Annotated in this window: 48 protein-coding genes and 3 pseudogenes (1 of these 51 running past the window's edge); 19 read left to right on the plus strand and 32 right to left on the minus strand. The window is 59.7% G+C overall.

Going from position 1 to position 57,671, the window contains the following annotated elements; genetic code table 11:
* Positions 1-237: 237 nt before the first annotated feature.
* Positions 238-402 (plus strand): annotated as a pseudogene (locus DCC24_RS09355) (S-adenosylmethionine synthetase N-terminal domain-containing protein); the annotation flags it as partial.
* A gap of 917 nt (positions 403-1,319) precedes the next feature.
* On the opposite strand, the gene DCC24_RS09370 reads toward DCC24_RS09355, so the two are convergent.
* The 3 genes from DCC24_RS09370 to DCC24_RS09380 form a co-directional block, all read right to left on the minus strand.
* A complete protein-coding gene (locus DCC24_RS09370) occupies positions 1,320-2,264 on the minus strand; it encodes an NAD-dependent epimerase/dehydratase family protein (protein WP_110099668.1) in 945 nt (314 codons plus the stop codon).
* Positions 2,265-2,361: 97 nt separating this feature from the next.
* The gene (locus DCC24_RS09375; protein WP_110099669.1) at positions 2,362-3,363 is read right to left on the minus strand and encodes an IS481 family transposase; all 1,002 of its coding nucleotides are present in this window, start codon (positions 3,361-3,363) and stop codon (positions 2,362-2,364) included.
* 95 nt (positions 3,364-3,458) lie between these two features.
* Positions 3,459-3,830 carry a recombinase family protein gene (locus tag DCC24_RS09380; protein WP_233492051.1) on the minus strand — a complete coding sequence of 124 codons (372 nt, stop codon included), beginning with the start codon at positions 3,828-3,830 and terminating at the stop codon, positions 3,459-3,461.
* A gap of 1,028 nt (positions 3,831-4,858) precedes the next feature.
* Here DCC24_RS09380 and DCC24_RS09390 point away from each other — a divergent pair.
* Both DCC24_RS09390 and DCC24_RS09395 read left to right on the plus strand, forming a co-directional pair.
* Positions 4,859-5,251 (plus strand): transposase, encoded by a 393-nt coding sequence (locus DCC24_RS09390; RefSeq protein WP_110099672.1) that lies wholly within the window; start codon positions 4,859-4,861, stop codon positions 5,249-5,251.
* A gap of 195 nt (positions 5,252-5,446) precedes the next feature.
* A complete protein-coding gene (locus tag DCC24_RS09395) occupies positions 5,447-6,049 on the plus strand; it encodes a hypothetical protein (RefSeq protein WP_233492052.1) in 603 nt (200 codons plus the stop codon).
* Between the two features lie 284 nt (positions 6,050-6,333).
* On the opposite strand, the gene DCC24_RS09400 is transcribed toward DCC24_RS09395, so the two are convergent.
* From DCC24_RS09400 to DCC24_RS09415, 4 genes are read right to left on the minus strand one after another with little or no spacing between them, the layout of a single operon-like run.
* Positions 6,334-7,041, minus strand: a complete 708-nt coding sequence (locus DCC24_RS09400) for a hypothetical protein (protein ID WP_110099673.1) — start codon at positions 7,039-7,041, stop codon at positions 6,334-6,336.
* Positions 7,038-7,772, minus strand: coding sequence for an ABC transporter ATP-binding protein (locus DCC24_RS09405; RefSeq protein ID WP_110099674.1), 735 nt, complete (start codon positions 7,770-7,772; stop codon positions 7,038-7,040). The genes DCC24_RS09400 and DCC24_RS09405 overlap by 4 nt, the downstream gene beginning before the upstream one ends.
* Before the next feature lie 2 nt (positions 7,773-7,774).
* Complete coding sequence (locus DCC24_RS09410) at positions 7,775-8,554, minus strand: ABC transporter permease (protein WP_110099675.1); 780 nt, start codon at positions 8,552-8,554, stop codon at positions 7,775-7,777.
* Entirely contained in the window at positions 8,544-9,482 is a 939-nt protein-coding gene (locus DCC24_RS09415; protein WP_110099676.1) for an ABC transporter ATP-binding protein, read from the minus strand. Before DCC24_RS09415 ends, DCC24_RS09410 begins: the two co-directional genes overlap by 11 nt.
* 90 nt (positions 9,483-9,572) lie before the next feature.
* Here DCC24_RS09415 and DCC24_RS09420 point away from each other — a divergent pair, with 90 nt between their 5' ends.
* Positions 9,573-10,244, plus strand: a complete 672-nt coding sequence (locus tag DCC24_RS09420; protein ID WP_158524650.1) for a TetR/AcrR family transcriptional regulator — start codon at positions 9,573-9,575, stop codon at positions 10,242-10,244.
* Here DCC24_RS09420 and DCC24_RS09425 read toward each other — a convergent pair.
* The gene (locus tag DCC24_RS09425; RefSeq protein WP_110099678.1) at positions 10,191-11,108 is read right to left on the minus strand and encodes a hypothetical protein; all 918 of its coding nucleotides are present in this window, start codon (positions 11,106-11,108) and stop codon (positions 10,191-10,193) included. The genes DCC24_RS09420 and DCC24_RS09425 overlap by 54 nt on opposite strands.
* Before the next feature lie 2 nt (positions 11,109-11,110).
* Positions 11,111-12,253, minus strand: coding sequence for a ThiF family adenylyltransferase (locus tag DCC24_RS09430; protein WP_199446259.1), 1,143 nt, complete (start codon positions 12,251-12,253; stop codon positions 11,111-11,113).
* A 519-nt stretch (positions 12,254-12,772) separates the two neighbouring features.
* On the opposite strand from DCC24_RS09430, the gene DCC24_RS09435 reads away from it, so the two are divergent.
* From DCC24_RS09435 to DCC24_RS09450, 5 genes and pseudogenes are all read left to right on the plus strand, one after another.
* Positions 12,773-13,462 carry a CPBP family intramembrane glutamic endopeptidase gene (locus DCC24_RS09435; protein ID WP_158524651.1) on the plus strand — a complete coding sequence of 230 codons (690 nt, stop codon included), beginning with the start codon at positions 12,773-12,775 and terminating at the stop codon, positions 13,460-13,462.
* Positions 13,463-13,903: 441 nt separating this feature from the next.
* Positions 13,904-14,032, plus strand: a pseudogene (locus tag DCC24_RS12360) (BRO family protein); the annotation flags it as partial.
* On the plus strand, positions 13,971-14,573 hold the full coding sequence (locus tag DCC24_RS09440; protein ID WP_233492053.1) for a phage antirepressor KilAC domain-containing protein: 603 nt from the start codon (positions 13,971-13,973) through the stop codon (positions 14,571-14,573). The pseudogene DCC24_RS12360 and the gene DCC24_RS09440, both read left to right, overlap by 62 nt.
* A 92-nt stretch (positions 14,574-14,665) precedes the next feature.
* Positions 14,666-14,887: a hypothetical protein gene (locus DCC24_RS12365; RefSeq protein ID WP_233492054.1), complete on the plus strand. Its 222-nt coding sequence runs from the start codon at positions 14,666-14,668 to the stop codon at positions 14,885-14,887.
* A gap of 144 nt (positions 14,888-15,031) precedes the next feature.
* On the plus strand, positions 15,032-15,349 hold the full coding sequence (locus tag DCC24_RS09450) for a transposase (RefSeq protein ID WP_110099680.1): 318 nt from the start codon (positions 15,032-15,034) through the stop codon (positions 15,347-15,349).
* Between the two features lie 152 nt (positions 15,350-15,501).
* Here DCC24_RS09450 and DCC24_RS09460 read toward each other — a convergent pair whose 3' ends face one another.
* The gene (locus DCC24_RS09460; protein ID WP_110099712.1) at positions 15,502-16,470 is read right to left on the minus strand and encodes an IS481 family transposase; all 969 of its coding nucleotides are present in this window, start codon (positions 16,468-16,470) and stop codon (positions 15,502-15,504) included.
* Positions 16,471-16,708: 238 nt separating this feature from the next.
* Here DCC24_RS09460 and DCC24_RS09465 point away from each other — a divergent pair.
* Positions 16,709-17,897: pseudogene (locus DCC24_RS09465) on the plus strand (IS110 family transposase).
* 56 nt (positions 17,898-17,953) lie between these two features.
* Here DCC24_RS09465 and aspS read toward each other — a convergent pair.
* Both aspS and hisS read right to left on the minus strand, forming a co-directional pair.
* Positions 17,954-19,759 (minus strand): aspartate--tRNA ligase, encoded by a 1,806-nt coding sequence (aspS, locus tag DCC24_RS09470; RefSeq protein ID WP_110099681.1) that lies wholly within the window; start codon positions 19,757-19,759, stop codon positions 17,954-17,956.
* A 122-nt stretch (positions 19,760-19,881) separates the two neighbouring features.
* Positions 19,882-21,231 carry a histidine--tRNA ligase gene (gene hisS, locus DCC24_RS09475; protein WP_110099682.1) on the minus strand — a complete coding sequence of 450 codons (1,350 nt, stop codon included), beginning with the start codon at positions 21,229-21,231 and terminating at the stop codon, positions 19,882-19,884.
* 180 nt (positions 21,232-21,411) lie between these two features.
* On the opposite strand from hisS, the gene DCC24_RS09480 reads away from it, so the two are divergent.
* On the plus strand, positions 21,412-22,959 hold the full coding sequence (locus DCC24_RS09480) for a DUF349 domain-containing protein (protein ID WP_233492055.1): 1,548 nt from the start codon (positions 21,412-21,414) through the stop codon (positions 22,957-22,959).
* Positions 22,960-23,111: 152 nt separating this feature from the next.
* The gene (locus DCC24_RS09485) at positions 23,112-23,756 is read left to right on the plus strand and encodes a hypothetical protein (protein ID WP_110099683.1); all 645 of its coding nucleotides are present in this window, start codon (positions 23,112-23,114) and stop codon (positions 23,754-23,756) included.
* A 3-nt stretch (positions 23,757-23,759) separates the two neighbouring features.
* On the opposite strand, the gene DCC24_RS09490 is transcribed toward DCC24_RS09485, so the two are convergent.
* From DCC24_RS09490 to DCC24_RS09530, 9 genes are all read right to left on the minus strand, one after another.
* Entirely contained in the window at positions 23,760-25,979 is a 2,220-nt protein-coding gene (locus DCC24_RS09490) for a bifunctional (p)ppGpp synthetase/guanosine-3',5'-bis(diphosphate) 3'-pyrophosphohydrolase (protein ID WP_233492060.1), read from the minus strand.
* A gap of 267 nt (positions 25,980-26,246) precedes the next feature.
* Positions 26,247-27,272, minus strand: coding sequence for a protein translocase subunit SecF (gene secF / locus DCC24_RS09495; RefSeq protein ID WP_110099685.1), 1,026 nt, complete (start codon positions 27,270-27,272; stop codon positions 26,247-26,249).
* Positions 27,269-29,002, minus strand: coding sequence for a protein translocase subunit SecD (gene secD / locus DCC24_RS09500; protein WP_110099686.1), 1,734 nt, complete (start codon positions 29,000-29,002; stop codon positions 27,269-27,271). The genes secF and secD overlap by 4 nt, the downstream gene beginning before the upstream one ends.
* 87 nt (positions 29,003-29,089) lie before the next feature.
* A complete protein-coding gene (gene yajC, locus DCC24_RS09505) occupies positions 29,090-29,608 on the minus strand; it encodes a preprotein translocase subunit YajC (protein WP_110099687.1) in 519 nt (172 codons plus the stop codon).
* 176 nt (positions 29,609-29,784) lie between these two features.
* Entirely contained in the window at positions 29,785-30,921 is a 1,137-nt protein-coding gene (gene ruvB, locus DCC24_RS09510; RefSeq protein ID WP_110099688.1) for a Holliday junction branch migration DNA helicase RuvB, read from the minus strand.
* A gap of 33 nt (positions 30,922-30,954) precedes the next feature.
* Complete coding sequence (ruvA, locus tag DCC24_RS09515; RefSeq protein WP_110099689.1) at positions 30,955-31,593, minus strand: Holliday junction branch migration protein RuvA; 639 nt, start codon at positions 31,591-31,593, stop codon at positions 30,955-30,957.
* Between the two features lie 110 nt (positions 31,594-31,703).
* A complete protein-coding gene (locus DCC24_RS09520) occupies positions 31,704-32,273 on the minus strand; it encodes a crossover junction endodeoxyribonuclease RuvC (RefSeq protein ID WP_110099714.1) in 570 nt (189 codons plus the stop codon).
* Between the two features lie 66 nt (positions 32,274-32,339).
* Positions 32,340-33,101, minus strand: coding sequence for a YebC/PmpR family DNA-binding transcriptional regulator (locus tag DCC24_RS09525; RefSeq protein ID WP_110099690.1), 762 nt, complete (start codon positions 33,099-33,101; stop codon positions 32,340-32,342).
* Between the two features lie 72 nt (positions 33,102-33,173).
* Positions 33,174-34,487, minus strand: coding sequence for a S9 family peptidase (locus DCC24_RS09530; RefSeq protein ID WP_110099691.1), 1,314 nt, complete (start codon positions 34,485-34,487; stop codon positions 33,174-33,176).
* An 82-nt stretch (positions 34,488-34,569) separates the two neighbouring features.
* Between DCC24_RS09530 and msrB the strand changes: the two genes are divergently transcribed.
* From msrB to DCC24_RS09550, 4 genes are all read left to right on the plus strand, one after another.
* Positions 34,570-35,031 carry a peptide-methionine (R)-S-oxide reductase MsrB gene (msrB, locus tag DCC24_RS09535; protein ID WP_110099692.1) on the plus strand — a complete coding sequence of 154 codons (462 nt, stop codon included), beginning with the start codon at positions 34,570-34,572 and terminating at the stop codon, positions 35,029-35,031.
* A gap of 138 nt (positions 35,032-35,169) precedes the next feature.
* On the plus strand, positions 35,170-35,754 hold the full coding sequence (locus DCC24_RS09540; RefSeq protein ID WP_110099715.1) for a DUF3000 domain-containing protein: 585 nt from the start codon (positions 35,170-35,172) through the stop codon (positions 35,752-35,754).
* Positions 35,693-37,018 carry an HRDC domain-containing protein gene (locus tag DCC24_RS09545; RefSeq protein WP_233492056.1) on the plus strand — a complete coding sequence of 442 codons (1,326 nt, stop codon included), beginning with the start codon at positions 35,693-35,695 and terminating at the stop codon, positions 37,016-37,018. Before DCC24_RS09540 ends, DCC24_RS09545 begins: the two co-directional genes overlap by 62 nt.
* Before the next feature lies 1 nt (position 37,019).
* On the plus strand, positions 37,020-37,502 hold the full coding sequence (locus DCC24_RS09550; RefSeq protein WP_158524652.1) for a Rieske (2Fe-2S) protein: 483 nt from the start codon (positions 37,020-37,022) through the stop codon (positions 37,500-37,502).
* A gap of 19 nt (positions 37,503-37,521) precedes the next feature.
* Here DCC24_RS09550 and DCC24_RS09555 read toward each other — a convergent pair whose 3' ends face one another.
* From DCC24_RS09555 to dut, 6 genes are all read right to left on the minus strand, one after another.
* Positions 37,522-37,818, minus strand: a complete 297-nt coding sequence (locus tag DCC24_RS09555; RefSeq protein WP_110099694.1) for a PLD nuclease N-terminal domain-containing protein — start codon at positions 37,816-37,818, stop codon at positions 37,522-37,524.
* Positions 37,819-38,322 carry a hypothetical protein gene (locus DCC24_RS09560; RefSeq protein WP_110099695.1) on the minus strand — a complete coding sequence of 168 codons (504 nt, stop codon included), beginning with the start codon at positions 38,320-38,322 and terminating at the stop codon, positions 37,819-37,821.
* 156 nt (positions 38,323-38,478) lie between these two features.
* Positions 38,479-41,190, minus strand: a complete 2,712-nt coding sequence (gene acnA, locus DCC24_RS09565; protein ID WP_110099696.1) for an aconitate hydratase AcnA — start codon at positions 41,188-41,190, stop codon at positions 38,479-38,481.
* Between the two features lie 231 nt (positions 41,191-41,421).
* Positions 41,422-42,873: a class I SAM-dependent RNA methyltransferase gene (locus DCC24_RS09570; RefSeq protein WP_233492057.1), complete on the minus strand. Its 1,452-nt coding sequence runs from the start codon at positions 42,871-42,873 to the stop codon at positions 41,422-41,424.
* Between the two features lie 119 nt (positions 42,874-42,992).
* Positions 42,993-43,691 (minus strand): DUF3710 domain-containing protein, encoded by a 699-nt coding sequence (locus DCC24_RS09575; protein ID WP_233492058.1) that lies wholly within the window; start codon positions 43,689-43,691, stop codon positions 42,993-42,995.
* A gap of 221 nt (positions 43,692-43,912) precedes the next feature.
* Positions 43,913-44,371, minus strand: a complete 459-nt coding sequence (dut, locus tag DCC24_RS09580; RefSeq protein WP_110099698.1) for a dUTP diphosphatase — start codon at positions 44,369-44,371, stop codon at positions 43,913-43,915.
* Between the two features lie 233 nt (positions 44,372-44,604).
* Here dut and DCC24_RS09585 point away from each other — a divergent pair, with 233 nt between their 5' ends.
* The gene (locus DCC24_RS09585) at positions 44,605-45,216 is read left to right on the plus strand and encodes a DUF3093 domain-containing protein (RefSeq protein ID WP_110099699.1); all 612 of its coding nucleotides are present in this window, start codon (positions 44,605-44,607) and stop codon (positions 45,214-45,216) included.
* A 148-nt stretch (positions 45,217-45,364) separates the two neighbouring features.
* Here DCC24_RS09585 and DCC24_RS09590 read toward each other — a convergent pair whose 3' ends face one another.
* On the minus strand, positions 45,365-45,664 hold the full coding sequence (locus DCC24_RS09590; protein WP_110099700.1) for a DUF4193 domain-containing protein: 300 nt from the start codon (positions 45,662-45,664) through the stop codon (positions 45,365-45,367).
* 382 nt (positions 45,665-46,046) lie between these two features.
* On the opposite strand from DCC24_RS09590, the gene sepH reads away from it, so the two are divergent.
* Positions 46,047-47,360, plus strand: coding sequence for a septation protein SepH (gene sepH / locus DCC24_RS09595; protein ID WP_158278477.1), 1,314 nt, complete (start codon positions 46,047-46,049; stop codon positions 47,358-47,360).
* Positions 47,361-47,402: 42 nt separating this feature from the next.
* On the opposite strand, the gene DCC24_RS09600 is transcribed toward sepH, so the two are convergent.
* The 3 genes from DCC24_RS09600 to DCC24_RS09610 are packed head-to-tail and all read right to left on the minus strand — an operon-like array spanning position 47,403 to position 51,989.
* Positions 47,403-48,587 carry an alkaline phosphatase family protein gene (locus DCC24_RS09600; protein WP_110099702.1) on the minus strand — a complete coding sequence of 395 codons (1,185 nt, stop codon included), beginning with the start codon at positions 48,585-48,587 and terminating at the stop codon, positions 47,403-47,405.
* On the minus strand, positions 48,587-49,192 hold the full coding sequence (locus DCC24_RS09605) for a DUF5998 family protein (RefSeq protein WP_110099703.1): 606 nt from the start codon (positions 49,190-49,192) through the stop codon (positions 48,587-48,589). The genes DCC24_RS09600 and DCC24_RS09605 overlap by 1 nt, the downstream gene beginning before the upstream one ends.
* Before the next feature lie 46 nt (positions 49,193-49,238).
* Positions 49,239-51,989 carry a bifunctional GNAT family N-acetyltransferase/acetate--CoA ligase family protein gene (locus DCC24_RS09610; protein ID WP_110099704.1) on the minus strand — a complete coding sequence of 917 codons (2,751 nt, stop codon included), beginning with the start codon at positions 51,987-51,989 and terminating at the stop codon, positions 49,239-49,241.
* Between the two features lie 55 nt (positions 51,990-52,044).
* On the opposite strand from DCC24_RS09610, the gene DCC24_RS09615 reads away from it, so the two are divergent.
* Positions 52,045-54,612 carry a DNA topoisomerase (ATP-hydrolyzing) subunit A gene (locus DCC24_RS09615; RefSeq protein ID WP_110099705.1) on the plus strand — a complete coding sequence of 856 codons (2,568 nt, stop codon included), beginning with the start codon at positions 52,045-52,047 and terminating at the stop codon, positions 54,610-54,612.
* Positions 54,613-54,630: 18 nt separating this feature from the next.
* On the opposite strand, the gene cydC is transcribed toward DCC24_RS09615, so the two are convergent.
* Positions 54,631-57,671, minus strand: the 3' portion of a protein-coding gene (gene cydC, locus DCC24_RS09620; protein ID WP_369860210.1) for a thiol reductant ABC exporter subunit CydC. Its footprint extends 760 nt past the window's final position; the window shows 3,041 of its 3,801 coding nt (coding positions 761-3,801); its start codon lies off the right edge, out of view; its stop codon occupies positions 54,631-54,633.

A 57,671-nucleotide genomic window follows, 5' to 3' on the forward strand; every position in this document is an offset into this window, starting at 1 on the left:
CCTGGCAGGCGCACGTTCTCGAGAGCGTCATTAACTGGTTGCTTTGAATGTCCCGCTTGCCATACGGACCATCCGGTTTTGCAGAAGATGCGCCTGCGACGACGAGTCCGCACTTTACCAACAAATTACTGGCGGTGGGGAGAACCAAAAATGATGCTCCCCATCGCCACCCCGACCGCGATACCACCTAGGAATGAGGAACAGACCATGACGCTACGGCTTTTCACCTCGTAATCAGTGACCGAAGGCCACCCGGACAAGATCTGCGACCAGATCAGCGACAGCATCCTTGACGCACTGATCACCCAAGACACCCACTCACACACTGCCGTGGAAACGCTGGTCACCACCGGTCTGGTCCACGTCGCCGGGGAGATTCGCACCAGCGGACACGCCGACATCGCCGCTCTCACGTCGGGCTCCGGCCTCCTGGATCCCGCCTCGGTCAGATAGCACTGGTACATGCGGATCACGCGGGCGTGTATCTCGTCATCGCACTCCCGTGGTGCTGAGGTGAGAAACATTCTCTTCCGTGTCGGCTCACGCCCTCCGACAGCCTCAGGCCTCCAGGTATGATGTTCTCAGGCCACCGTGGCCTTGTCGCTGGCAACGGCGACAGGTATGGCATGTGAGAGAGGGCTGTTGACGCCCATGGCGAAGGCTTCTACGAAGCGTCCAAAGCGCTTGGCCCCGGAACCCGGCACAGGACGCGACGCGACCAAGGAGCGGCTTATACAGACCGCCTATCGTGCGTTCCTGCGTAACGGTTACTTGAACACAACGATAAAAGGTATTTGCGCAAGTGCCGGCTATACAAGGGGGCACTTTACTCAAATTTCCAATCGAAGGAAGAGCTCTTTGAAACGATCTACTTCCAAGCAAACCGGCGGCAGACCGAACAAATTCGGCGAGCGGTTCACACCGCTATAGACGCTTCTCAAAAGAAAAGGTCTGCTGAATCGGCTGATCTGGCCTCCATCATCTGCACCGCCCTTCGAACCCTCAACTTCGGCACTGGTGATGAAGTGCAGTGGTTTGGAATGGTCACGGAACTACGGGGAGTCAGCGTGCACGATCAAGCCTCCCGTAAGGTCTTGATTAAGGCGCAAGACGATCTGTACGGCCAGCTGGAAAGTCTCCTCACTTACGTACAGAACCAGACCGGTTCGACACTCGCCCTACCTGTCCGTGATGTGGTTGTACTGGCGGTAGGTCTGTATCGGCGGCAACTCAGCAGCAATCCGCCGATGCCCGGCGAGACCCACACGGTAAACGCCGTAGACTCGCTCGAACGTCTCCTGAGGGCGATTACGATAGACTCAGGCCGTAGCAGGAAGCATTGACACTACATCCTTGATGTTTGTCCTCGGAAAATCAGGTACTCGACTCCGAAATGTAGAGTCGTCGAGCGTGTAGTCACTCTCGAACTGGTACATCATTTCGCGCTGTTCGGGTGCGGCGGTGCTGAGAACGCCGGCCATGGCGAGAACGTTTCTTCCTAGAACTGCTGGTTTAACGGATCGTCCCATAATAGACGACAGTTCGTGCGATAAGTCGTTGGCTGAGAACGCGGTGATCGCTGGCATATGAAGGGTTAGCGTAGATCGGAGATCTGAATCAAGGCACACTTCAGCCAGCCCGCGAGCAACATCGCGAGGCAGTGCGAAAGAGTGCAAGTTGTCGGGTCTTCCGAACCACCTGAAAGTTCTTTTTCTTTTCATGACGACCTCCTCAAGAGAACTCCACGGCATCACCGTGGTTTCACTTCCAGGGCCGAGGAAATCTGCCGATCGACAAATGACAACATCATGACCTTTCGCACGTGCCTGAGAAAGGATCTCCGTGCCCTTGAGCCTGGCAGATCCTTTCTCGCTGCAGGGAGCCATCGGTTGTGACTCAGATATCGGCGATTCAGCCCGGCCATAGACATAGAGGTTGTCGAGAAAGGTGAGCGGAGTCTGACGGCTTTCGGTCGACGACACGATGGAGCGAACCAGCCCTGGCCACTCCTGGTTCCATATGCGCGCCCGATAAGGCAAGCCTACTGTTGCGATAACGTCCGTACAATCGGCAAGTGCTGGCTCTAGCTGGGTGGGTTCATACGAGGAGATCTCCCGGCAGGAGACCGCTCCAGCGGAAGGAGCATCACTTCGCCGGCGCGAGATGGCGGCGACTCGAACACCACGTTGGGTCAGCGTACTCACGACGAGGCGTCCGATTTGTCCACTCGCACCTATCACCGCTACACGGCGTTCGTCGGTCACTGTCTATTCTCCTTTGATTCTGTAGCTACTCCGACACAGTAGATCCTTGAATCGCCGGTGGCGGACGAGTGGCTAAAATGACTTGTGTTCATGAAAACTAGATGTACTTCCCCGTGAGGTTGTGAACACGGACTGAGGGGGTTAGGCCTCCGATGGCGGTGTGGGTTCGATGATGATTGTACTCATGTAGGAAGGCCTGGTAGGAGGCCTCACGTTCTGATTCGCTAGCGTAGGCGCGCGCGTAGGCCCCTTCGGTCATCAGGGTTCGGTTGAACCGCTCGACTTTGCCGTTGGTTTGTGGCCTGTAGGGCTTGGTGCGCTTGTGTTTGACTCTCTCGCCGAGGGCTTTGCGGAATTCCTTAGAGCGGTAGCATGAACCGTTATCGGTCATCACCGCGGTGACCTCGACGCCGATGCCGGCGAAGAAGGCCCTGGCGCGTTTCCAGAACCCAGCGGCGGTGTGCTTGCGCTCATCGTTGAGGATCTCGGAGTAGACCACCCGGGAGTGATCATCCACCGCGTGGTGCAAGTACCGGTAGCCCCTGCCCGCAGAGGCTCCCTCAGCAGCGGCCTTCTGCGTCTTAGCCAGGGCCTTCAGCGCCTGGGGTGATCCTCTGCCATGGACTCGCCAGCCCCCACCGTCAGGGATCCGGCCCAGCTTCTTGATGTCCATGTGCACCAGCTCACCGGGCGTGGATGCTTCATACCGGTTCGGGGCCGCACGGCGCACCGGCAGCCCAGTGGCCTGGTCAATGCATTCCAACCTGGGCATCCGGTACCGCTGAAGCACCCGGCCCACGGTGGAGCGAGGGATACCCAGGTGAGCGTTAATCCGGTGAGGCCCCCACTGGTGGATGAATCGCAACGCGATGATCCTGCGCTCGGTGCGCTGTGGCAACCTTCGGGGACTATGGTGAGGGCGACTGGAGCGGTCCTGGAATCCGTGGCCGGCCCGGTGGCGGGTCACCCATTTCGAGACCGTGGCCGCAGAGACCTGGAATCGCTCTGCGACTCGGCGCTGGGGCCATCTCTGATCGATAACCAGGGCTACGATGCGTCGCCTTCCCTCCGGGGTCAGCGGTGATCTACGGTGAACCATAGGAGACCTCCGTATCTGATGGTGAGTTGTGGTAACCCACATCGATATCGGAGGTCTCCGCTTAAGTCACGGACTGTTCACAACGTGTCGAGGAACTACACGTAGACCTCCAGGTCACGCGCGGCTCTGGAGGGCTCCCAGGTGACGAAGCCGCCGTGCTTGCCTTCCTCGAGTAGCGCCATCACCTCGTCGAAGCCCTCGCGGATCTGCTTCCGCCACTGGGAGGCAGACCGGTCGGAGTCACGCACGATCGCGTCGGGGTACCAGCGCAATGGCTCGCACCAGGACACGCAGCCGAGCAGCTGGTCGTTGATCGAGCGCATGCGCTTCTTACGGTCCTGGGAAGCGCGTCCGTAAACGATCGCCGGCGTCCAGTCGTGCGCGATCTCGCCTAGCCGTGCGGTCGAGGCTTCCACCGAGGTTGAGAGTTGAGGGGCTTCGAGCATGGAGTCAGTAGTGGTGGTCATGGACATGAGGTACGTCTGCCTTTCCTACCCCCCTGCCTCCTGGCTCGCTGAACCGACCTCAAGCTTGGACGTAAGAACCTACGCGATGGTAATGGACGCGCTTTACCAACTGCCGGAAGACATCACTGTCGTCATGGTTTCCCACGACGCGCGTCAAAGGGAGTGGGCCGACTATACAATCGAACTCGAGCTCGGAGGCGGCGTCAACGTCTCAAGTACAGCGGACCACCGCACCGCCGGTTAAACTCCCAAACAGCGGAGCACATAGCGCAAGCTCATGTTCATGCATAGGTACGAGATCATCGTCGACTTGATATATATGGATTACGCTGTGCTCGATCATGGGTTCTATGGGGATCCATCCGCTCGATTGGATGGATGACGAAAGCTCCTCCTCGACGCACTTTCCGACTGGTCGATTTGGGCTACCGCCGAATTCGACGATGGCGACGCTATCGCACTACCTCTTCGCTGCTCTCGGTCGCATTCCCAGTTCTTCCGCCTTGCGAGCTAGCGAAACGCCACTCTTTACCCGTCGATACTCAGCAACGCGACGGCATACGGTAGGGCCTCACGTATCCAGACCCTGGGAATCGGGAATCCACCACGTGGAGGATGCGTGCCTTCCCGCGTCATGGCACCTCGAAAGTGTGTTCTTGTATGGCATGAACAGGCCTGACCGAGCGCCAAGGGGGCCCAAACTGCCCCGGAGTATCGAAAAAGCTGTGCTAAGCACGTCCGCCCTGTCGATGTCCCTGCGGGCCCTCCAACCGAGATCTGAAAGCCGTGGCGCAATGATCCAAGTGCGGATGAGTTCTCTCCTGCCCTCGTTACTTTTTAGGTGTCGCTGTTTTCCGGCAGGATGTGCGGTGTAGGTTGCCGGGTGGTTCCGGCATGATGTTTGCCCCCAGTCATTGATGATCCGGGGGTTGTCACCGGAACCGGTCTGGTTCGTCCGGATCGCTACGACAAGCACGCTGTGATCATGGTGGCACTGTGTAACGTGGATGTGAACGCAGGAACTATCGGTGACCTGGTCGTGTACTGGACTGAACCACAGAAACTGGCCGATAAAACTCCACCTGTTTCGTGGCATCGACATCGGCCAGGCCGACCATCATGCCACCGCTGTCACACCCGATGGCACGGTGGTGCATGACAAATCACTGCCACCATCTGAACCGAGGATTCAGGAACTGCTGAAAGATCTTGTGGCCCAACACGCTAAGCTGTGGGTGGTAGTGGATCAGCCCAAGACTATCGGCACATTGGTGATTGCCATTGCCCAACAGCTTGGGATTCAGATGCCGTATGAACCGTCCTGGGTTTTGTTCCGTCCTGAAATGAGAGGATGGAATAAAACCCAGGACGGTTCACAACTCGCCGCCACCTACCCCGACCGAATCAACCCCTACCTCTAAACCCAACCCCGTACACAACAAACCTGACAAGCCCATCGAAGCCCGCGTCATCGCCTGGCTCGCCGGAGAATCCACCACACTCGAAGCGTTCCTGAGGGCAAGGAGCTCTACTGAGAAACCGCCTCCCGCATATTCGGTGTCCCCGTCGACAAACACGGAGCCAACAGTGAGCTGCGCCAAAAAGGAAAGATCGCAGTGCTCGCCTGTGGTTATCAAGGCGGTGTTGGTGCGCTGAAAGCTATGGGAGCCTTGCGCATGGGCCTGGCCGAGTCCGAGCTGCAACCGTTGGTGGATGCGTGGCGGGCCGCCAACCCCAACATCGTCCAACTCTGGACTGATGTCAACGCCGCCGCCATCGAGGCAATCAGCACTAGCCAGCCTGTCAAGATTGGTCCGCTGACGTTCGCCGTCGAACACTGGCTGTTCATCCACCTACCCTCAGGGAGGCAGTTGGCCTATGCGCGGCCACGGTTGAGTGAGAACCGGTTCGGCGGCACCGCCATCATCTATGACGGCATCACCAAGGGCCGCAAGTGGGGCAAGCTCAAGACCTGTGGCGGGAAACTCGTCGAGAACATCGTCCAAGCCATCGCCCCCGACCCGCTCACCCACGCCATGCACCATGTCGAGGCTACAGGGCACGAGATCGTGATGCACATCCACGACGAAATCGTCGTCGAAACCGCAGATACGACCGTTGGAGACATCTGCCACCTCTGCCCACCATCCCCAGCTTGGTCCAAGGGATTACCGCTGGCCGCAGTTGGCTACGAGTGCGCCTTCTATAGGAAAGACTAAGTGACCAACTTCTCATAATCGCCTCAACCTCGGTCACCTCCACACCAATCACGCTGTAACAAAATCTCTGATTACGAGGCACTACTCAGAGGGCGTGACGCTCCTCTATGACCAGGCACCTACACGCACTCACGTCAACCCGTTCCCCTGTCCGGTATGACGGTCTCGGTGGGGGTCATGTCGGAGGGCAGAGGCTATCGCTACCCCTTGCGCGCGGTCGTCGCCGGTGATGGTGGCCGTGTAATTGAGCGTATTCCACGGCATCCGATTTGACTATCCCTGCGTCAGAGCACCTCATCTTGTTGGATTGCGAGATTCTGAACTGCAAGCAAGCTTAGCGCAAGAGCCATACTTCCTGCCGTTGCCGTCCATGGAACCCACGGTGGAGCGTTCAATGACATGGCAACGGCGTTTCCAAATAGAACGATGAGAACCACAGCGGTGACGATGCTCGACACAGTTGACCTACGGCGCACGCCGATGAACCCGGCGATCGTGATAGCACTCAGTGTGAGCAGAGTGATGCAGGCAACCATAGTGAGCGTCGCGGGCCAAGTTCGCGCAGTCACATGCGCATCGGACACGGGCATGAACGACTCAAAAGTCAAGAAAACTGCTGTACCGAGCACGAGGCCGACCGCCGCGCTGCCTCCGATGGCGAGAGCATAAGCGGTGTTCTTAGCGAGGAAAAGAGGGCTACGCCCGCCGGGGTATGAGTACAGCTGGATCCGTCGGTTGCCAATGTAATCCGAGACAATGAAACGCTGGTAGACAACCGTCCCGTAAATGACGACGACACAGAAAGCGAGGGTGAGGGCAAGCGTAATTACAGCGGCAGGTTCTCGTAGCATCGCGCTGTCGGAGCTGTCGTCGAACCGACCGACGAAAGTAAAGAAGTACAGTCCCATTAGTGTTGAGCAGGCTACTGTTGCTCCGAAGCGCGGAATGACCCGCAGGTATCGGGATAGCTCGAGTCGAAGGAAGTGGTTCATCGTCCTGCCTCCGCAATGCTTGATCTGTAGAACTCTTCGAGACTGCCATCGTTCCTGTCCAGGATGCTGGTCAAATCCTGCTTTGCTCCAAGGCGCCCATCTGTGAGTACAGCAACGGTGTGTGCCGTTTGTTCAATCTCGGTGAGTACGTGGCTAGACATAAGCACCGTCACGCCTTCTGCGGCCAGTCTGGTGATCAGGTAACGCAGGTCAGAAATGCCAGTCGGGTCAAGGCCGTTCGCGGGCTCGTCGAGGATTAGCAGGGTGGGCCGATGACTGATCGCTCGAGCTATAGCGAGACGCTGTTTCATGCCGAGTGAGAACGAGGCGACAGGCGATCTGGCGGCCGCAGTGAGGCCGACCAGTGCGAGTAGCTCGTCGATTGGCCGGTGATCGATTAGGCCGAGAAGATCGAAGTGTAGCTGGAGAACTTGCTCGGCGGTGGCACCGTTTCGGAACTCTGGTGCTTCGATGCTCGTACCGATTCGCGCCAGGAGTGCATCGCGCGAGTCGCAATCAAGCATCCGTCCGGTCACGACAATGGCGCCCGAGGAAGGGAAGGCCAGGCCTGCGATCAGTTTGAAGAGAGTGGTTTTCCCAGCCCCGTTCGGTCCGATGATGGCGCAGATCTCACCGGGATGAAGCGTGATGCTGCACCCGGTGAGGATGTCCCGGCCATCGATCGATTTCATGACACCGGTGAGTTCGAGCGTCGGAGTGGTGTTTGTCATGGTCAGCTCCTTTTCCGGAGGGCCAAATAGGCCACGGTGTAGGCGGCAACAGCCCAACTAACCGCAGCGACGAGGTTCAGCAGTTGGGGGTCACCGGCACGGAAAGTGGCCTCTCGGATGAGATTACCGATTGGCGCGAACGGAAGGAACTGATGCATTGTGACCGCCCATTCCGGAAGGCGCTCGGCTGGGAATGTGATCGGAGTGAACAACAGACCGCCGATCATGATGATCTGCGTTACTAGGGACGTGGCGTTGAGGGGCAGCCAGAACGCGATGGCATACCCGATGCTCACCATCGTGAACTGCGCGCCGAGCACGGCGGCGACGGTGAGCGCATCGACCTGGATGTCAACCCCGAATCGGAAGGCCGCTGCGAGCATGCCGACCGCGATTCCGGGAAGGGCTGCAAGGCTCCAAACCGCAGCATCGGCGAGGAGAATCGCCGAGCGGGGAACCGGGAGTGTCCGTTGGTAGTCGAGGAGGCCTTCCTGCTTCGAAGAGCCTGTGATTTGCGGAGCGAGGACGCATCCGACCGCGATGATGCCGAGGGTCCAGGCACCGGAGGACAGATAGCGGGCAGCTTCGCTATCGATGTCGGGGATGAGTAAGGCCAGGCCGTATATGACCGCGACGGCAAACAGTGCCTGGACCGCAGTGAAAACAGGGAGTAGATATTTATGGCGGAGCAAGCTCCAACGCACGAGACCGGTCCAGCTACGGAACCACCCGAGTTTGCGAGGCAACCTAACGGTCTGAGTAGACACGTTATTAACGGACATTAGTGATCCCTTCATACAGCGATTCCAGGGATGCCGGTGCGAGCACGTAACTGTCTACGTTTCCGGCCTCAACCTGTTCGAGGACCCAAGCCACGGCGCCGGGAATATGCTGGGGTTCGAGATCGAGTCGAAGTTGCCCGTCGTCGATTGGATGAACCCGCGAGGCTGATGGGGTCTTTGTGAGGGCGGTGCGGGATCGGACGGAAACGCTGAGGCTGGTTGTTTGCGCCTGCTGCGATAGCTGCCTCGGGGTGCTGTCAATCAGCACCTGGCCGTTCTGAAGCAGTACGTAGCGGTCGGCGGTCCGTTGCACTTCGAGCAGATTATGAGTGACGACGATGATAATGTGTCCCGCGTTAGCGAGTTGGCGCAGGTTCCGCCAGATCAGGGGACGTCGCGTCGGGTCGACATCGTTGGTTGGCTCGTCGATGAGCAGGACAGGTGGAGGCGCGATCACGGCCATCGCGTATGAGGTCAGGCGGCGCAGTCCGCCAGACAATTTTTCACCTCCGACATTCTGCCACGGGGTGATGTCGAGCTCGTTTATGAGAGCGCTGGCCTCGCAGCGTGCATCTCTCCCCGAAAGGCCCCGCAGTCTGCCGATGGATGTGATCGCCTGGCGAGGTGTGACTCCAGTTAGAGGAGCGTGCATCTGCGGCATCATCGAGGCGATGCGCCGAGCCAGATCCGGGTTTTTCGCGAGCGATTCTGTGCCGTAGCGGATATCGCCGGAGGTAGGCTTGGCCGTGCCGACGATTTGGTTGAGAAGGGTAGTCTTGCCTGCCCCGTTGTGTCCGATGAGCGCGATCAGCTGTCCGGGGTGGAGCGTGAGACTGATGGCGTCATTCGCCGCGACAGCTCCTCGCTGGAACGTCTTGGTGATCGCCTCCAGCAGGAGTGGTTGGCTGGGAGGGGTCGAGCTTAACATATTTCACATACTATCGGTATCTGCAATGTGAATCAATGGTGACGCGACCTCCGGGGTGTGCCGGGGGTGCTGTCTAATAGAATGGAGTTTATGGTTCGGATGACACGCGTTCAGCAACGGCAACGCAACAGAGTGCTATTGCTTGAGGCGGCTGAGCGCATCTTCGCTGCGCGTGGCGTGGAGGGTGCTTCTCTTGATGATGTGGCCTTAGAAGCCGGTCTAACTAAGGGGGCGGTCTATTCAAACTTCCGTAACAAGGGTGATTTGATCCTGGAGGTAATCCGGTATCGTCAGACACTCTCGCAGGAAGCTCAGGACTTCCACGCGATCCTTGATCGCGCTACTGACGACCGCGAGCGCCTAGAGGCTTGGTGCGATGCTTGGATACTGACAGCCAGGAGCGGTGATCGCTCCAGCTATGTCCGCCTACTGTTTGACTTCATTCCCTACGCCCTGCGGGACGAGCAGTTGACCGCACGGTTTCTGGAGTTCATCTCGCCCGCCGACGATATCTCAATTGCGGAGTCGCCGATCCCATCCGATAGCACCTTCGCTCGCATCCCGGTTGGAGATCAGTTCCGCATCCTGACGGCGCTCGATCTAGGATTATCCGCTCTGGGGCTGTTCGATCCGGACAACGTCAAGCCCGAGCTGTATAAGACGGCTGTGCTCTCGCTCGCCCACACGCTCTACGACGCAAGTACGGAGTCAGAGTACTCCCAACAGCCGCAGAATGGCGGGCACGAGCCAGATCGCCAGTAGGGCGAGCTCAGCCAATGCGCCAACTGCCACCAACGCAAGCCATAGCCAAGGCGTTATGGGTGCAGATGTCCAGAGCTGGGCCGTGAGTAACTTCCTAGTGTCGGTGTCGATCGTGGGGGCATCGAGCAACATCTTTGCCATGTGACGACCATCGCAATTTCGATGGAATCTGAACTGCCACACGAGGCGCACGACCATCACTGCAACGGCGACGGTCGCGATCCACGAGCCTGTCAGGGCACGCCAGGCAAGCGCCGTCGTTAGGAATGCGAAGTCGACTACCACGCCTGCAGCAACCGCTGATAGACGTGGTGACAATGGCCACGCCCAGACGTGCGTGAGATTGGTGGTGGCGGCCGCCTGAAGTACGCGCATTCGCACGGTACCTCCTGGGCGCACGAACCTGCGCCCGAAGCCGATGTGCGCAAGCTCATGCGGCACGGCCGTGGTGATCGCTACGGCGAGCGCCACGGCAATCACGAGCAGCGGATGCGAGCCTGCGGAGATGACGTCCGCGCCGGTGGGAATGCCGCCTTGGAGCAGGAGCACGATTGCGGAGGGGCAGAGCGCTACTCCGGCCACCCACAGCGTCGCACGCGCGACCTTCCACCTCCCACTAACGGGCGCGGCAGGAGGTTGCCGGACCTCCTCAGAGAAGTCGCACATGAATCCCGCATCTGACAACGTGGCGGCTAGCGGGGCGATGATGGAGGCATGATCGTCCTGTGCTCGGAGTGCGTGTGCGACGGGCTCGCTGACTACAAGCGGTTCCGAGCCGTCGGCGACGACCACCCACATGCCGTCGCGGAGCTTCCGCCCCCGGACTGGCTTCAGACGTATGGCCTGCTCTGTCGGTTCGGCCATTGTCAGATCTGCTGGAGATAGTGGCCGAAGACTTCCCAGGTGGCGGGATCGCCAGTGCCACACGTTGGGCAGTCGTCTGGAAGGCGTGGCCACGATGGATGTGCGAAAGCCGAGCCATCCTCAAAGTTCACTTCGAACTGCGTTCCGAGGGATCGCGGCTGCGTGTATCCAGTCAGGACGCGCATGGCTTCGTCGACGATTGTGGCCGTGAGAAGGAAGATGGACGGTCCGTACGCGATCGATGGCGGGTCGAAATTCAGTTCGCTGAACGCAGCGAACTGGGAGACGAATTGGGGGTCTCGCTGCGTGTAGTGGACGTTTAAACAGTCGAAGCATCCTGTCTTGCCCGGAATCACGGTGTAGACGCGTCCGCGACTGACTTGCGATGCGGCAAACACGCACGGAACGCCCGCCTGCACGATGGCTTTGTTCACGATCCGCTGGGCCACGAACGGTGGCTCGTCGATAGCGGAGATAACGAGGTCTTTGCCAGCTAGCAAGGCCGCCACGTCTTCGACCGAGGTGATGCGCTCTGGGTGGGCATTGATGCCAATTTCTGAGTTCATCTGCCCAAGCGCGTCTGCCGCAGCCAGGGCCTTCGGGCGACCGACATCAGATTCCCGGTATAGCAGCTGGCGCCCAAGATTCCCCTCTTCCACGACGTCGTGGTCGACAACTGTGATGGAAGCCGGGCCGAGGCCAGCCAGCAGCGTCAGGATGTTGGAGCCACCCCCGCCGAGGCCAAGGAGAAGGATATTCGATTCGTTGATCCGCCGTTGTGGAGCGAAGCGATCTCCGTCCAGGCCGATGAAGCGGCTGAAGTAGTTGACGTTGGCTCGATACCTGGCGCTGATGGTCGACTCGTCATCGGGTGTGCTCTCCTCGAGGAAACCTTCCTGATCGAGAAGGGCGATTCCGTCAAGAATGTCGTTTTCAGTGAGTTCAGGGAAGTGTCTCTGCACTGCTCGAACGGCATCGTGTACGGGGCGGCCGTCGAGTACTGTGACGAGCAACCAGAGTTGGTGGTCGGGGTCGTCGAACTCTGCCGTGATGCCCAACTGTGCGCCAATCCGGAAGACCCGCTCATCGACTCGGTATGCGGGGTAGATCGGCTTGAGCCGAGGATTTGAGGGCACTTTGGCCACGGAATGCTCCTAGCGTCTCTCGGAGGAAGAAGAATAGCGGGCCGCCAAGAGCCAGAGGGCTCGAGCGGCCCGACGGAAGGCACTTGTGTGTTCCGCTTGTCGGGGGCATTAGACGATGATCCACCACACAGTCGCCTCCACCTTCTCGGCGCGGCGCACGGTTACATTCTTCATGAGTCACCTCCTTCTGGGGTACGCGATGCGGTTTCGGGATACCCACAGTTTATTAACTGTGAGTATCTCGATACTGCCAGTATTCTGTTCGGAAAGCAAGTGTTTTGTTGAGATTCGATTGAAGATGCCATGGATTCAGTGGAAGCAAGTGAGAAGCGTCTGCTTGTGGGTGGCCCTGAGCTACTCGGAGCGCGGCCTTGGGTCCAACTCATCCTTGGCGTCCCGCTCGGGCTCGTTGCAGCTTCGGTTGCGGGCATCACACAAGTTAGCATCGCTTATGGGATGCAGGGGGCGACAACTTGGGGTGAAGCACTGGTCACAACCTGGCCAGGTCAGCCGGTAGGCATGGCGTTACAGATTGTGGCCGCCATCGCCGTGATGGCGTTCGTAGCCAGATACCTCGCACGGCGGCCGGTATACGAGTTGGAGCGCAAGGGTGCTTTCCGTGAGTTCGGCTACGGCGCTCTAGTCGGTGCCGGGGTCATTGCCACGGCCGTAGCAGTGCTATTCGTGCTCGGCAACTACCGCACCACTGACCTCGTCGTGGGCCGTGGTCTCCTGTCTGGCTTGCTTCTCGGACTCGGGAGTGCCTTCGGGGAGGAAGTAGTGATGCGCGGTATTCTGCTACGCGTCCTTATTGGGAAGATCGGCACAGTGCCCGCACTCACCCTCACCTCAGTAGCGTTCGGACTGCTCCATCTAGGCAACCCCAGCGCATCTCTCCTCAGCGCGGTCAGCATTGCATTGCAAGCTGGTATCCTATTCGGCGCAGCATACCTGCTCACCCAAAGACTGTGGTTCGTCATCGGCATACACGCGGCCTGGAACTTCACGCAAACAGCAATCTTCGGACTGAACGTGTCAGGCGTCCCGACAGAGCCAGGGCTATTCATCGCTGATATCTACGGGCCTGATTGGCTCACAGGGGGTCGAATCGGAATCGAGGGCTCTGTCATCATGATCGCACTAGGTTTCATCGTGAGCGCACTGTTGATGCGAGCATCAAGAAGAACTCAGATCAGACTATTGTCGTGAATCCTTGCAGAAGTCGGCGTGGATGCAGGCGCTACTGGCTTCTGACCTTCCCGAACCTGCGAAGGCTCGTGCATCACGGTTATTCCAGGTCACCTGCATCCTGGATGCCAAGCGGGGCTGGCCGGCAGTCCGCATCGAAGCGGCGGCATTAGGAGTCCTCGGCAGAACCTCGCGGGCACATCTGAGATCACGGATAGAGCTTTTTCTGCTGGCGTGGTTATAAACCGCCCCCTGCCAAAGCCCTTCTTCCAGAAAGCCATAATTTCTGCGCTCACCCCTGAGTTGCCCTTGATGTCGACGGCCTCCTAGAAAGGAGCAGGTCATGGCAGCTGGCCTTCGAGTATTCACCAATGATGCTTTTGGAACCGTGCGTACTGTCGAGACCGACAGCAAGGTCTTTTTTTCTGCAACCGTGATGTCTCCACCGCTTTCGGGTATGCCAACACGAAAGACGCCCTGTCGCGCCACTGCAAGAAGGTCGTGAAACACTACCCCCTCGACACCGCTGGTGGCACCCAGCAAGCCCGGTTCATCACCGAAGGTGACCTCTACCGCCTCGTCTTCTCGTGAAAGCTTGCCTCTGCCCAAGCTTTCGAGTCCTGGGGGTGTCGACGAAGTCCTTCCGTCGATCCGTCGCCATGGCGTGTATGCGATCGAGGAGATCCGCAGTAACCCGAGGGCGCTGCTGGCCGCGTTGGAGGCGCTCATCGCTGAGCAGGAACGCAACGATGCCCTCGTCGCCGAGAACCTGGTGCAAGCGCAGCTGATTCTGAAGTCGCGCCCGAAGATCTCTTATTACGACCTGGTGCTCCAGTCCGATTCGCTGATCACAACAACGGAGATCGCTAAGGACTATGGCCTGTCTGTGAAGCGGCTTAACCAGATCCTCCACGAGGAGGGGGTGCAGTTCCATCGCTCGGGCCGTTGGTTCCTCTACGCACCCTTCACGCAGGAAGGCTACGCGCAATCCGAGACCCATGAGTACGACGCGGGCAAAACCCGTACCCACATGTACTGGACGAAGAAAGGCCGTCTGTTTATGTACGACCTGCTGAAAAACCAGTGCGGCCTGTTGCCGGTCATCGAACAAAACGACTGCGGTGCAGCATGAGCGCCGCGACACTCGACCTGGGCTTCGAGCACCTGAACGCGCATGGCTGTGCGGACCCGACAGCTTATAAGGCGCTGACGACTCTGCATTGAGTGGAGTACGGCTACCGGACCCTGGTCTACATCTGCTCACAGTACGCCGGGGACGTGGCAACCAACGTGGAGCTTGCACGTGAGTTTTGTGCCCACGCGGTGTCGCGTCGGAAGATTCCGCTAGCCCCGCATCTGTTGTTCCCACAGTTCATGGACGTCACCGACCCCCGATCAGCGCGAGTTGGTGACGTTTTTCAACCGGATCCTGCTGACCAAATGTGAGGCCAGGTGGATCTACACCGCACGGGTCAGCGCCGGCATTCGGGCAGAGATCGCGTGGGCATCCCACCTCGAGTTGTCAATCTCATACTTCGATTGAAGTGTCCCAGGTTTTGTTCCGTCTGAGTAGATGGGAAAATCTGGAACTTGCCAAGAAAATTTGACCAGGATGTGAAGGACCGCGTGGTTCGCTTGGTGGAGGATCGCATCCTGGCAGAGAACATGTCGATGCAGGCTGCGTGCCAGGCAGTTGCGCCGAAGCTGGGCGTCTCATGGCATACTGCTCGGCAGTGGACACAAGCGGCTCGCCGTGACGGTCGTATTGCCGAGCTGTTGTCCGAAGACCTCGTGGCAGAGGTAGCCAAGCTTCGGCGTGAGAATCAAGAACTTCGCGACACCAACGAGCTGTTAAAGGCCGCGTCGGTTTTTTTCGCATCGAAACTCGACCCAAAACGTCGGAAATGATCCAGTTCATCGATAAACACCGGAATCATTTCACCGTCGAGTTCATCTGCACGACGTTAAACACACACCGTGTTGGCGGCTTCCTTACTTCTCGTGGGTACCGCCAATCTAAGGCTCGGGGATTAAGTGTCCGTAGCCTTCGCGACGCCGCCCTAGTTGTAATTCCCCGTGAGGTTGTGAACGCGTTGGGCGGGCGTTGAGCCTCCGATGCCGGTGTGGGGTCGGTGGTGATTATAGTAGTGCAACCAGTCAGCATAGGTCTCGGCTCGGGCTTCGTCGCTGTAGTAGGTTTCAGCGTAGGCCCATTCTTGGGCTAGGGTGCGGTTGAAGCGTTCAACTTTGCCATTGGTTTGCGGCCGATAGGGTCTGGTGTACCGGTGTTTGATCTCTGGGCCGAGCGTGTCGTTGAACAGGCGTGAGCGGTAGCAGGAGCCATTATCGGTCATCACCGCGGTGACGGTGATGCCAGCATCGGTGAAGAACGCTTGGGCGCGTTGCCAGAAGGCGGCGGCGGTGTCTTGGCGTTCATTGGGCAGGATCTCGGAATAGGCCAGCCGGGAGTGGTCATCCACCGCGTGATGCAGGTAGGCGTAGCCGCGGCCTGTGTTGCCATACCCGTTGTTCTTGCGTCCAGCTGCCCCGAGTTTCCGGTGGCCGCCACCATCAGGGATCCGGCCGAGTTTTTTGATGTCGACATGCACCAGCTCCCCGGCGGTGGCCTTCTCGTAACGCACTGGCGAAAGTTTGCGCATCGGTAGTCCGGTGGCCTGATCCAACCAGGCCAGTGGTGGCATGTTGTACCGTGCTAACACCCGCCCCACCGTCGATCGAGCGATCCCCAGGTGGTAACTGATCCGATGTGGGCCCCACCGCCGGGTAAACCGAAGCGCAATAATGCGGCGTTCTCGCCGGGGTGACAGTCGGTTGGGACAGCGCCGGGGTCGAGACGAGCGGTCGGTCAACGGGTCTCCGGCCCGATACCGTGTCGCCCATTTCGACGCGGTAGCGGGTGACACTTGGAATCGCTCGGCAGCTCGACGAATCCTCCACCCCTCCTCGACGATGAGCACGGCCAGGCGTCGGCGACCTTCGGGCGTCAGGGGTGCATTAGGGTGGGACATGAAGACCTCCGGATTGATGAGTGTTGTGGTAAACCCCATCTGTACCGGAGGTCTTCATCCTACCGCGAGTGTTCACAACCTCCCGAGGAACTACACCTAGGAACAAAACCCGGGGCACTTCAGTCTGGTTCGTTCGGATCGCTACGACAAGCACGCTCTGATCATGGTGGCATTATGGTGGCACTGTGTCACGTGAATGTGAACGCACGAACCCTCGGTGAGCTTGTCGTGTACTGGAATGAACCACAGAAACTGGCCGATAAAACTCCACCTGTTTCGTGGCATCAACATCGTCCAGACCAACCATCATGCCACCACTGTCACACCCGATAGCACGCTGGTACATGACAAATCACCGCCACCATCTGAACCGAGGATTCAGGAACTGCTGAAAGAACTTGTGGCCCCACACGCTAAGCTGTGGGTGGTAGTGGATCAGCCCAAGACTCTCGGCACATTGGTAATTGCCGTTGCCCAACACCTTGGGATTCAGATGCCGTATTTGCCTGGATTAACCATGCGCCGGGTAGCCGATCTGCATCCGGGCCAGGCCAGAACGGACGCTCGAGACGCCGACATTATCGCTGAAACAGCAGGCACCATGCCCCATACGCTGGGCGGTATGACTGTAGCTGAAGAGCACATTGCCGAACTGCCGCACAACTGACCCAGGTGCGCAATCGCTTGCCAGGCCTGCTGACCCAGATCCATCCCTCGCTCGAGACAGTACTAGAACCTCGACTCGCTCATCCAGCGGTGGTGGATCTACTGGGCCGGTATCCCACCCCAGCAACCCTCCAACGGGCCGGGCGAGGACACTTCAGAACCGGTTCACGAAACTCGCGCCCCGTATCCCGATGCGACTCACCGACGAGATCTTGGCAACACTCACCGAACAAACCACCGTCGTGACCGGAACCAGAGCCGCTGAACATATTATCGGGCGCTTGGCTACCCAACTTCAGCAGCTCACCCAACAGCGACTCGACATCGAAACTGAGATCCTGTCAGTAGTTGATGCCCACCCCTTTACCGACTTCCTGACGTCCATGCCCGGCGTAGGGATCAGGGCAGTCGCACGAATCCTCACCGAAGTGGTGGGCAAAGACTTTAAATCCGCAACAGACCTGGCCGCGTCTGCTGGCATCGCACCCGTCACCGGCCAATCGGGGACTTCGACCCGCGGCCAAGCGCCCTGCAGACGTGGCAACAAAGTCCTCAAACGAGCGCTGTTTTTGTTTGCCTTTGCCTCGATCAAAGACAGCCCCGCTTCGCGCGCCTACTATGATAAAAAACGCGCCGAAGGGGAACGTCACAACCAAGCCCTCATCGCCCTAGCCCGTCGAAGAACTGACGTCCTATTCGCTATACTCAGAAACGGTACCTTCTACGAATCTCAACCAGCCCCACTAACACCAGCGGCTTGACGAAAACGATAGAAGCCCCCCGGACCCCGTTCCAGCACTCTGCACAGGTGGTCAGATTATTCTGACTTCTCGGATGTCGTGGGCTCCGGTTTCGCATCCACGCCAGCTTCCTTGCGCTGCTGAGCGGTGATCGGCGCCGGAGCCTGGGTGAGTGGGTCGAAACCGTTACCGGTCTTCGGGAAGGCGATCACCTCACGGATTGAGTCGGTTCCGGCCAGCAGGGCCACGATCCGGTCCCACCCGAAGGCAATTCCGCCGTGCGGGGGTGCCCCGTATTGGAAAGCATCCAGCAAGAACCCGAACTTCTCCCGGGCTTCCTCATCGGTAATGCCCATGACGTTAAAGGCACGTTGCTGAACCTCGGGATTGTGGATACGAATCGAGCCACCACCAATTTCATTGCCATTGCAGACAATGTCGTAGGCATAGGCCAATGCCGAGCCCGGGTCGGTGTCGAAAGTGTCCAAAAACTCCGGTTTGGGCGAGGTGAAGGCATGGTGGACCGCTGTCCAGGCGCCGGACCCAACGGCCACATCTCCGGCGGCCACCGCTTCGTCAGCGGGTTCGAACATCGGAGCATCCACAACCCAGACGAATGCCCAGTCTTGGTCGGTTGCGGCGATTTCGGAGGGGTGCTTAATCAAACCGGTGCGGTGACCGATTTCCACCCGAGCTGCCCCCAGTAGCGCACGGGACTCGGTGGGCTTGCCGGCTGCGAAGAAGATGCAGTCCCCGGGCTGGGCGCCGGTGGCATCAGCCAGCCCGGCCTTTTCGTCTTCGGAAATATTCTTCGCGACCGGGCCGGTTAGCTCACCGTCATCCTGAATCAGCACGTAGGCCAACCCCTTGGCCCCGCGTTGCTTGGCCCATTCTTGCCAGGCGTCCAGGGTGCGACGCGGCTGGGAAGCGCCACCGGGCATCACCACAGCGCCGACGTAGTCGTTCTGGAACACCCGGAAAGGGGTGTTAGCGAAGTACTCGGTCAGCTCGGTCAGTTCCAAGCCAAAGCGCAAATCCGGCTTGTCCGTCCCGTATGAGGCCATGGCCTCCGCGTAGGTCATCCGCGGAAATGGGGCCGACAGTTCCACCCCGATCAGCGACCATAGCTGGGCAATGATTTTTTCGGCTAACTCGATCACGTCGTCTTCTTCTACGAACGATGCCTCAATATCCAGCTGGGTGAACTCTGGCTGACGGTCGGCGCGGAAGTCCTCGTCGCGGTAGCAACGGGCGATCTGGTAGTAGCGTTCAATACCGCCCACTTGCAAAAGCTGCTTGAACAGTTGCGGGGACTGCGGTAGCGCATACCACGAGCCCGGTGCTAGCCGGGCCGGAACCAAGAAGTCGCGAGCGCCTTCTGGAGTGGAGCGGGTCAGGGTTGGGGTTTCGACCTCATGGAATCCTTCCTCGGCCAGCAACGTGCGTGCCACCCGGTTGACCTCCGAGCGTAGGCGGATAATCCGGGCCGGCTCCGGGCGACGCAGATCCAGGTACCGGTAGCGCAGGCGGGCTTCTTCCCCGACTTCGACGTGCTCATCGATCTGGAAGGGCAACGGGGCGGCGGCATTGAGTACAGTGACCTCCGAGGCAAACAGCTCGACGTCCCCGGAAGTGATGTTCGGATTCTCGTTGCCTTCGGGGCGACGTCGGACCTCGGCGGTAACCTGCAGGACGTATTCGTTGCGCAGGTGATCGAAATCTGCCTCATCGTGGATGACGATCTGGCCCAGCCCCGAGACATCACGCAGATCGACGAAGGCTACCCCTCCGTGATCGCGCCGGCGGGCCACCCAGCCTGCCACGGTGACGGTTTCTCCGATGTTCTCGGCGGTGAGCTCGCCAAGCTGATGAGTGCGCAACACAGTGCAACGACCCCTTAAACGTGTTGTGGTTTGTCTATCTGATGCTCGTGGACACGATCAGCTTTGTATTCTACCGGCTCTGTCTCGTGCCTGGAGCCTGTGGCCTGGAGGCGCGCTGGCCCCTAACGTGTGGCTCGTACCTGAGGGTCCAGGTCGTCGGCCGGTGGCATCCAGGTGGTGGGATCAGCTGGGACTTGTTCCCCGGAGCGAAGATCTTTCACCTCGTGGGAGACGCTGCCATCCTCAGCGACCGAGGAGAACCACACGAAGGGGATGCCCCGCTTATCGGCGTATTTGATCTGCTTACCGAATTTCTCGGCCGAGACCGCGACCTCGGTGCTAATGCCACGCTCACGCAACTGTTGAGCGGTATCCAGTGCGGTGTCCCAGTCCTGATCGTGGGTCAGCGCCACCAGCACACAGCTGGGTACCGAGCGCGAGGCTTCGGCCATGGTCTGCGACAGGATACGCATCACCAGGCGAGTCACGCCGATGGATAGCCCCACACCGGGGAAACTGCGCTTGCCTTTGGTGGCCAGCGAGTCGTAGCGACCACCAGAGCAAATTGACCCGAGTTGTTCGTGACCGACCAGCACGGTTTCATACACCGTACCGGTGTAGTAGTCCAAACCACGGGCAATGGATAAGTCCGCCACGGCGGTGCCCGGAACCCGGCGGTGGAGCTGATCGATGACCTCGGCCAGCTCGGTCAGACCTTCCTCCAGCAGTTCGTGTTCCACGCCGAGAGCACGAACTTGATCAACGAATCCGGTGTCTTCGGTGCGAATCTGGGCCAAGGCCAGGGCTTGTTCGGCCTGTTGAGCGGTGGCACCAACTTCATCCTGCAACGCTTCGGCAACCTTCTCAGCACCGATTTTTTCTAGCTTGTCAATATTGCGCAACACGCCCTCAGTGTCGTCCAACCCAATCCCACGGTAAAAGCCTTCGGCGAGTTTGCGATTATTAATCCGAATGGTGAACTCGCCAATGGGAAGTTTACTGAGGGCTTCGGCCATCACGAGGGCGACGTCGATGTCGTAGCGGAAACCCAGCTGACCGTCACCGACCACATCGATATCGGCCTGGGTGAATTCACGGGCACGACCTTCTTGGGGGCGTTCACCCCGCCAGACTTTCTGAATTTGGTAGCGGCGGAATGGGAAGTGCAAATATCCGGCGTTTTCGGTGACGTACCGGGCGAAGGGAACGGTGAGGTCGAAATGCAATGCCAGGCGGTTGGGGTCGTCGCTGGCTTGGTCTTCATCGCCTTGCAGGCGTGACACCGCGTAGACCTCTTTGTCGATCTCTCCCTTACGTAACAGGGTACCGAGGGTTTCCACAGCACGAGTTTCAATATTGGTGAACCCATGGAGCCGGAAGACCTCGGTCAATGTCTGTAACACATGCAATTCCACCATGCGTTCAGCTGGTAACCATTCGTTGAAGCCAGAGAGGGAGCTCTTCCGTGCCATAGTCTGTTGCGTTCTCCAGGGGTCGATTGCGGTGATGCCGCTGGGATGTCATTTCGGCATCGATTCACTGAATACCATGCCATTCTATGCCTATCGGGGTAGGCTATTTGTGACCATGTGTGCCGATTCTCCACTTTATGGAGGCAGGCACACCCGGCCAATACCAGGAGAGTTTTAGCGGTGACTAACGGTCAAGAATCCGACAACCCACAACCCGTCTTATCCGATGCCGAACAGAACAGCCAGGCGACAGAAAGCCAGGCTGTGGACCAACAGTCCGCCGATGGTACTGAGGTCCAGGAAGCCGCTGAGGCCCAGGAACAGGACGTGTTGGCATCCACGGTAGCTACCGAATCGGCCCCCGAGCCGACGCCGGCCCCCAAACCCAGCGCTCTGGCTCCCAAACCGGGGACTCCGCTGACAGTACCGGCCACGGCGACGCCGAAGACTCCGGTTGCTCCGGCCGTGCCGGACTTCCACACGGATCTGGCACAGGCGCGCCCGTTCGCTGATGTCGCCGAGGACGGCACCGTGTTCTTGATCGATGGTGACGACCGGCTCGAAGTAGGTCAGGTCACCGATGCCACTGAAGACCAAGCGCTGGCATACTTCGTGCGCAAATACGATGACGTGATGGCACAGTTGCTCCTGCTGGAGCAACGCTTGTCCACCGATACCGCCACCAACGAGCTGACGAAGACGCTGAAGCCTCTAGCCGATGCCGTGGAGGCTCGTGGCATGGTCGGTGATATGTCAGCGTTGCGGGAGAAGGTTGCACAGCTTTCCACCGCCCTCGAGAATCGGCGCGAGCGGGAAAAGCAGGCCCGGGCCGAGGCCTTGGAAGAACAGCGCCAGCAGCGTGAAGCAGTGGTCAACGAAGCCGAGGAACTGGCTGCACAAGATCCCCAACAGATTCACTGGAAGAAGACCTCCAACCGGATGAAGGAGCTCTTTGAGAGCTGGCGGGAACTCCAGAAATCCGGCCCGCGGTTATCCAAAGACGTCGAAGATGCACTGTGGAAGCGGTTCCGTTCGGCTCGGAATCGGTTCGATAAGGCGCGCCGGGCCTTTTTCTCGGAACTGGATAGCAAGAATGCTGAGGCCAAGAAGGTCAAGGAGAAGCTGATCAGTGAGGCTGAAGAGCTACAGCATTCCACGGATTGGGCTCGCACCACGCAGAAGTACCGTGATCTGATGACGGCGTGGAAGAAAGCTCCGCGGGCGGCGCGCAAGGAAGACGATGCGCTGTGGGCTCGTTTCCGCGCCGCTCAGGACGTGTTCTTCGGTGCTCGTCAGGCCGCTCACGACGAGATCGATCGCGAATTCCAGCAGAATCTTCAGGTCAAGGAACAAATCCTGGAGGAAGGTCGCAGCCTTCTGCCCTTTACCGATGTCGAGAAAGCCCGGGCTACCATGAATGATCTACGCACTCGGTGGGATGAGGCCGGAAAGGTTCCGCGCAAGGATATCTCGCGCATGGATGCTGGCTTCCGCGAACTTGAAGACGCGTTGCAACAGATCGAGGATGACCACTGGTCACGAACCAACCCGGAAACTAAGGCACGCACCAATTCTGCCCTGGCCCAGCTCGAAGAAACCATCGCTCAACTGGAGACAGAATTGGCACAAGCCCAAGAAGCCGGCGATGAACGCAAGATTGCTGAGAAGCAAGAAGCACTGGACGCCCGCCGGGCTTGGTTGCAAGCGGTCCAAGCCTCGGCCGAGTAACTGCACGATCGATCGTCTCGACGAGGTCGTTAATGAAGACCTCGGGGCTAGCTGTCCACAGCGGGAACACCCGCCTCAGCTACCAAGTACTGGCTGTCCACAATGGTGTCCTGAGTATTTTTCCCGGTGCCACCTCGTGACATTCTGGAGGCATGCCTCAGCCAGACACTTCGTCCTCGATCCCGGTTCCCACCACCCGCCAACGTCTCGACCGTGCGGTAAGTCGCTTAATTCATCCCGACGCACCGTTGAGCCCAGGCGAATTGCAGGCTTTGCAGTTACGTGGCGTGATCCGTGAACAAGTTGGCGGGAGCTTCATCAAGACCGAACATCCCGATAGCGTGTTGCAACGAGCAGTAGCCGCCTATTGCTTTGGTGCCAACTTATTTACCGGACGTTGGGCGCTATCTCATTCCACCGCAGCCTGGATTCATCTCTCAGGCCCTGCACCAGCGGATTTTCAGGCGGTCAGTGGTCACCCTCGACGGATGTCGCGGTCGAAGACGCGTGGCATCCAGGTCACGATGCGCAAAATCGAGTACATGCAGGCTGTGGAGACGAGCCTCCACCACGGGCTCATTTTGAGTCTGGGTCCGATCCTGTTTACCAGTGTGGAACAAACGATCATCGACCTGTTGCGCTTCTTTCCGGGAAATCACCAGCTCCGCACCGTCAGCGAGCTCTTACCGCACTGTGATGAGGCTCGGCTGGCCCGAACGCTGGCGTCACAGCGTCATCTGGCGGGGATGGAGACCGCGATAGCCCGTTATCGTCAGCTCGTCCAGCCAGCAGCCTAGGGATTATTTCTTACTCGAGCGCTTTTTCCGCTCGGAGGACCGGTAAACCTCGTAGACACCATCGATCCGACGAATCGCATTGAGCAGGTGCTTCAGGTAGCCGGGATCTCCCATTTCGAACACGAAGCTCGACGAGGCGATCCTGTTCTTCCGGGTGGTGGACGTGGCCGAGAGGATATTGACGTGGTGTTCAGCAAGGATCCGGGTGACATCAGAGAGCAACGAGGTCCGGTCCAGGGCGTCAACGGTGATGTCGACAATGAACACCGAGTCCTGGGTTGGTTGCCAATCGACCTGGATGAGACGCTCCGAATCGTTGGCGAGATTACTGATGTTGTTGCAGTCGGCACGGTGGACCGAAATGCCAGTACCACGGGTGACGAATCCGATGATCTCATCGGGTGGCACCGGGGTGCAGCACCGGGCCAGTTTTGCCATCACGTCTCCGGCTCCCGGAACCACCACGCCAGAATCCGAGCCGCGGGTTGGTCTTGGAATGAGTGGCAGGGAGATGGTGTCGGGGTCGTTATCGTCCACCAGCTTCGGTTCCGGCTCGGGAGGTGATACCAGTTTCTCCACCCGATCCAGCACATTCTCAACCGACACGTTGCCATCACCGATCGCCGCGTAAACCCCGGAGACTCCCCCAACGTTGAGTTGGTCGGCCACATCGCCCAGAATCCCGGCGTTCATGATCTTCTGGAGTGGCAACGGATGTTTGCGGGCTTCTTTGGTCAACAGCTCCTTGCCACGTTCGACAATTTCGTCGCGACGTTCTTTCGAGAACCATTGCCGGATTCTATGTCGAGCACGACCGGAGCGGACGAAGCCCAACCAGTCTTGACTGGGTGCGGCATCTTCGGACTTGGAGGTGAAGATTTCGACCCAGTCACCGTGATTCAGCACGTAGTTCAAGGCCACCAAGCGACCATTGACCCTGGCACCTACGGTACGGTGCCCCACCTGCGTGTGAACCGCGTACGCGAAATCCACCGGTGTCGAGCCCGATGGGAGGGCTTTGATTTCACCTTGCGGTGTAAAAACGTAGACCTCGGAGGACCCTATTTCGGTCCGAAGCGAGTCCAAGAAGTCGTCGGGGTCCTGAGCATCTTTTTGCCAATCCAACACGGCCTTCAGCCAACCGGGTGTGCTCGCGGTGTCCGCGGCGTTCCCACCACCGCGATGCTTGTACTTCCAGTGGGCTGCCACACCGTATTCGGCCCGATGGTGCATTTCATGGGTGCGGATCTGGATTTCCACCGGTTTACCGCGGGGCCCGATCACCGTGGTGTGAAGCGACTGATACATGTTGTACTTCGGCATCGCAATATAGTCTTTGAAACGCCCCGGCATCGGCGACCACTTGGCGTGTAGCACGCCTAAGGCCGCATAGCAGTCGCGCACAGAGTCCACCATGACCCTGACCCCGAGCAGATCGTAGATATCGTTGAACTCTTTTCCGCGCGCCTGCATCTTTTGATAGATCGAGTAGTAGTGCTTGGGGCGACCGGTGATCGTGGCATTGATTTTCGCCTCGCGCAGGGTCTGTTCGATGATGTCGGTCAGCTGGGCAATATTTTTTTGTCGCTCCGGAGTGCGCTCCCCCACTAGGCGCACAATCTCGGAGTACATTTTCGGCCACAAGGCGGCAAATGAGAGATCCTCCAACTCCCACTTGATCGTGTTCATGCCCAGCCGGTGGGCCAAAGGGGCATAGATTTCCAGGGTCTCTTGGGCTTTCCGAGCCGAGGACTCCGGTGGCACGTAGCGCCAGGTGCGCGCATTGTGCAGACGGTCAGCGAGTTTGATCAGGAGCACGCGGACATCTTTGGCCATGGCCAACACCATTTTGCGCACAGTCTCTGCTTGTGCGGCGGCACCAAAATGCACTTTATCGAGCTTGGTGACACCGTCGACGAGCAGGGCGACTTCTTCGCCAAATTCGGCGGTGAGCTGCTCGAGGGAGTAGGAGGTGTCCTCGACGGTGTCATGCAACAGCGCTGCCGCCAACGTCGTGCCCGTCATACCCAATTCAGCCAAGATCGTGGCCACTGCCACCGGGTGGGTAATGTAGGGGTCCCCCGACTTACGGAATTGGCCGTCATGGTGTTGTTCAGCAATGGTGAAGGCCCGGATAATCACGTCCAGGTCTTCTTTGGGGTGGCGGACCTTGAGCGTACGAATCAACGGCTCCAGGATGGGCGAATAGTCTGTGCCGCCCATCCTGCCGGTGAGCCTGGCCAGTCGGGAGCGGTGACGTTTGGGCGCAGACCGTTGCCCTCCGGCACCGTGGCGACCGGATTTTTGCGCATCAGAAGTACTACTCATCCGGCACCGCCCCGCTTTCTCTCCGCTGACCTCTGGAACCCAAACGCTGATTCCAGTACGGATTGTGGTTGATTGTTTTCATACACTAGTCCCCCGATGTCGCCGGTGACAAAACACCGGTAGCACCGGGGGGACGGACTGTGGTGCGACGGTCCGGCGCCGTTAGGCTGTCGTAATTTGTTCTTCAGTCACGTCCTCAGGGCGCAGACCGGTTTCCTCACGGAGGTTGAGCACTCTGCGATCATGGTTTTTGACTTTGTCTTCCCCACCCCGCAGCAGTGCATACAGTGGCGCCTGAATAAACAGTGTGGCCAAGGTACCGACGATAATCCCCACGAAGATCGATAGCGAAATATCGCGCAGGGTCCCTGCCCCGAGAAGCCCGGCACCAATAAACAGAATCGACCCGACCGGCAAAATACCTACTATAGAGGTGGTAATGGACCGGACCAAGGTCTGGTTAACCGCCAGGTTGACCATCTCGCGGAAGGTTCTGACGGTATTCTCGTCCATATTCGCGGTATTTTCACGAATCTTATCGAAGACGACCACCGTGTCGTAGAGCGAGTAGGACAAGATGGTCAGGAACCCAATAATGGCTGCGGGCGTGACCTCAAACCCGGTGGCCCCATAGATTCCCACGGTGAGGGCCACCACGTAGAACAACCCCAGCACTGCTGCCAACGACATCTTCCAGGTCCGGAAGTAGATGGCCATCAGCACGGTAACCAGCACAATGAAGATCACCAAGCCAATCAACATCTGCTGAGAAATCGCCTCACCCCAGGTCGGGCCCACGAAGCTGGAGGTCACGTCATTGGCCGAGACCTGATAGGCCTCTTGCAGATTGGAGGCCACCTCAAGGGTCTGGTCATCGGTGAGCTCTTCGGTTTGAACCCGCATGGTTCCGGGCGCGATATTGGTCGCGGTGGCTTCCACCTCAGCAACGACGTCGGTCACGGCCTGCTCGCCCACCGTCGGGTCGGTGTTCTGCACCGAGGAGACGGTGAACTCGGACCCACCACGGAACTCAATGCCGAAGTTGAAGCCACCCCGTGCCACGGTGATACCGACTGCCACCAGTAGCACTATAGCCGCGATGGAAAACCACAGTCGCCACTTCTGGATAAACGGGTAGGACTTTTTGCCCGTATAGAGTTTATTTCCCCACTCAGCGATGCTACTCATTCTGCGTCCTCCGTGGTCTTCTCGTCCTGTGTCAGACCAAGCTTTTCCTCACGCTCTTGTTGCCTGCGCTCGGCAATGGTTTGGCGTCGCTGAGCTTCTTTGGCTCTGCCCTTGATCTTTTTCTTCTTCACGGGTGCCCGGCTGGGTTCGTCGTTAAACTCCCGGACCCGGCCAGCGCCCTGGTAGAGCGCTTTTTGTCCCAGCAACGAGGGGTCCATCCCCGACAGCGGATGTCCGCCACCGAAGAACTTCGTTCGTGCTAACAGTTGCATAACTGGGTGGGTGAACATAAACACCAGCAACACATCGATCAGTGCCGTCAGGCCCAGAGTGAAGGCGAAACCGCGGACATTACCGACAGCCACGAAGTACAGCACTACCGCGGCCAGCAGGTTCACGGCCTTAGAAACGATAATGGTACGTTTAGCCCGCGACCACCCGAATTCCACGGCTGATTCGAACCGTCGCCCCGACCTCATTTCGTCCTTGATTCTTTCAAAGTAGACGATAAAGGAGTCCGCGGTCAGACCAACGGCGACGATAATACCGGCCATACCGGCCAGCGATAATCGATAATTATCCGACCAACCCAGCAACACGATCGCCACGTAGGTCAGCAGGAACATCACCAGCAACGAGGTCAGGGTGACAAAACCCAGGGCACGGTACTGGTAGAACTGGTAGACCGCCACCAGGCCCAAACCGATCAGTCCAGCCACCACGCCCCAGAACAACTGGTCCTGGCCCAGGGTCGCCGAAATCTGTTGTTCAGATTCGATAGTGAAGCTAATCGGCAGAGCACCATATTGGAGCTGTTCGGCCAGGGCTTGGGCCGATACTTCGGTGAAGTTTCCTTCAATGGTGGCACGGCCGTCGGTGATCACCGCATTCGAACGCGGTGCGGAAACGATGGTGCCATCCAGGACAATCGCAAACTGGTTCTGTGGTTCCGGCATGCCCGTGATGCGCTGAGTGACCTCGCGGAAGGCCTCGGTGCCCTCGTCGTCGAAGCTGAGGTTGACCACCCAGTTATTAGCCGACACTCCAGTTGGGGTCTGTGCCATACCGTAGTCGGCGTTGTCGATCTGGGTCCCTTCAACTTCGACGGGGCCCAGAATGTATTTCATCCCATACTCAGGGTCACAGGCGACGACCGCTTCATCTGTGGGTAGTTGTTCGTTTATTTCCTGCTGTTGTTGCTCACGACAGTCGGTGTTTTGAAACTCGTAGGCCAGCTCTGGGGTGATCCAGTTCTGATCCGAGCCATCTTCGGGTTCCGCCTCTGGCTCGGGGAAGTCCTCCACGTCTTGGCGCTCCTCTTCCGGGGTAGCAATACCCGGGGCGCCTTGGAGGACCGCGCGGAATTCCATATTGGCCGAGGCCTGGATTAAATCGCGGGTTTGTTGATCCGGGTTGCCGGGCAGGGCGACCACAACGTTGTTATCGCCTTGGGTATTAATTTCAGCTTCCGAGACACCGGAACCATCCACACGGGCACGAATAATCTCGACGGCCTGGTTCAGCGTTTCGTCGGTGACTTCTTCACCAGAGGCGGTCTGCGGTGAGAGCACCATCTGGGTACCGCCTTCGAGGTCCAAGGCGAGCAGGGGCAAGCCATTGGTTTGGTTGGTGGCGATACCTACGCCGAGGATGCCAGCCAGCACGACGACTATCGCTGCCAGCCAGCCCAGAGTGCGTCGCGCGCGCCCTTGGGGGGTTTTTGAGGCCATGATGGTGTGGATCTTTCAGTTCTGGAGTGCGGACTCACGAAAGGTTCAGCACCCCGGGGTGCTGAACCTTTCGTGATGGTCTGGTGGTTATTTCTTCTCGTCGTCGTTTGGGGAATCTTTGTCGGTCTCCTCGGTCGAACCGTATTCTTCGCGGGGATCCTCCGGGTTACCCGATGCCTGAGTGTCGGTGGCGTCGCGGTTCTCGCTGTTGATCACGATCTTGTTGGACTCATCCGGTGTTGGTTCCGAGCTAGCAGTCGAGTCAGCGGTGTCTGCCACCGGTTCGATGACTTGAGCAATGGTCTGCAGGTGTACGGTCACGCTGTTGCCGGGCGAGACCTCAAGGACCACCTTATTGTCGTCGTGGTTGACCGAAATCACGGTACCGAAGATTCCGGCAGCGGTCATGACCTCAACGCCCGGGGCCAAGGCCTGGCGAGTTTCCATCTGCTTCTTCTGCTGTTTCCGGGTGCCACGCATGGACAAGAAGATCAGCAGACCGAAGATGACCAGCATGACGATCAAAAAGCCAGCGCCAAAACCGCCGCCACCTTCAGCATTCTGAGCCAGTGGGTTGACGAGATGAGTCAGGTCAGCAAAGTGCATGTATCGATCCAATTCCTCGGGACAATGATGTCTAGATCTTCCACCACGACAAGTCTCGTGGTGGAACGCATTATTCTCAGGCTACCTTAGGCACCTGAGGTCGGGCCTAATTCTTAAGGGTCACCTTCACGCTGGAGACCATTCTCACGGCACGGTCGCTTGATTTTTGCCCGGATCTAGTCGTGGGACTCGTCCCGGGAGAAGTCATCTGGGCCGAATAACGGAGAGGTCTGACCGGGTTCATCGGTCTGGGATTCTGCGAGTCGCCACATTGACTGCACCTCTGCGTTGTGAGGAACATCAAGTCCTAAATGTTCCCAGGCCGCCGGCATCGCGATCCGCCCGCGCGGGGTACGTCCCAGGAGTCCTTCACGCACTAGGTAGGGCTCGGCAACTTCTTCGACGGTTTCGACCTCTTCACCGACGGCAATGGCCAGGGTGGACAGTCCGACCGGGCCTCCGCCAAATTTCTGACACAATGCTTCGAGCACGCCACGATCGAGGCGGTCCAAACCACGCCGGTCAATTTCGTAGATATCCAGGGCGGTGGAGGCCGACCGGGCATCCACTTCGTCAAGGTGGTGGACCAGTGCCCAGTCACGCACCCGGCGTAGCAGTCGGTTGGCGATACGCGGGGTACCACGGGACCGTGTTGCGATTTCGGCAAAGGCTCCCGGTGACAGGCGCATATCCAGCATGGCTGCCGAGCGGCGTAGCACCAGTTCGAGTTCGGCCACGTCATAGAACTCCAAGTGACCGGTGAAACCAAACCGATCCCGTAGGGGACCCGGCAAGAGCCCCGCTCTGGTGGTGGCTCCGACTAGCGTAAAGGGTGGGAGCTCGAGCGGAATGGACGTCGCCCCAGCACCTTTGCCGACCACGATATCGACCCGAAAATCTTCCATGGCCATATAGAGCATTTCTTCAGCTGGACGTGACATCCGGTGAATTTCATCCAGGAAGAGCACTTCTCCCTCAGTGAGCGAAGAAAGGATCGCAGCGAGGTCACCTGAGTGTTGGATGGCCGGACCAGAGGAGATCCGCAGCGGGGCGTTCATTTCCGCGGCGATAATCATCGACAGGGTGGTTTTGCCCAGCCCCGGAGGACCTGAGAGCAACACGTGGTCGGCGGTGGCATCACGGAGTTTGGCGGCTTCGAGCACTAAGGACAGTTGTTCGCGAACCCGGGATTGGCCTACAAAGTCTCCGAGATGCTTCGGACGCAGTGCGGCCTCAATTTCACGTTCTTCGGTGGAGGCACTGGGCCCGATCAGGCGGGAATCCTGCTCAGCGTTGTGGGGATTGGTACTCATCTCGATCTAGCATGCCTTCCGACGGAGAACGTGTTATGAGTGGAGGCGACGTTGTCCTTGTCCCAGGTGACGCAACGTCGCGCGCAGAACCTGGGAGACGTCCTGTGACTCGCGCAATTCGGGTTCATGTTCCAGAGTGGATTTCAACGCCTTGGTGGCATCCTTGTCGGTCCAGCCGAGCCCGGTGAGAGCTTCGTGGACTTGCTCCTGCCACACCGGGTCATTGCCCGGCGTGGCACCGCTCAGCTGCCCTGGTTGCGCGGGGTTCTCGGTCGGTACGAGCTTACCGGACAGTTCCAGGATGATCCGGCGGGCGGTTTTCGCACCGATGCCGGGCACCTGGGTGAAGGCCTTATCGTCGTCTTGAGCGACCGCGCGCCGGACCTCTTCGGGTGCATAGACCGCCAGAATCGCCAGAGCGATCCGTGGCCCGATCCCGGAGATGGTCAGCATCGTCGTGAAAATTTCGCGTTCGTCCCGGGAGCGAAACCCGTAGAGGGTCATGGCATCTTCACGAACGATCAGCTCGGTCAGCACGCGTGCTTGGTCCTCGATCCGCAGTGTCGCTAGTGTTTGCGGGGTGGCGAAGAAGGTATAGCCGACGCCGTTGACATTGAGCACCGCCGAATCGACACCGAGGTACTCAACCACTCCGGTCAACGAGGAAATCATGAAGCCTCCGTAGCTGTGCGTCGAGCTCCGCCAGGTGTTTTGTCCACTGCCCGTACCGCAAATGATAGAACTAATCTACGAACACTGTACCCCGCAGGGTGCAACCGATGTTAACGGGCACGCCGTTCGGCTTCCAACCACGCTCGCTGGGCTGGGGTTGTGGGGCGGGAATTCTTTGCTGTCGCACCGGGAAATTTCGATGGTCGGGCCGGGCTGGTCAATTTCCCGGTGTCCAGTCCACGCCCGTGGAGTCCCCCGCGCCAGGCGTGGGCGATCGCCAGTGCCATCGCGTCGGCTGCATCGGCGGGTTTCGGTGGCGAATCTAAGCCCAGGACCCGGGTTACCATCGCGGTGACCTGGTTTTTATCGGCGGAACCGTTTCCGGTGACCGCAGCTTTCACCTCGGAGGGGGTCAGCAAAGCGACCGGAATATTGCGTCGGCCCGCCGCTGCGATCACCACTCCGGAAGCTTGGGCGGTACCGACTACGGTTGGCGTGTTGTTTTGAGCGAACATCCGCTCCACGGCCAGGTGGTCGGGACGGTGCGACTCAAAGAAATCGGCAATGGCCTCGTCGATGGTCGCCAGTCGCTCACCGATCGAGGCCGTGTTCGGAGTCCCCACCACGCGTACGTCCACCAGAGTGGCCTGCCGGTTGGGGGCGACGTCGACCACGGCCATGCCACACCGTGTCAGTCCCGGGTCGACCGCCAGCACCCGCAAGGGTTTGCTGGGAACCCGCACCGGTTAGTCGTCCTCGTTCTCAAGTTCTGCGGCCACCTCATCGGTGATGTCCACGTTGGAGCTGACGTTCTGTACGTCGTCGAGCTCTTCGAGAGCATCAGCTAAGCGCAGGAATTGGCGGGCAGCTTTGGCATCGAGCTCGACCTTCATCGTGGCCACGAACTCGACTTCGTCGGATTCGTAGTCGATCTCGGCTTCGTCGAGTGCTTTGGCTACATCCTGCAGATCGGAGGGGTCCGAGTAGACTTCGAAGCTACCACCGGACTTGGCCACTTCTTCGGCTCCGGCATCCAGGACCGCCATCAGGATTTCGTCTTCTTCTTTACCCTCGGCGTCCATGCGGACCACGCCTTGGCGGTTGAAGAGGAAAGCGACCGACCCGGAGTCGGCCAGGGTGCCGTTATTGCGGGTGACGGTGTGGCGCACTTCGGCTGCGGCACGGTTCTTGTTATCAGTCAAGCATTCGACCATCAACGCCGAGCCTTCGGGACCGCGAACCTCGTAGATAATCTCTTCGTAGTTAATGACCTCACCGGTCAGACCGGCACCGCGCTTGATGGCACGGTCAATATTGTCATTGGGCACCGATTGCTTCTTGGCTTTGGAGACTGCAAGATCCAGCGCCGGGTTACCTTCCAGATCTGGCCCACCGGCACGAGCGGCTACCTCAATCGCCTTAATGTGCTTGGCGAACATTTTGGCGCGCTTGGCATCCAGGGCAGCTTTTTTATGCTTGGTTGTTGCCCATTTTGAGTGACCGGCCAATGGAGCCTCCTTATGGGGGTCAGGGTGCGAACAATAAAACTCTGCCCTATAGTCTAAACCCAGCCCGCTTCTCTACCGCGATAACTGTGGCACTACACGTCGCGGGCCACTGAGCACCACATAGAGCCAGCTCAGCGTTGCTTGTTCCCAGCGGTCAGGGTCAACATTCCATTCTCGCGTGTGCCGGGCCTTGGTGAATCGCACCAACGAGACCAAATCCGGACGCAGATTCGCCAGCTGTCCAGCCGGCCCGATCGGAACGAAGTCGTCGTCTTCAGAGTGCAGAATCAGCACCGGGTGCTGGAGTTGCTCGGCCCGGTCCACCCAGTTCAAGGCTTTCAAGTCCACCGGGGCTGCCAGCCCGGCAAGACGACGGGCCCATTTATTGGCAATCATAAATTGCCCCAGATGACCCACCGCGTCGGGAAGCCGGTTCAACCGGGCCTGGTAGGCCAAGACATCAATCCAGTTAATAACCGGTCCGTCGAGGACCAGCCCCGCAATCCGGTCGCGTAACGGTGACTGGGCAGCCAATTGCAGGGACACCGCACCACCCATGGACCAGCCGAAAATCACGACTTGTCGGGCACCGTGACTCAGCGCATAGTGCATGGCAGCTTCCACGTCGGGCCATTCGGTCGCTCCGAGCCCGTATCGGCCATCTCCGGCCGGCGGGGCGTTGCCGTCGTTGCGGTAGGAAATCAATAAGCTCGGCATACCTAGAGCGCCGGCGACGCGCAGGGCACGAATTCCTTCGGTACGCCGGGAGCCACGTCCGTGAACCATAATCGCCCAGGTGTCTTCTCCGAATTCAGGGGTCTGGGTAGGAAGGGGGGACTCGGCGACACGCGGGACTTGGGGTGGTACATACCAGGCCGGGGCTTCGCCACGTTCGACGGGAATGGACACTTCCTCGGACACAAACCCGGCATCACCGGGGTGGGGCCAGGTAAAGCCGGTCCAGGAGCCTTTTTGCGCCGCGGTGAGATCCCCGGAATAGATCTGTTCAATTTCTCGCACCACAATCCCGGCTTCAGCGTCGCGGTCAACGATCTTACCGATGCGGGCGATACCTTCACCGGCGGCGAAGGTCAGCGAATAGCGACCTTCCACGGTGGTTTCACGGGTGGCCTGCAACGCGATGTGAGGCCGGGGACCGTAGGGCTCAATGATTGCGTAAATCCGGATGTCTTCGGCCACCCGTCGCGTCGGGGTCACGACCGTACGGGCAAAGACGGTAGCCAGGGTAGAAATGGTGCCGGCAAACAGCGAGCCCACCACCGCAGCAGAGGCACCGACCACGGCGAGCACTTGGGAAAACCGTGCTCGAGAACGCGAGTTGTCAGACTCAGCGCGGGATCGGGGGAAGACTCGCATACTGGTCATTCTTCCCCGTTCACCGGGGAATTTCCAGTTTCTCAAACGTCGGGTCGGGAACAATCCCCTGGCCTGTGACGTTATAGCGGATATGACAGTTTCAGATACCTCTCACCACCAAGACGACACCACACAAACCACCACTACCCGCTCCGGTCAGCTCTCCGAGGACGAGTGGAAACAACGCCTCAGTCCTGCGGAGTACCAGGTGCTTCGCCAGGCGGCCACTGAACGACCCTTTACCGGGGAATACTGGGATGATTTCAGCGAAGGGATCTACCGGTGCCGGGCCTGTGGGGCTGAGCTGTTCCGTTCGGATCAGAAGTTTGATGCCCACTGCGGTTGGCCCTCATTCTTTGCCCCGTTGGCTGAAGATCGGGTGGAATACCGCAAAGACACCTCCTTGGGGATGACCCGCATCGAGGTCTTGTGTGCCCAGTGTCAGTCCCACTTGGGCCACGTGTTCGAAGGTGAGGGCTTCAATACCCCGACCGACCTGCGCTACTGCATGAACTCCATTTCCCTGGAGAAAGTCCCCCGCTCAGACCGATAAGCTCGAGGGTTCTCGGCGTGGCCTGCCCCCATCCTTCAGGTAGCGCTTTAACCTTGAGGGGTGAGCATTGATCGGTCGAGTGCAGAAACCTTGGCTTCGGCGCCTGTGACTTTTCGTCGGGCGCTATCGGGACTGCGGATGGCCCAGCCCCGAGCGGAAGTCCGGCTGACTGAAATCCCGGCACCGCAGAAAATCGCACCCTATGCGGTGGCTATGGCCGCCGATGTTTACCCGGCCGTGCTTCCGGCCCCGATCACCTCAACCGTCACCACACTCGGAGCGGTTGAAGACCAGGACCCCAATGAGCCACTAGCCACCGGGCGTTTTATTCTCTTGCATGACCCGGCCGGTTCGGCCGTGTGGAAATCCACGTTCCGCATTGTGACCTTCATTCGGGCGTCGGTTGAAGCCGAAATGGGCGTGGACCCGATGGCCGCTGAGGTGGCGTGGACATGGTTGGTGGAAGCCTTAGATGGTCACCAGGTGGATTATGACCAAGCCGGTGGCACCGCCACACGGGTGCTGTCGGAAAGTTTCGGAGTGTTGGATGATCGGGCCGATGCCATTGACATTGAAATGCGGGCCTCGTGGAGTCCTACCAACCTGATGGGCGAATCGATGGAGAACCACCTGGAGGCCTGGGCAGATATGGTCTGCGCCTTTGCTGGTTTACCACCGGTTCCTGAAGGCGTCACAGTTCTCCCTCGAGCACGAAGGACGTAACATCATCCTGACCACAAACGCAGAATCTGAGGCACCGGTTCTGATCACCGAGCCGGCCGAGGGCATCCCAGAACTTACCGACACGCCCGAAGGGCTCACCACATGCGCTGAAGCGCTCCGCGCCGGTAGCGGACCGGTGGCCATCGATACCGAACGCGCCTCCGGATTTCGCTACGGTCAGCGAGCATTCTTGGTCCAACTCAAGCGTGAGGGCTCTGGCATTTGGCTCATCGACCCCGAACCCTTGGAGAATCTGGACATTATTCAGCAAGCCATCGGTGGCACCGAGTGGATCTTACACGCTGCCACGCAAGACTTAGGGTGTCTGGCTGACTGTGGATTACGTCCCTGTGCCCTCTTCGATACCGAGCTAGCCGGACGCCTGTGCGGCTTCCAGAAAGTAAATCTGGCCGCACTGCTACAGCGTACGTTGGGAATAACCTTGGCCAAGGAGCATTCAGCTGCCGATTGGTCGCAGCGCCCGTTGCCCGAGCAGATGCGTAACTACGCCGCCTTGGATGTGGAGTATTTGGTCCCGTTACGCGCACAGATGATTCGCACACTACGTCGGCAGGACAAGCTGGAGATCGCTGCCGAAGAGTTCGAAGCGTTGACCGCTTGGCAACCCCCGGAGCCCCCTCACGAGCCCTGGCGGAGAACCTCCGGTATTCACCGGGTGAAATCACCACAACAGCTGGCCATTGTCCGTGCCCTGTGGCATGCCCGTGATGAACTGGGCCGTCAGGAAGATGTCTTCCCGGGGCGGCTACTACCCGATCGGGCGATTATTGCCGCAGCGACCGCACAACCTGCAACCGCAGGTGAGCTGATGAACACCAAGGGGTTCACCGGACGGGCTGCCGGCCGGGAGAAGGACCGGTGGTTGGAGGCGATTCGGCGCGGGGTGGCCGAAGGACGGGATCCCGCAACGCGACCGGAGAAGAAACCGGCTGGCTCCGGTGGCCCTCCGCCGGTGAAAAGGTGGAAGTCTCTCGACGAGCTGGCCGCTCGGCGATTCGCCACGTGTAAGGTGCGATTGACTCGCCAAGCCGAGGCGATGGGCGTGCCGTTAGAGAACCTCTTACTCCCCTCGACGCTACGAGATCTCTGCTGGCGTCCGCCCTCACCCATTACCCCGGAAACCGTCGAGGAGTATCTCAAAGACCGGGGTGCCCGTAACTGGCAGGTCTGGGCCTGCTCGGCAATCATTACCGTTGCATTACTAGACCCGGATCCATGGGACAGCGATGACGAGCAGCCCTGAGATGACTGAGAATCCTGAACAGACAGGTTCCACCTGTGCCGATGGTTCCTCTCATCTCGACCGTCGCCAATTGCTCTCTGGCACCGCAGCCATCGTGGCAGGTGGTGCCAGCATGCTGGGGCTGTCCAGCTGTGCACCGGCCGAGCCGGATACGGTCGAGGACTTCTCGGGTCAGCCCACTGAAGTCCTCGACGCCGATCTGTTGCCCGTCGGGGAAGCCACCGGGGTCCATACCGGCGACTATGACCTGCTGATCTATCGGGACAGCGAGAGCTCGGTGCAGGCGTTTCACGCGATCTGCCCCCACCAGGGATGCATCGTGCGCGTCGGTGAAGGGGCGGAGCCCGCCCCGGATTTCACCTGCCCCTGCCATTCTTCCCGCTTTGATTCCGAAACCGGTGATGTGCTGGGCGGGCCGGCTCCCCGGGGCTTGCGACGTCACCCCGCCGAGGTCCGCGACGGCGGCATTTGGGTCGAGGTCTAGCGGGTCGTCGAGCTCGTCTCTAAGGTTTCCACGCCCCGTGTTGCCGGTGATCGGCACGTAACCGTCGGGGCACCACGTGCCCGGTGCCGGGACGGTTGGGATCCCAGTTGGGGGTTTCTGCCTTCCGGCGCGGGTAGTAGTACAGCCTCCACCACGCCCACACCAGGCTCCCGAGCACCGGCAATAAGAAGATCGCCACAACCCAGACGATACGTCGCTGTGGTTCCAGAGGCGACCGTAGCAGGCTGATCACTGACCACACCATCACGGCCACGACCAGGATGGAGACAATCCACCATAGGGCTGATTCGAGCATTCAGGCGTTGGTCTTTCGGACGGTGACTTTTGAGGCCTGCACGCCGGCAGCTTTCACTACGGTCGGGATGATCTCGCGGGACCTGCCCGGGTGGACGGTGGCGACCGCAATGGTAAAGGCTCCGGCGTTTAGGACCGGCGAGTCGGCCTCACCGAGTCCGCGCCAGGCCAGCTCGCGGGTGGTCAAGGTTGCCAGAGTCTGCGCTTGATGAGATTCCACGTCACTCGGCTCGGTGCCACGCAAGGTATAGGTGATCTGTAGCTGTTCCATCTCGGCGGGGTCGATGGGCTGGTAGCCGTCTTCGGTGCACTGTTGGCTGAAGCCTGACAGCAGCGCTTCGGCCTGCGCGCAGTCCTCGAGTTTCTCGGCAGTGTCTACACCAGTGGCACCGACTTTGCCGTAGTGGACCACGAATTCGTGCTGGTCTTCATCCCACCACGCCTCCCGGTAGTGGGTGGGACGAGTGCTATCTTCGGGGCAGAAATAGGCTCGGATAATGGACACGGTGAGCACCTCCTGCGCGCGGGCCGGTTGATAACCCTGCTAGTTTAGCGTAACCGTGACCTGATCAAGAAAGCGGTTTAATGGCCTCGGGGCCTGCACTGTGACCGCGTGGGTCGTGGGCGCAGGCCCCGAGGACTGGCTTGGCTGCTGGTTGCGTTAGTTCTTCTCGGAGGAAGCGATCTGACGCAACACGTACTGCAGAATACCGCCGTTGCGGTAGTAGTCAGCTTCACCGGGGGTGTCGACACGCACATCGGCGTCGAACTCGGTGACCTTACCCTCAGGGTGGGTGGCGGTCACGTGCACGGTGGCCGGGGTGGTGCCCTCGTTCAACTCGGTGATACCGGAGATGTCGAAGGTTTCCGTGCCGTCCAGGCCCAGTGAGTTCGCGGACTCCCCCTGCGGGAACTGCAACGGCAACACACCCATGCCGATCAGGTTCGAGCGGTGAATACGCTCAAAGGATTCGCTGATCACCGCGCGGACGCCCAGCAGTGCGGTCCCCTTAGCGGCCCAGTCACGGGAGGAACCAGTACCGTATTCCTTACCGCCCAGCACCACCAGCGGAGTGTTTTGATCAGCGTAGTTCATCGCGGCGTCGTAGACATAAGCCTGCGGTCCACCCTCCTGGGTGAAGTCGCGCGTGAAGCCACCTTCAACGCCATCCAGCAACTGGTTCTTGATACGGATGTTCGCAAAGGTACCGCGAATCATCACCTCGTGGTTACCGCGACGGGACCCATACGAGTTGAAATCCTTACGGGCCACACCGTGCTCGGTCAGGTAGCGACCGGCCGGGGTGTCGGACTTGAAGGCGCCTGCCGGAGAGATGTGGTCGGTGGTCACCGAGTCACCCAACTTCAGGAGCACGCGGGCCCCGGAGATGTCCTGGACGGGGTCCGGGGTTTCCTTCATGCCCTCGAAGTACGGGGGCTTGCGCACATAGGTGGACTCATCGTTCCAGTCAAAGACGTCCCCGGTCGGGGTATCGATCGACTGCCACCGCTGGTCACCATCGAAGATCGTGGAGTATTCGGTGTGGAACATCTCGGTGTCGATGGAGTCATCGATGATCTGCTGCACCTCGGTGGGGTCCGGCCAAATGTCTTTCAGGTAGACGTCGTTACCGTCCTGGTCCTGACCCAGCACGTCATTGTCGAAGTCGAAGTCCATGGAACCGGCCAGAGCGTAAGCGACCACCAGCGGCGGGGAGGCCAGGTAGTTCATCTTCACGTCCGGGTTAATCCGGCCCTCGAAGTTACGGTTACCCGACAGCACCGAGGTCACCGACAGGTCGTTTTCCTGGATGGCCTGGGAGATCTCGGACTCCAGCGGACCGGAGTTACCGATACAGGTGGTGCAACCATAACCGACGATGTTGAAGCCTAACTGCTCCAGGTACGGGATTAGACCCGACTTCTCGTAGTATTCGGTCACCACCCGGGAACCGGGAGCCACTGAGGTCTTCACCCACGGCTTGGAGGACAGGCCTTTGTCCACGGCATTGCGGGCCAGCACCGCGGCGGCCATCATGACCGAAGGGTTAGAGGTGTTGGTGCAAGAGGTGATCGAGGCGATCGACACAGCACCGTGGTCGAGTTCGAACTCACGCCCATCCTCCATCTTCACGTCAACGGTGTGCGAGGGACGCCCTACGCCCGCATCGTCGCTCTCAGTGGCATAGTTGTGGATATCCTTGCGGAACTGCTCCTTGGCGTCAGAGAGCACGATCCGGTCCTGTGGACGCTTCGGACCCGAGATGGAAGGCACCACAGTGGATAGATCTAGCTCCAGGTACTCGGAGTACTGAGCCTCATTGGCCGGATCGTGCCACAGACCCTGTTCCTTAGTGTAGGCCTCAACCAGCGCGATGTTCTCTTCGGTACGACCGGTCAGTCGCAGGTAGTCCAGGGTCACCTGGTCGATCGGGAAGATCGCGGCGGTGGAACCGAACTCGGGCGACATGTTGCCGATGGTGGCGCGGTTCGCCAGCGGCACCGAGGCCACACCTTCACCGTAGAACTCGACGAACTTACCCACCACACCGTGCTGACGTAGCATCTCGGTGATGGTCAACACCACGTCGGTTGCGGTGGCACCTGAGGGGATGGACCCGGTGAGCTTGAAGCCCACCACGCGCGGGATGAGCATGGAGACCGGCTGGCCGAGCATCGCGGCCTCGGCCTCGATGCCGCCCACACCCCAGCCGAGCACGCCCAGGCCGTTGACCATCGTGGTGTGGGAGTCGGTGCCCACACAGGAGTCCGGGTAGGCGCGCAACACGCCGTCGACCTCGCGGGTCATCACGGTGCGTGCCAGGTATTCGATGTTGACCTGGTGGACAATGCCCTGTCCGGGAGGAACGACCTTGAAGTTATCGAAGGCGGTCTGACCCCAGCGCAGGAACTGATAGCGCTCACCATTGCGCTCGTATTCGATTTCCATGTTGCGCTCGATGGCGTCAGGGTTACCGAAGCTATCGATTTGCACGGAGTGGTCAATCACTAGCTCGGCCGGTGCCAGCGGGTTCACGCGCTTGGCGTCACCGCCCAAATCCGCGATGGCCTCACGCATGGTGGCCAAGTCAACCACACAGGGCACACCGGTGAAGTCCTGCATCAGCACCCGGGCCGGGGTGAACTGGATCTCGTGGCGGGGATCGTCCTGCGGGTCCCACTGGGCCAGCGTTTCAATCTGCTTCTTCGTGACGTTGGCGCCATCTTCGGTGCGCAACAGATTCTCGAGCAGAATCTTCAGTGAGTAGGGAAGGTTCTGTGCACCTTCGACCTTGTTAAGTCTAAAAATTTCATACTCGGCGCCGTTGACGTCCAATACGCCCTTCGAGCCGAAACTATCGACAGTAGTCACGGAGATTCCTCTTCCTGCCCATCAAGGGGCGCTCAACCGATCTCGCCGAAGCCGCTGGCAGCAGTCCCTCTTCGCTGATCAGCGACGTGCGACTCGGTACCGGTGCGATGCCAGTGTCGCTGGGCTCGAAATCCAGCGACCAGAAAATTATTCTACAACGCGCAGCCACTGATCCGGATCAGATGTCGTTACCTGCGTCACGATGACGTCGGTACCCGGATCAGCGCGACACTACCGGGTGAAGATATTGACCGACTCCATGTGGTGGGTGTCGGGGAACAGGTCGAAAATCTCCGAGCTCTGGTGTTGCCAGCCCAGTTCGGCCAACAGTTTGGCATCTCGAGCCAGGGAGGCCGGGTCGCAGGAGACGTAGACGACCTTGGAGGCCGGTAACGCGTTGATGCCTTTGATGGTAGCCCGGCCAGCACCAGAGCGTGGCGGGTCAAGCACCACCGTATCGATGTCACGACCTTCCAGTCCGCCTTGGCCGCTGGGGGCCTGAGGGCGGTGCGCCCACGAGGAGACCACTTTCTCAGTGCGACCATTGATCACTACGGCCTGCTTCATCTCGTGCAGGTTCTTCCGGGCGTCTTTGCTGGCCTGACGGGCCCGTTCGACCGAGTAGACCCGGCCAGTCTCCCCGACCGCCCGAGCCAGAAACGCTGAAAAGAGCCCAGCTCCTGCATATAAGTCGGCAATGACATCACCGGGTTGCGGGTTCGTCGCCTGCATGACGGCCTCGACCAAGATATGCGGGGCGTCGCGGTGGGACTGCCAGAAGCCTTCGGCCGAGACCCGGAATGTAAAAGTTCCGTGGTGCAAACTGCGCACAGTTTCACTCACCCACGTGCGACCGCGCAACCGTATGGTGCGTGGCTTCTGGTCCGGTTGGAGTTGAGGAACAGACACCACTGCCGAGACGGTACCGGGTAGCCCGGAGAGTTGGCGTCGCCAATCGTTGATCGCCTTATTCAGCGTGGGCTCGTGCGCCAGCGTCTCGGTAGCCGGGTGGATGACGACCATGACTTCCTGGCTATAGCCGGGGGTGATGACGTCCACGCTGGAGGCCCCGAGGAAATTGATATCCCACAGGTGTAGCTCATCGAGTTCGGGCACCGCCAGGGGAATATTGCGGACCGGAATCATGGTCTTGGATCGGTGGACGAACATCGCCAAGCGCCCGGAGGCGGTCACCGCGAAACGGTTGCGGGTCCGCCAGTGCAAACCGGTAGGCTCATCGGCTTCCACTGAGGTCACCTGAGGCTCTACGGCGAGGCGACCAATCCGATTGAGTGTGTCGCGAAAAACTTGGGCCTTGAGCCGGCGTTGGTGTTCCAGGGTGATGTGACCGTATTCGGCGCCACCGATCGGCTGACGCCCAGCCTGATAGGCGCGCAAGGAGTCGGCCAATTTCCACTGGTGTGCCCGCCGGAATTCGGAGCCCCGGATCACGTTGACGGTATCGGCCCGCCAAAAACGAGCCTTCGCGCCACCGGAAGTCACCACGGCTCGCACCACTTCGCCAGGAATGGCGTGGCGGACGAAAACAACGCGTCCTTCGTGCCGGGCCACGCAGTGACCACCGTGGGCCATGACTCCCACCTCAAGGGTCAGGATTTCCGGATAACCGGTGTCACCGACGCCGAGCGTCGAAGTCTCGTCTAAGGTAGTCACATTCACCATGCACCGGTCTCTTTCATCATGCGCGTACCGTGTGAACCCTCAAATTTAAGCAGGTAGGGCACAAAAACAGAATACGCTGATCGCCGGGAATAACAAGACTCATTTCGGTCCGCGACGTATCAGCGAGTTTCGGTGATCTCAGGGCCGCGTGTGGGCATGCCCTTCGCATCGGTCGGGGTTGACTCCGCTTGACCTGCCTCCGATTGTTCGGCGGCTGGTTTGACCCGACGCAGGTTCTTCGGAGCGTGCAGGCGCAGGATCTCCCGCGAGGGGTGTGGTTCCTGGCCTCGGTCAATCGCAGAGCGACCCAGCACGTCGAGCAACCGTTCAGCGTGTTCGGACTTCAAGACCGCTGGTCCTCCCACAACGGCACGGACGAACCAGCGGGGCCCATCAATGCCGATAAACCGAGCCACGCGCCAGCCAGGACGACCATCTGGCAATTTCGCCGGAATCTTGGCCAAGAGCTCGGTGCCAAACCGTCCCTGTTCTTCGGTCACAGTGGCGTTGTTGGCGGAAGTCAACGATTCGGTGAGTTCTTCCCGAATGTCGTCCCATAGTCCCTGCGAGCGTGGGGCCGCAAAAGTCTGGATCTGCAAGCTGGACTTATCGTGGGACAAGGTGACACCAATGATGTCCTTGGTCTTTTCTTCGACGTCCAGTCGCACAGCGATCTGAGGGTCAGCAGCAAGTTTCAACGCGCCGAGATCGACCAGGCCCTTGGCATGATCAATTTCCGAAATGTCGCGGGGACCTGCCGGGCGCGCGTCGGGGTCGGTCGACTCTGGCGCTTCCCGCAGGTGTTCTGGAAGTGTCACACGCTCGACCTTCACGTCGCGGTTGCGTCCAAAGAGCTTCAATCAACCTGTCCTCTCTCCAGCGGTGGGGCAGTTTCTGGTTCATCCATCTGCTGCAGTGTTCACCTATCGTGGCGTTCTGCGGTGTCGTCCTGACTGAGCGAACTAGCCGTCGTGACTGGCTCACCGGTGATAGTCTACGCGGATTCGCGCGCGGTTTCAGAGCACGACGGGGGTTCGTTCTAGTTCTCTGTGTGCGAAAACCCACCGGTAGAACCAAAACCCTGCTGGCCACGAACCGATTCCGGCAACTCCTCGACCACTTGGAAACAGGCCTGATAGACGGGCTGAATGACCAATTGCGCAATACGGTCCCCCCGATTGAGCACAATCTCGGCGTGAGGATCGGTATTGATCAGGGCCACTTTGAGTTCGCCACGATATCCCGCGTCTATGGTGCCAGGCGCGTTAACGATGCTCAGGCCTTTTTTCGCAGCCAACCCAGAACGAGGGTGTACCAACCCCACGAATCCTTCCGGTAAAGCAATCGCAATCCCCGTGGAAGTCAGGTAGCGCTCCCCCGGACCCAGACGCACATCTTCTACCGTGACCAGATCGGCACCGGCATCACCGGGCTGAGCATAGTGCGGGACCGGGACATCGGGGGCTAAGAGTTGCAGGGCTACATCGATCTGAGGCATGGTAGAAGATTCCTTTCTGGATCGTTTCCGAGATTATTTCCTGGGCTGGACTCCCGAGACTGGATGCACCGGTGTGCTCCAGCACGTATTCTGCCAGGGTTCGGCCTGTTTTCGGCCCCGGCTGGTGGCGAGCACCTCACCTGCAGGTCAATGCAACACCGGGAAAACACAACACCGGGAAAACACAACACCGGGAAAACATGAACAGAACAAAAATATGGGACCCTAGAATTATGAGCTCTTCACCGACGACTCCACACAGTCTTGATTCCGCCGATGATCCGGTGCTGTACCATGAAAAGCTTCGGGCCACACCCTGGATGTGGCTACTCGTGGTCCTTTTCGGTGTCCTCGGATACATGGTGCTGGCACCGATCAACGTCGCGGCCGGAATCGGCTCCGCTGTGGTATTGGCCCTGATCACCGTGGCCATTTTGGTCGGGATGGGCTCTGAAATTATTGTCACCAAACAGTTTTTACAAGTCGGTCGTGCCGGGATTGAACGACGATTCGTGGGCAACGTGACCGGATATCGCGGTGACGACGCCTTCGAACAGCGCGGTCAGAAACTTCACGGTTTGGCTTACACCAATCTGCGCAGTTGGGCCTCGCCGGTGGTGCGTATTCAAATTACCGACGAACGGGACCGCACTCCCTATTGGCTGACGTCAACCCGCAATCCTGAACAACTCGTTGATGCCCTCGGTGGGGCTATGTACGCCCGTCCCGAAGATCTCGAGGATGAGAACATCCCCGACTGGTTGCGCGAAGAACGAGAAACACAACAAGCACAACAGCGCGACGATTCCGAAGGTCACACCCCCACCGACTCCAACACCGATTAGCGCAACATCAGCCCCCGCGCTCAGCAACACTGCCGGCGCGACGCAGGAACGTCAGCTCAGGGACATAACAACGTAGTGGGCGGGCCCGGGTGTAACCGGGCCCGCCCACTACATGGTTGTCGATCAGTTGTTGCTCAACTGAACCTTGCTACCCTTCACAGTCGGTGCAATACAGCAGACCATTTTCTTCATAAGCCACCTGGGATCGATGTCGCACCAAAAAACAGGAGGCGCAGGTGAATTCATCAGATTGTGCCGGCAGCACAGTAACCTGCAGTTCTTCATTCGACAGGTCAGCGCCGGGCAGCTCAAACCCCTCAGCAGCTTCGGCCTCGTCTTCATCGACCGCGGCAGACTGCGTATCGGTCCGACGATTCTTCAACTCCTCAATGGAGTCTTCCCGGACCTCATCGTCGTTTTTGCGGGGCGCATCGTAATCAGTTGCCATATATTTGCTATCCACTCCACTAAGTCATCGACTGAACGCACAGGTGTCAGTGTCTGACAGGTTAATCTCGGTGATTGGTTCTTTTATTCCAGGCCCAAACCGGTGGCTTACCGCGGTGCATGATCCCTGGAATGACCCTCGTGACAACGCGCTCACCGAGTATCATTTCGCAGAGAATCCTACTGTCCCCGACCAAAATTTCAAATCGCCAACAGTGAACACATCTTGAAGTGCCTTGAAGTGCCGTGTTGACCGCTTTATGGGATCGCTCACACTCGTCGGTCCCCCTGCGATGTGTCGCCACACCGAGCGAGATTCTGGTGTAGTGGGGGCTGACGTGGCAGAGTTCAGCACAGAACTAGGACTATTCTGGAGGCAATTTATGGATTCACCGCAGTCACCAGACCATACCACCGCGTCCGGTGCACGTCGCGCCCAACCGTTGCGCCTCGTTGGTGTCGATGATGCCGGTGACCACCTGATTCTGTCCAATGATGCTGGCGAAGAGTTCTCCCTGCCGATCACCGATGCTTTACGTCATGCCACCACCCGCCCCATTGGCCGGCCCTCGGCGGCCGCAGCCGACGAGGCAGCAGCGGTGACGTTGTCTCCCCGAGATATTCAATCCAAGATCCGCGCCGGCTACTCTGTGGACGAGCTGGCTTCTCGGTACGACGTCAGCCTGGACCGGTTGAAGATCTACGAGGCCCCGGTGCTAGCCGAACGCCGCTGGATTGTTGATCAGGCCCGCGCGATCGAAGTCTCTTCTCCGCAATTAGGTCACGATATTTACCGGGCCGTTTTTGGTGAAGAACCGGCTCTGCTGGAACCCATGGTGCGACACCGGCTGGCGGCACTGGGCTTAGACACCTCCACCCTGGAATGGGACGCGTGGAAGGAAGAGGGCTCCAACCACTGGACCATCTCGGCCAGTTTCCAAGATAACGGCGCCCAAACCCAAATCGGCGACGAGCCGGTGGCCCGCTGGAGTTTCCGTCCCGCCGCCAAGCATGTCGATAATCTCAACCGGTGGGCCCAGGTGCTCTCCGAACTCGAACCACTCGATACTCCTACCGCGACACCCACCCGACGGCTGAGCGCAGTGTCATCAGCGGAACGTGTTTTTGACGTGGAATCCACCGAAAAGCCTGACCCGCGACCGCGACGGCATTTTGATTCCGATGCGCAAGAAGAGTTACTCGAGGTCCTGCACGCCCGACGCGGGCAACGGTTGGGCGTCGATGAAGACGCTGATGACGAGCTAGCGATGATGATCACTCGCGAGGAGCACCCCACCTCCTGGACTGGACCACGTCTGGTGGTCAGCGGGGAATCCGATTCCGCTAAACCTGCTGAGTCTGAGACAGCTGATCAGACCGATCCGGATACGGAACAACCGGGGCAGCAGGAGCCGGAGCCGTCCACGCGGGCAGGGGTCGAGGACGAGTCAAGCCAACCAGAGAAGTCTACATCATCACTGTCTTCTGTCTCATCCTCTGAATATGAGGGTCAAACCGATGCCTTTGACGGGATGGATGAGGCCTCTCGCGGTAACGCCTTGCACCAGCAATCCACCCAACACCACCAGGACGGCAAAGACGGGCGGAGCGGTAGCTCCGCGTCTAAGTCCACACGCAAGCGTCCCCGGGTGCCCAGCTGGGACGAGATTATGTTCGGCACCCGCAAAGACGACTGAGACGAAGCGCTACTCTACAGCCTCCGCTCGTTGTGAGATTTCTCAGTCGATCACCAGCAGTGGCACCAGGCGTTCATCGTCGGTGGTCGATCCGTGGTGGCCCCACATCTCCCAGGACATCGCTGAAGCCCGGAGTGAGTCGTAGAGTGCGATATCGCTCTGGGCTACCACCAGCAGGTCTCCAATACGGGGCACCACCCGGGGTTCTAAGGGCCCGAACCAGCCGTCGTGTTCTGCTCGGTCGCGACTAATGACGATGGCTACTTCGCCATAGATTTTCTCCCACCGTTGCTGGATCTCGCGCCGGTGACTGTCGTCGGCCTCGGGAGCGAAATACAACTGGAAAAAGCGAGGTTCCCCGGCCGTGTGCAGCACGCCGTCGTAGAGTTCGGAATGTTCTCGGGTGTCCAACCGGTCTGCCGGGGCAATGGTGACCATACCGTGGTCGGCCGTCAGGAGCACGTTCACCGGGTGGCCGATCGTCGATAGTTTTCTGCGTAGCCGACGCATGTGACTATCGATCGCTTCCAGTACCTCAATCCATTCGGCAGAACCGACCCCGTGACGGTGCCCTGCTTTATCCAGTTCCGGGATATACAGGTAGACAAGCGCGCCGGGTCGTTGCAACTCCGTCAACGCCTTATGAAAGCGGGCTCCCAGGGACCGTGCCCCCACAAAGCGCGGACCGCGCAAACCAGCCCGGGTCAGCCCGCTGTCAGCAAACTCCGGCAAGGAGACCGTGACGGCCTCCAGCGGTGCCTGCACACTCTCAAAAAGTGTGGGATGGGGTTGCCATTGTTCGGGATTAACCTCCGGGTCCCAGTTGCCCAGCTGGTTAATAACCTGGCCACGATCCGGGTCGAAACTGTCATAGCCCACTAGCCCGTGTCGGCCGGGCAACAACCCTGTGGCCATCGAAGTCAAAGCGCTCGCCGTGGTGGTGGGTAACACCGTAGAGATTTCGGTTGGGACACCACCGGTAGCAGCAGCGTGATCTTCTTGGCGGGTGAGCATCTGGCGCAAGGTGGGAGCGTAGGAAGAGTAGGCCACCAGCTGGCGGATTCCTAGCCCGTCGACCAAAATCACCATGCCAGACCCAGCCTGGGGAAGCTGCAGGCTCGTCGCGACCGGCTGGGCATCAGACGAGGGCCTCAGCGAATTCAGCAGGGCCGGAACAACGTCCCAGATCCCCGGAGACTGGGGGTAGTGCGTATGACGATCGATCATCAGCGATGCTGGTCCCGAGCGGTCAAAAAGGTGGTCCGCAGGGTGCGGGCAAAGGCCAGGGCCTGGTCCACAGCCTGTTGGCCCTCGGCTTCGGCAGCGACCCGCAGAGCAAGATCTTCTGGTGTACTGGTTCCGGTCACCCCGTGGTCGGCAGAACAGTCGGGATCCGGGCAGACTGCCGGGACCAGCTCCAGACGCTGATTGCCACGCCACAACAAGCTCAGGGTCACCTCAGCCACCGGCAGATCCGGAGTCCACGTGGCCGGCTGGTCGTGGACGGTGGTGACCGAGACCGAGTCCAGCGCATCCAGCGGGACCATCTCGGTGGTCACTTGCGCCCGGGTGGCACCTGCGTATTCTTCGGCGACGAAGTCGGTCAGGTGCACGGCAGCCAGTGCGGTGTCGGTCAGTGCCAAGACCGTCAGGTGGCGGTGTAGGTCGTTGTAGTCCACGTGGGTCTCCACGTGGACTAGCGAAGCGAGGATCTCACGGGAATCGAGTTGATCGTACAGCGCACTGATCACCAGTTCGGGGTAGAACCCAGCGTGGTAAATGTCTGACCAGGGTGACAGCGAGGTATCGATGTCCGAGGAGAGGTCTGTCATGATCCCATCATAAAGCGTAACCGGTGGTCTGCTACTGGATATCTCATCATCCGCTCAAGGCCCGGCGGGCTGAGTCGGTCCGGCGAGCTGCGTTGGCCAGCTGGACTTCTGCTTGGAGCACGCTGACGTTGTCTTCGGAGGCCAATAGCGGCGAGAACCGCACCCGCACCACCTGGGGTAAGTCATGGGCCAAGATCGACAGCCGTCCGAGTACTTCTTTCACCCCGTGAATATCGGCCGGACGAAGCCCACCGTAGCCAAAGAGTTTGGCGGCCGCCCGCGGGGTGCGCACCATCCGTTCCAGATCTGCGCTGGTTAGCGGTGGCACCATATGCACCCAGTCGTGGAGGAGTTCTACGGCGTCACCGGAGATCCCGAAGGACACCACCGGTCCCAACAGCGGGTCTTCCACGGCCACAACCGTGCAACCTTGACCGGCCGGTGCCATCGATTGCACCTCGAGTTCAGGGCTACCGTAGCGGGTGAGCACCTCACGCATTTGGGCGACATTGCCTCGCAGTGATTCAGCATCGACAATATTCAGGCGCACCCCGCCAAGATCCAAGCGGTGGCGCAGATTGGCGTCCACGGCTTTTAGGGCGACCGGGAAGCCAAGTTCTTCAGCAGCGGCCACAGCTTCGTCTGCGGTACTAAATCCCCGGGATTCCAACACCGAGATCCCGTAGCACGCCAACAGCTCGGCGGTTTGGTGCTGATCCAGAGCCAGCAGGTCGGTGCCGACGGCTTCTTGGGCCCATTCGGTGACCAGATCAACGGCACGGTGCCGATCAAGATCAGAGTATTCGAGTTCTTTGCCCTGATCGGCGTCCCGCCAAGCCTGGTAGCGAGTCAGCTGGGCAATGACTTTCAGCGCGCTTTCCGGAGTACTGAAGACCGGTAGTCCGTGCTGGGCCGACAGTGTGATTTCTTCCGCGGCTTCAGCTTCGGTGCGTTCCCGGTAGGTGCCCGCACCGAAAACGCCGGTCGGGGTAAAGGCCTGGTCCAGCACCGCGGTAAAGCAGGCCAGCACGGTAACATCAGTGTCGGCAGCGATCTCACCGAGTTGATTGGCCAATTCTCGGGCATCGCCAGGCAACTGAGTCATGGCTGACTGCACGCAGACCAGTACGGTATCGACCTGTTGCGATTCCACGGCCTGTTCAATGGCCTCGGAGAAGGCACCGAAAGCCTGCTCGACGGTATGGTCTTCGGGCAGTCCCGACACCGCGTCCCGGCGAGTAACCTTCAGACCCTGCATTTCGGCCGATTCGGCAACTAGCTCATTGATAGCAACCGCATTGCCGATCACGCCGAGCCGGTCGCCACCAGGGACCGGCTGACAGGCCAGCACCTGGAGGACGTCCATCATGTGGGCGGTGGAGTTGGTCTGAATCACCCCGGCCTGGTCCAGCATCGATTCCACGGTGCCCAGCGGAGCCTGGGTGGTACGGGTGGAGTGACCGGGAGGCAACCGGCGTCCCATGGCCGGTGAACTGGCCAACACCACCGGTTTCTTCCGCGAGAGACGCCGTCCGATACGGGAGAACTTCCGCGGATTACCGAAGGATTCCAGATAAATACCCACCGCTGAGGTGTAGGGATCGTCTTCGAAGTATTGCATCGCATCGTTACCGGACACATCGGCACGGTTCCCGGCCGAAATCACCGAGGAGACCCCGATGCCACGTCGGCTGGATTCGGTGTAGAGATTAGCGCTGAGCGCAGCCGATTGGGAGAACAGTCCGATGGAGCCACGTTTGGGCATCGCCGCAGCCACCGAGGCGTTGAGCGAAACCTCGGGGTCGGTGGAAATAATTCCGGCCGAGGCGGGCCCGATCAGACGCATCCCGTAGGAACGAGCCAAGGAGACCAGCTGGCGCTGGCGGTCTATGGCCGAAGTGTCCTGGGCACTCAGATCGGAGACCACCACCAGACCGCGCACACCTTTGGCCGCACAGTCACGAATGACCTTATCAAGCTGGTGATCCGGCACCGCGATCACCGCGACGTCCACATCGCCGGGAGCCTCAGCGATGGACCCCAACGAGATCATCCCGGCCAGCTCGAGTGCTTCGGGGTTGATGCCGTAGACCGGTCCGGTGAACTTGCCTTCAATGATATTTTCCATCAGCGCGTAACCGACCGACCCCCAGTCCCGCGAGGCACCGATCACCGCAATGGATTCGGCCCGTAGCAACTCACCCAAGGACTTGGCTTCGGCGCGGTGTTCGCGCGATTCCATGACCGCACGCGTTTTGGCGGTCTCGTCCAGCGGAAATTCCACAACAATGACACCGTCTTCAAAAGAGCGTTTGATATCGAAGCCGGCGGCCTGGAAGACGGAGAGCATCTTCTGGTTCTCCGGCAACACGTCGGCCACGAAACGCCGGATCCCGTTCTCGCGGGCGGCTTCGGCCAGGTGTTCCATCAGAATCGAGGCCAGTCCGCGACCGGAGTGCCGGTCGGCGATATTGAAGGCAACCTCGGCGTCGTAGGAGTTGGGCAAGCGATCATATCGGCCAATGCCAAGCAGTTCGTCGCCGTGCAAGATCACGAACGCGACCCGGTCGCGATAGTCCACGACGGTAAAACGCTCGAGCTCTTTGGCTGACAGCGAGGACTTATACGTAAAATAGCGGAAGTAGATAGAGTCCTGGGACTGATGCTGGTGCATCTGTTGTAGCGCCTGCGCATCATGAGGTGACACCGGGCGCATCCGGGCAGTGGCACCATCGGCGAGTACGACATCTGCTTCCCAATGAGCTGGATATGCACGGTCTGTGGTGAGCTCTCCCATAGACTCAGCTTAGACTCTGGACCGATATCAGCGAAAGTATAGACCGAAGAGGACCATGGCGAAAAAGTCGACACCGCGTTCCACCGCTGACAGCAAGCTGGCGCCCCAAACCGTGCCGGACCAGGAACAGAAGATCATCGATATCGATGTGTCTGCCGAGATGGAACAGTCCTTTTTGGAATATGCCTATTCGGTTATTTATTCTCGCGCCCTGCCCGATGCCCGGGACGGACTAAAACCGGTGCAACGTCGCATCCTGTACATGATGAGCCAGATGGGGCTGACCCCAGAGAAAGGGCACGTGAAATCGGCGCGCGTGGTGGGCGAAGTGATGGGTAAGCTCCACCCGCACGGTGATGGGGCCATTTATGACGCAATGGTGCGGTTGGCTCAGGACTTTAATATGCGCCTGCCACTGGTGGATGGTCACGGGAACTTCGGCTCGGTCGATGACGGTCCAGCGGCCTCTCGGTACACCGAGGCGAAGATGACCCGGGCCGCGGTGGAGATGACCGCCGATATTGGTGAAGACACCGTAGAGTTTGAGCCCAACTACGATAATCAGATCTTCCAGCCCTCGGTGTTGCCAGCGGCCTTTCCGAACCTGTTGGTCAATGGCTCCTCCGGTATTGCGGTGGGGATGGCCACCAATATGCCACCCCACCACTTAGGTGAGGTTATTGCTGCCGCCCAACACCTGCTGGCCCACCCGGAGGCCGATACCGCCGCGTTGATGAAGTTTGTGCCCGGCCCGGACCTGCCCTCGGGTGGCAAGATCGTGGGGCTGGAGGGCATTAAAGAGGCCTATGAGACCGGCCGTGGCTCGTTCAAGATGCGGGCCAGCATCACCGTGGAGCAGGTCAGTGCTCGCCGGACCGGTTTGGTGATCACCGCCCTCCCCTACGGGGTGGGGCCGGAAAAGGTGATCGATAAAGTCAAGGACGCGGTCAATAACAAAAAAGTCACCGGTGTGGCCGACGTGGTGGATCTCACCGACCGTCATCACGGGCTACGGATGGTCATTGAGCTGAAGTCCGGGTTCAATCCGCAGGCAGTGTTGGCTCAGCTGTATAAGCACACTCCGTTGGAGGAATCCTTCGGGATCAATAACGTGGCCCTCGTCGATGGCCAGCCGCGCACGCTGGGACTAAAAGAACTGCTTCACGTCTATGTACACCACCGACTCACCGTGGTGCGTCGGCGCACCGAATACCGGTTAGGCAAACGCCGGGACCGACTGCATTTGGTCCAGGGACTGCTGTTGGCACTCGTCGATATTGACGAGGTTATTGAGATCATCCGCTCCTGCGATGACGCTGCAACGGCCCGGTCACGACTGATGATGGTCTTTGACCTCACCGAGGTACAAGCCGACCATATTCTGCAGTTGCGACTACGACAGCTGACAAAGTTCTCCCGGATCGAACTCGAATCTGAACAGGCAGAGCTTACGGCAGCGATCGCCGAGCTGGAAGCGATTCTGGCTTCTGATGACAAGCTCCGCGAAACTGTCTCGGACGAGCTGGGTCAGATCGCAGAGAGTTTCTCCGACCCGCGCCGCACAGCCTTGCTGAAGTCCGAGGAATTGGCGCCGGTCCCCTCGACCGCCCAGGCGAAGAAGTCCCCGGAGAAAGCTGCCTCGGCGATGATGATCGCCGATGACCCGTGCTGGGTAATTTTGTCGACCTCTGGTCAGCTGGTGCGCACTGTGGATCGAACCCCGCTCGTGGCCGCCGGGCGACGGAAACGCCATGATGTCTTCCAGTCGGTGGTCGCGACCACCGCCCGCGGCGAAGTGGGCGCGGTGACCTCCATGGGGCGGATTATTCGATTCAATACGGTCGATGTACCGGTGCTCAGTCAACCTACCGAATCGCCGACAATGACCGATGCGGTGAAGGTCTCGCAGTTCCTTCCATTACCGGACCGCGAAGACCTCGTCGGCCTGGTGCCACTCAATAAGGTGCTGGCACTGGCGACCCGCCAGGGTGTCATCAAGCGGGTGCGGGATGAGTGGCCGTTGAACCAGGACGAATTTGATGCCATCAGCCTGAAGACCAACGATCAGGTGGTGGCAGCTGCCGTGGCCGACCGTGACGACGACACGATCGTGTTAATCACCGCCCAAGCACAGCTCTTGCGGTTTGAAGCCAGCAAGGTGCGTCCTCAAGGGCGCCACGCCGGTGGGGTGGCCGGCATCAAGCTCTCCGAGGAGGATGAGGTCATTGCCCTGGGCGTCATACCGGCTGTCGCAACCGAGCAGGCGGAGGTGGTGACCGTCACCGAGGCAGAGGAAGACCTGTTAGGCGCGGTGGGGTCTGCTAAGCGTAGCCTGTTCAGTCAGTTCCCGGCCAAAGGCCGGGCGACCATGGGCGTGCGCGCTCACCGGATGCTACGTGGCGAGACCGGGCTGAAACTCGCCTGGGCCGGAAGCGATCCGCGCGGTAGTACCAGCGGTGGTACGGCTCGGAACCTGCCCACTGAGCACAGTGACCGGGATGCCTCCGGTGTGCTATTGGATTCGGCCGTAGAGACCGTGGGGACCGCCAGCTCACCGGTGACCGTAAACAGCGCGTCGGCACCGTCCGAACCATCCGACCAGCAACCGGAGGGATTGTTCTAGCCCCTGCCCACGCACCGGCTAACCCAGCCTCACCGCCTGGTTTCCAGCGGTGGCGAATCGGGAATCGTGGGTGACCATCACCACGGTTCGATCGGCCAAGGCCTTCTTGAGATCCGCCACCAGGTGCGCTGCTTCATCGGCGCCTAAGTGTGCAGTGGGTTCATCCAAGAGCACGACGTCAGCACGAGCGATGAGAGCCCGCGCGACAGCGATGCGTTGACGTTGACCGCCGGAGACAAAATGTCCGGAGGGGCCCAGTCGAGTGTCGAGCCCGTTCGGGGCCACCTCGAGCCAGTCGGCCAGTCCCACGGTTTTCAGGGCACGGATGAGCTCGGCATCCTCGGGTCGGTCATCCGGGTCGCGGGCCAGGGCCAGGTTGGAGCGTAGCGTGGAGTCAAAAAGATACGCCTCCTGCGGGCACCAGGCGATCGCGCCCAGGGCAGATTCCGGGCCGATGATGCTGTCAGTACCGGACTCGGTGGCGTCTGTGCGCCGGGTGGCATGCAGGACCATGCGCCCGGATTGTGGTCGCAAGAAACCCAGCAGTACCGCCAACAGCGTGGACTTTCCAGACCCTGACGGTCCGGTAACCACACAAAAGTCACCGCGGGTGGCCTGCAAGCTCAAATCTGCCAGTACTAACGGTCCGTGTGGCGCATAAGCCACGTCAATCTGGTCAACCTCCACCGCGCTGACGACCACATCGCGATGGTGGGCGCGCTTCTGTTCAGCCACGTCGTCAGTCGCCGGTGGGGTGGGCACTGCCTCGACCTGCACCCAACCACCAGTGGCGGTCTGCGAGGTCTGCAGTAATGGACCGATCTTCTGCAGTTGCCGGCGGAGAATTGAGAACTCTTGAACCCCTTGGTTCAACAGTCCGAAGGGCTCGGCGAGGGCGAGCATCATCATCACCACCAGCGCGGTATGAGGGGCGTTGATGCCGTGTTGGACGCATTCCCACATGATCTGGATGGCGGCCCAGCCGGAGACCAATGAGGATAGCCCCTGGCCAAGGCCGGCAACCATCGAATGGCGTTTCAAGGGGCGCTGGTGGTGGAGATCCCAGCGGGCAAAGCGTTCCGAGGCCACCGTTGCGCCCCCATTGCCGGCCAAATCTGCGGCCGCTGTCAACAGTCGGGAGGTTTGCGACATCACCTGGGTGCGGTGATCGGCCAGCATCGCCGTCGACCGCGCATCGCTGAGAGCAACCAAGCCCGGGATGACGACGATGCCGAAAAGTCCGGCAACCAGGGCGGGCCACCAGGCTCCGGGGGCGAAGTACATGGTTATCCCCAGCGTCGCCAACCACGCGATCACAGCGGCAGGAATGGGGACGATAACGCGCGGAACTGCATCGCGCAGTTCGTCAACGTCGGAGATCAACACCGACAGGGCGCCACCGGTGCGGGTCAGTCGGGTCCACTGTTGCGCTTGGGAGCCTAGAGCGTCCCAAATCTTCAGGCGCAAGTCATCAGCCCAGGACAGCACCGCGTCGTGGACCGCCAAGCGTTCGGCATAGCGAAACACTGCCCGGCCGATGCCAAAGAAGCGAACCGCGACAATGATGGCCAGCAAATAGAGGATCGGGGGCTGGTAAGAGGCCTGCACAATGAGCCATCCGGACAGGGCCGATAGGAGCGCGGCGGAAAGCACAGCAGCGGCCGACCAAAAGACTCCGGCCAGGAATTTTCCGCGGTTCAACGGCAAGAACCGGAACCACTGTCCCAGGCTGAGCCGGTGGTTCTCGGTGTCGTGTGGCTGGTGCGCCCTGTGGTGGTCTGGGGAAGACCTCTGGGGCGTGGTAGCGCTATGCTCCGCCTGGTCGGTGATTCGTGCACCGGCAGACACGGTATCTGCTACCGGTGTGGTCGCAGCGTGTGTCACGGTCTGAACGGTCGCGGCATCGGTCCTCACCCTGGCACCGTCCACCAAATGGTCGGCCAGGTGGTGCACCTCGGGATCGTGGGAGGCCACCACCATCGTGATCGGCGGAAGCAGTGGTGTCTCGCCGACGTGGTGCGTGCGATCGGTCGCTTTAGGGAGACGTCGTTGTCTCAGCGTGGCCAGCGTCTCCCGGACGGCGTCAGCGGAGGCTGGATCCAAGTGGGCGGTGGGCTCATCCAGTATCAGTAGCCAGCCACGGGCGTCGTCACCGGCGGCGAGTAACCGGATAACCACGCGGGCGAAGCCCAGGCGCCGGCGCTCCCCGGGGCTGAGATCGTTGACGATGCGGGATTGATAGTCGGCCAGCCCGCTCGTAGCCAACGCGTGAGCCACCAAGGACTCGACGGTATCGGCGGTGGCCTCAGGGCGGTCCAGTCGGACATAGAACTCCAATTCCTCGGCCACGGTGGGTTCACTGAAATTGGGGTGCTGGGCCAACCAGGCCACATGGAGCTCATCGAGGCCGCTCACCCTGCCACGGAATTCTGCTTCGGCCTCGGTGAGTACTCCGGCCAAGGCGTTGAGCACCGTAGATTTTCCGGTCCCCGAGGCCGAACCGAACACGGTGATTTCTCCCGGTGCCAAGCTCAAACTCAACCCGGTGACCACCGGATCTAACACCTGCATCCGATGGGTCGGGCCCGCATGGTTCTTGTGGGCCAGCACTTTGGCCCGTCGTGGGTCATCGTGGTGGAGCGCCCGAATATCGGGGAGTTTTTCCGCTGTGATTTCGGTGAAAGAGCGGTAGGCAATGCTGAGGTTGTCGATGGAGACGGTGCTCGTCTGGTGTGTTGACTCAGCCCGCAAGGATTCGGCGAGGGTTTTGGCTTCGGGCTGGTTAATCTGTTCGCGAGCGCGTCGCAGTGCGTCCACCCCGTCTTCGGAAGAGTGGAAGGCAGAGCCAACATCACGGAAGGGCAAATATACTTCCGCGGCCAGGGTGAGCACCATCAGGCCCACGCTGAGTTCTAGTCCCCCGTAGACCAGACGCACCCCGATCAACACCGCAATCACCGCCACCGACAGGGTCGCGATGAGTTCCAGAGCCAGGCTGGACATAAACGCGGCCCGCAGGGTGGACATGGTGGTGCGTTGGTATTTTTCTGACACCGTCG

Source organism: Auritidibacter sp. NML100628 (assembly GCF_003185985.1).
Lineage (GTDB): Bacteria > Actinomycetota > Actinomycetes > Actinomycetales > Micrococcaceae > Auritidibacter > Auritidibacter ignavus.

Excerpts from the sequence above, each read along its gene's own strand:
- yajC (WP_110099687.1), bottom strand. The coding sequence starts at position 29,608 with ATGCACTTTGCTGACCTGACTCATCTCGTCAACCCACTGGCTCAGAAT.
- DCC24_RS09585 (WP_110099699.1), top strand. The coding sequence starts at position 44,605 with ATGAGCTCTTCACCGACGACTCCACACAGTCTTGATTCCGCCGATGAT.
- dut (WP_110099698.1), bottom strand. The coding sequence starts at position 44,371 with ATGCCTCAGATCGATGTAGCCCTGCAACTCTTAGCCCCCGATGTCCCG.
- ruvA (WP_110099689.1), bottom strand. The coding sequence starts at position 31,593 with ATGATTTCCTCGTTGACCGGAGTGGTTGAGTACCTCGGTGTCGATTCG.
- secF (WP_110099685.1), bottom strand. The coding sequence starts at position 27,272 with ATGAGTAGCATCGCTGAGTGGGGAAATAAACTCTATACGGGCAAAAAG.
- DCC24_RS09460 (WP_110099712.1), bottom strand. The coding sequence starts at position 16,470 with ATGTCCCACCCTAATGCACCCCTGACGCCCGAAGGTCGCCGACGCCTG.
- DCC24_RS09590 (WP_110099700.1), bottom strand. The coding sequence starts at position 45,664 with ATGGCAACTGATTACGATGCGCCCCGCAAAAACGACGATGAGGTCCGG.
- DCC24_RS09375 (WP_110099669.1), bottom strand. The coding sequence starts at position 3,363 with ATGGTTCACCGTAGATCACCGCTGACCCCGGAGGGAAGGCGACGCATC.
- DCC24_RS09615 (WP_110099705.1), top strand. The coding sequence starts at position 52,045 with ATGGCGAAAAAGTCGACACCGCGTTCCACCGCTGACAGCAAGCTGGCG.
- DCC24_RS09380 (WP_233492051.1), bottom strand. The coding sequence starts at position 3,830 with ATGACCACCACTACTGACTCCATGCTCGAAGCCCCTCAACTCTCAACC.
- DCC24_RS09605 (WP_110099703.1), bottom strand. The coding sequence starts at position 49,192 with ATGACAGACCTCTCCTCGGACATCGATACCTCGCTGTCACCCTGGTCA.
- DCC24_RS09600 (WP_110099702.1), bottom strand. The coding sequence starts at position 48,587 with ATGATCGATCGTCATACGCACTACCCCCAGTCTCCGGGGATCTGGGAC.
- DCC24_RS09435 (WP_158524651.1), top strand. The coding sequence starts at position 12,773 with ATGGCGTTACAGATTGTGGCCGCCATCGCCGTGATGGCGTTCGTAGCC.
- DCC24_RS09530 (WP_110099691.1), bottom strand. The coding sequence starts at position 34,487 with ATGACCAGTATGCGAGTCTTCCCCCGATCCCGCGCTGAGTCTGACAAC.
- msrB (WP_110099692.1), top strand. The coding sequence starts at position 34,570 with ATGACAGTTTCAGATACCTCTCACCACCAAGACGACACCACACAAACC.
- DCC24_RS09550 (WP_158524652.1), top strand. The coding sequence starts at position 37,020 with ATGACTGAGAATCCTGAACAGACAGGTTCCACCTGTGCCGATGGTTCC.
- DCC24_RS09425 (WP_110099678.1), bottom strand. The coding sequence starts at position 11,108 with ATGGCCGAACCGACAGAGCAGGCCATACGTCTGAAGCCAGTCCGGGGG.
- secD (WP_110099686.1), bottom strand. The coding sequence starts at position 29,002 with ATGGCCTCAAAAACCCCCCAAGGGCGCGCGCGACGCACTCTGGGCTGG.
- DCC24_RS09485 (WP_110099683.1), top strand. The coding sequence starts at position 23,112 with ATGCCTCAGCCAGACACTTCGTCCTCGATCCCGGTTCCCACCACCCGC.
- DCC24_RS09405 (WP_110099674.1), bottom strand. The coding sequence starts at position 7,772 with ATGACAAACACCACTCCGACGCTCGAACTCACCGGTGTCATGAAATCG.
- DCC24_RS09570 (WP_233492057.1), bottom strand. The coding sequence starts at position 42,873 with ATGGTGAATGTGACTACCTTAGACGAGACTTCGACGCTCGGCGTCGGT.
- hisS (WP_110099682.1), bottom strand. The coding sequence starts at position 21,231 with ATGGCACGGAAGAGCTCCCTCTCTGGCTTCAACGAATGGTTACCAGCT.
- DCC24_RS09520 (WP_110099714.1), bottom strand. The coding sequence starts at position 32,273 with ATGGCCGTGGTCGACGTCGCCCCCAACCGGCAGGCCACTCTGGTGGAC.
- DCC24_RS09555 (WP_110099694.1), bottom strand. The coding sequence starts at position 37,818 with ATGCTCGAATCAGCCCTATGGTGGATTGTCTCCATCCTGGTCGTGGCC.
- DCC24_RS09415 (WP_110099676.1), bottom strand. The coding sequence starts at position 9,482 with ATGTTAAGCTCGACCCCTCCCAGCCAACCACTCCTGCTGGAGGCGATC.
- DCC24_RS09610 (WP_110099704.1), bottom strand. The coding sequence starts at position 51,989 with ATGGGAGAGCTCACCACAGACCGTGCATATCCAGCTCATTGGGAAGCA.
- sepH (WP_158278477.1), top strand. The coding sequence starts at position 46,047 with ATGGATTCACCGCAGTCACCAGACCATACCACCGCGTCCGGTGCACGT.
- DCC24_RS09540 (WP_110099715.1), top strand. The coding sequence starts at position 35,170 with ATGGCCCAGCCCCGAGCGGAAGTCCGGCTGACTGAAATCCCGGCACCG.
- DCC24_RS09420 (WP_158524650.1), top strand. The coding sequence starts at position 9,573 with ATGGTTCGGATGACACGCGTTCAGCAACGGCAACGCAACAGAGTGCTA.
- DCC24_RS09410 (WP_110099675.1), bottom strand. The coding sequence starts at position 8,554 with ATGTCCGTTAATAACGTGTCTACTCAGACCGTTAGGTTGCCTCGCAAA.
- DCC24_RS09400 (WP_110099673.1), bottom strand. The coding sequence starts at position 7,041 with ATGAACCACTTCCTTCGACTCGAGCTATCCCGATACCTGCGGGTCATT.
- DCC24_RS09490 (WP_233492060.1), bottom strand. The coding sequence starts at position 25,979 with ATGGGCGGCACAGACTATTCGCCCATCCTGGAGCCGTTGATTCGTACG.
- ruvB (WP_110099688.1), bottom strand. The coding sequence starts at position 30,921 with ATGAGTACCAATCCCCACAACGCTGAGCAGGATTCCCGCCTGATCGGG.